This window comes from Capnocytophaga sp. oral taxon 326 str. F0382 (genome assembly GCF_000318295.1).
GTDB classification, from domain to species: domain Bacteria; phylum Bacteroidota; class Bacteroidia; order Flavobacteriales; family Flavobacteriaceae; genus Capnocytophaga; species Capnocytophaga periodontitidis.
In genome coordinates this window covers 15,658-64,432 of record NZ_KB291378.1, presented here as the reverse complement: position 1 = coordinate 64,432, position 48,775 = coordinate 15,658, and the positions used below count along the sequence as shown (strand labels likewise).

The window sequence follows — 48,775 nt, the reverse complement described above, 5'->3', positions numbered from 1 at the left end:
AGCAAATATTGCGAATGGCGGTAAAATCGTGTGCTTTAATGGCGGAAAGTAAGTTTTCTTTCATAAGTGAAAAATTAAAAGTGATTATCGGACGGGACAGGCTATTGGGATGGTTAGTTAATTCGTTAGCTTCTTCTCTAAAGATTTTAGGATCTTTAGATAATCTTCTTCAACAGCTGATAATGTTTTGACTTGATATTTTTTAAATTCAACAGTAGCTTTTGCAATAGCTTCTTGATGGCTTACTCGTCCTGCATTTTGCAATACTTGTTCTCCTGTTGCTGAGAGAATGTTGTCTAATTGTTTGATATAATCTGCCATATACATCAGTTTTCGCTTCATTGCCTGTATTTCAGCAAAGTCAAAATACCCAGAAACTAAATTATTGAGTACTTTGAGTTCCTCTTCTGTTAGGTAATTTTTGGCAATTACTACTTCTTTTAGCGAAGGATGATCGCCTGTAAAAACAGTAAGTCCCATAAAAGGCTTATCACTATCGGCACGTTCATAGATTACCTCAGCGGCTGTATGTCCGTGAGCAGCATAGTGTAGTTTGTTCTGTACAATCTTAAAAAATGTAATAGATTCAGGAGTACGAGGGTCGTAGTCTACACTGGTAGCATATAAATCAAGCACTTGTCTATACAACACTTTTTCGGAGGAACGAATGTCGCGAATACGATTAAGAAGTTCATACCAATAATTGCCCCCTGCATTCTGTTTCAAACGATTATCATCTATAACAAAGCCTTTGATGATATACTCTTTGAGTCGCTGAGTAGCCCATATCCTGAATTTTGTAGCAATATGGCTCTTAATACGATAACCTAAAGAGATAATCAAATCAAGATTATAATGGACTACTTCGCGAGTAACTTCTCGGCTACCTTCTTTTTGAACTATTCGGAATTTCCGAACAGTTGCCTTTTCTTCTAATTCACCTTCTTCAAAGATGTGTTTGATATGCTCACTTACATTGGCTTTACTTGATTGGTAGAGGGTTACTAACTGTGCTTGTGTGAGCCAAACATTTTCATTTTCAAGGCGTACTTCTATTTGGGTACTGCCGTTTTCATCTTGGTAGAGAAGCAATTCTCCTTGTGTTATTTCTTTCATAAGTGAAAAATTAAAAGTGAAAAGAGAATAGTAACTAATCAATAAAAGCTACTAACTTTTTGTGGTTGCGTGGGAGTTTGTTCTGTTTCTTGACTTCCTCTAAATAGAGCTGTATTACTTCTTTGCCAAAGGCTTTTACTGCTGGGGGATTAGGGCGGTCGAGGAATTCTATAAAGCGCAGTATAGGCAGATAATCCCAAGCGAGTACATTGGCAAGGTAAGTTTTCAAGTGAGTTAGGTCTTCCCCACGAGCAATCGCCTGACAAATATATTCATACGCCAAATCACGTGAGGGGCGTTTTTCAAAGAGCAAACACGCGCCTATATACAGCCAACCGCTGTGGCGTACACGCAGGTCGTAGCGCAAAACAGCTTCCAAAGGCAAAGTCATATCGCGCACTTGGTCTGCCTCATTCATCGTCGCCCAGAGCGCTATGTAAGCACATAATATCGCATCGGGATAGTGTGGGTTGAGACTTAATTTATATTCTGCCTCTTGAGCCGAAGTGTGTTCCCCTTCATTGGCATTGTAATAGTTGTAAAGGGCAGGACGGCTTTTCTTATTCTTGTATTTGTAATAATGATTGCAGTGATAGGTGAACTCTTCGCCTACTTCGCCATTGGCATAAGTTCTTTTCTCCCAACCATAACGGATATAGAAAGGCTTCACCACGCTAAGGATATTCTTTGCCTGAGTATTTTCAAATACTTTGAACTCCTCATCGGGGTGTTTTAGGCGGGTGATTTGCGTCCATAGCGGTAGAAGTGCTTCGTTTAATTGTATCTTATCAGTAAGACCTAAGTAATACTGAATAGCAGGAGCATAGTCGCCTTTGAGCTGTTGGGCTTTTTCTTTGGCTGCTGCCGAAACCTCCCAAAAGAGCAGGCGGTTGCAGGCGACAATCAGGTCGTCGAGGTCGGGGGCTTTGCCTTGGGCTTCATATTGCAAGAGCTTATCGACCAACACTTCTGCCTCTATATAGAAAGGTTCGTGTGTAGGGGTAGAAAGGAAAGGCAAGGTGTCTTTCTCTTTGAGCTTTTGGAGTGTACGTGCTATTTTATTAAAGAGATAAGGGAAGGCTTCTTTTGCTTGATTGGCAGCTATGTGCATCACTCTTGGTTTGTCGAGTTTATCGGCTTGTGTATATTTATCTTCTTTGTAGAGTTTTTGAATTTCTTTCCATTCCTTGTCGGTATCATATACAAGGGGGGTAGCGCTTTGGTTACTCCAAGAGTCTAAAAATAAGTATAGTAGAGGCATCGTTCCGACAAACCACTCACGAGCGAGAAGCTGCTTGAGGTAAGGCTTTATCTGCTCAGCATAATCCGCGGGGATTTGGTCTTGCAAGCGTACGAGAACATCAAAGAAAACATCAATAGTAGCGGCTGATTTCTCGCGGATACAGTCGCCGATGAGGAAGAGGGTTTCATTAGGGGTTAGGGGATAGATGATAGGGGTTAGGGTGTGAGCCGCACAGGCAGTTTGGGACTTCTCGGACGAGGCTGAGCTGTCGGACAAGTCGGATGGGGCGGACGATTCTGAAGGACTTAGGGTTGCAAGGAGGTTTTGGGCTTTGCCTTTTAGGTAATCGCGGTAAGGTGCGATGACTTCGGGGAGACCTTTTTGGTTGAAATAGGTGGTGAGTAGTTCAGCGACAGCTTCTTGTAGTTTTACATCGGGCTGAGTGAAGAGTACAGCTAATTGTTCGCGGTAGCTGACATCGGTAGGAGGGTGTTTTTTGAACTCCTTTGCCAAAATCTCTACTCCTTGAAGGAGTGCTTTAGGTTGCTTATCTACAGTAAAGGCAAGCGGAAATTGTTGCATAAAGCCCTCAAAATCAAACTGTGGTGCATTGGCAATAGAGACGATGTATTCCATAACGGTCTTTACTACACTGCCTACCCCAGTGCCTAAAACAGCAAAAAGAGTTTGTTGATGAGCTAAAAGTTCCTCTTGGGTAGGGGCAAGCCATTTGAGCAAACGACAATGCCAATCGAGGTGGGGTTTCTTCCATTGGTTGAGCAATGATTCTAAAAGCTGCCCTACAAAACTACGAGGAATTTGGTAGCCATAATGCACCAATAATTCAAATACCTCGTCCCAATAGGTAGTTACTTTGGCAACACCAGAGGTACTCATTTTGCTTGAGGGGTTATCACTTTTCCACTTGGAAAGGTCGAGTACTTTGGTTTCGATACGGTAAAGCTGTAAGAGCACTTTTTCAATGGCTTCGGGGTATTGGAAGAGGAATTGGGCATCAGCAGTTACTGAGCGGCTACCCATATTAATTTCTAATAAATTCTTTACAAAACGCTCTTCTTCAAAGGGGATCCAGCCTTTTTTGTAAAAATACCATTGGAAACCAAAGGACAATCCATCGATCTCTTTATTATATCGTTCTTTAAGTACTTTTTTGATATAGTTATCTGGCGGAAATTGTGTAAAGTAGTTTATTATAGGTTCAAAATAAAAAGAACCTAAGATGGCATAAGGAGTTACTTGATAAGGTTCGCCTATATAATTCTTTTTGTCTATCATCACTTTAGCAATGTCGTTTTCCTCACGTACCATAGTAATAAGGGTGTAGTTATGAGCTTGAAAAACTTTATAGTTATGGCGGTAAGTATTCTTTTTATCAATATTCTTTCGCGGGAAATCTTTTTCCGAATAGGGATCTAATGCTTTGATAGCAGTGATGGTGCTATAACGCTCACTATCGGTGAGCTGGCTTGTAATGTTTAGGATTGCTGAGAAATCGCCTTCGGCAATGGCGGTGATGAGGGGTTGATTCATTTTTATTTTTGATTTTGATTTTTATTATCGGACGTATAATGATGATTGGCGAGCAAAGATATGTATTTTAGTTATGGAAACGTTTATAGAGAATACTTTCCTTTTCGCTACTACCTTTTTCAAGGATTTCTTTGCGGAAACGTGTAGCTACTGTTTTGTTGAAAAAGCCTGCTTCTTTAAATATTTTCAAAGCTTCTTCCTCTAAGGCTTCCGACCATTTGTAGCTATAATAGCCTGCGGCATAACCTCCACTGAAAATATGAGAGAAAGCAGGAGAAATACACATCTCATCAATAGGTGGATAGAGTTGTGTTGCTTTGGTAACTGTCTGTTCAAAAGTGCGAACATCTTCAAGGCGTTCTAAATGAGGATAGGTATGCCACTCCATATCTAAGAATCCAAAATTTAACTGACGCACATTCAAAATGCCTTTCATAAAATCTTCAACAGCTTTTACTTTCTTCACCCATTCTATAGGTAGAGGTTCCCCCGTTTGGTAATGAGTGGCAAAAAGGCGCAAAGTTTCTTCTTCATAACACCAATTTTCCATCAGCTGACTGGGGAGTTCCACAAAATCGCGGGCTACATTAGTACCACTGAGCGAAGGATAGGTTACCTTGGAAAGCATCCCGTGAAGGGCGTGTCCAAACTCGTGGAAGAGAGTCGTTAGCTCATTAAACGTAAGCAAAGAAGGAGCGGTATCTGTTGGACGGGTGAAGTTGCACACTATAGAGATGTGCGGACGGGAATCTTTGCCTTGCTCATCTCTATACTGCTCCTTGTAGGAGGTCATCCACGCCCCATTGCGCTTGCCTGCCCGAGGGAAAAAATCGGTGTAGAAAAGGGCGAGATAATCACCGTTTTCATCGGTTACTTTGTAAGTTTGTACTTCGGGGTGGTATTTTTCTACCTCATCGGTAAGAGTAAAGTGCAAGCCGTAAAGCTTGTGTGCCACAGCAAACATTCCTTCCACTGCCTTATCTAATGCCAAATAAGGTTTGAGGAGCGAATCGTCTATTTGGTAGCGCTCTTGTTTGAGTTTTTCGGCATAATAAGCAAAATCCCACTGCTGAAAATCGGTGAGACCAGAGAAGGTTTTGAGTTCTTCTAATTCCTTAATAGCCTGAGGTTTATCTTTGGCTAACTGTTCGTTGAGGAAAGCTATCACCTTTTCGGGAGTTTCCGCCATACGCTCTTCCAAAGCAAAGGTAGCATAATTAGGGTAGCCCAACAAAGAAGGACGCGTTTGTCGCAATTGGGCGATACGCAACACATTGTCTTCATTATTATAGGCACTCTCTCCTGCACAACGACTATGATAATCGGTGAATAGTTTTTGGCGTAGGTCGCGGTTATCAGCATATTTCATTACCGCAGTATATACGGGCAAATCGAGAGTTATGACCCAGCCTTGTACATTGCGTTTTTTAGCTTCTTGCGCGAGCATTTCAAGGACAAAATCAGGTAGCCCACTGAGGGTATTTTTATCGGTAATCACCCATTGGTAATGTTGAGTCTCTGCCAATACATTTTTAGAGAATTTCAGTTTTAGGGTAGCCAACTGCTTGTCGATTTCACGCAAACGCCCCTTATCATTGAGTGATAAATTAGCGCCATTGCGGGTAAAACTTTTGTAAGTTTTCTCTAAAAGCGTTTGTTGTTCTGCAGTAAGCGAAAGAGTTTCGCGCTGGTCATACACGGTTTTTATCCGTTTGAAGAGGGCTTCATTCAGGCGTATATCGTTACTGTAGTGGGTAAGCAAAGGTGAGATGCGTTGCGCTTCGGCTTGCAGGGCGTCGTTTGTCTCGGCACTGTTGAGGTTGAAAAACATAGCCGTGAGTCGGTCGAGCGCCAAGCCTGTGTAAGCCAAGGCTTCTATTGTATTTTTAAAAGTAGCGGGGTCAGGATTTTGTGTAATACTATTGATTTGAGCAAGGCTTTCGGCGATAGCTTTCTCAATAGCTGGTAGATAGTCAGTAGGAGTAAAGCGCGAAAATGGCGCTGATTCATAAGGAGTATAAAACATAAAATTGTCTTTTTAGTATGAGAGTGCAAATATAGCTTTTTACATACATAAAACAAAAAAAAACTGCTTGATTTCTCAAACAGCTTTTTTTATTTTCTAATACCTGATACCTAATGCCTGATACCTACTTATCTTGCATCGCAAATACTGATTTCAACAAAGGAGTAGTACGCGCTGCTATATTAGTGCGTATTTCCTTTTCTTTGTCGCCTACTTTCACGAATAAACCATTGATAGCTTGTTCTGTAACGTATTTGGTGAGATTTGCCTCAACCGGTTTCACCAATGGAATTTGGTTATACTTATCAATGATATTTTCCCAAACTTTATCAGCACCTACTTCGCTAAGTGACGATTGGATTTTAGGAGCAAAAGCACTTTCCAAAGCGTTATAAGTAGTATTTTTTAAATAGGTAGTGGCGGCAGTATTATCACCTTTGAGGATGTTCATCGCATCGGTAAAGGTCATATTTTGTATAGCCGAAAGAAAGATAGGTTTCGCCTGGCTCACTGCATTTTCAGCAGCTTCGTTCAGCACTTTAAGCCCTTGATCGGCTAAAGAGCCCAAGCCGATAGAACGCAAGGTTTTATCTACTTTTTGGAGTTCTTCGGGCAAAAGGATGCGCACTGCTTGGTCTTTAAAATAACCACCGTCTTTGCTCAATAGGTCTACCCCACTACTCACGCCCAATTCAAGCGCTTGTTTGAGACCACTGGCTACGTTAAAACCACTGCCCCCTTGCGAAGTGTTATTCAAAACTTGTTGCAGTTCATTACAACTATTCAACGATAGAGAGCCCATAGCTAAGAGCCCTAAAAACATTAGTTTTTTCATAGATTATTATTGTTATTTGGAGTAATTCCTCTTTCTTCGGCATAAAGCGCATAGAGAGTAGCAAACAAAAAGGGCAAAGAAAAAATAAGTCCGATACCAAAAAGAAGAACGCCTAATACAGCAATAATTCCTCCCACTAATCCTGAGAGAAAAACTGTACCAAAATTGCGCATCACACGTTCAATACTCCCTCTTACTGCTTGTTCAACTGATTGATTCTCAAATATAATGATAGGCACCGCAAAGGTTAATAGAAGAGAAGCAAAAATATCAAAAAGGGTACTCAATATAGGAAGTCCTAAAAGATTTACCAAAAGAGAAAACAGTGAGGTAGCTACTGTAAACAATGTAGCATAGGTTAGTAAACGCGCTGTGTACGGCGAGTTGTAGTGCGTAAAGAGATTATTAACCGAGGCAGGTTCTCCTTGTTCTACTTTTTTAAAATTCTCATAGAATCCAGCTGATAATGGTGTTATAGCACAGCTGATAAAGACTCCTAACACCATTAATTTCAATTGTACAATAGGTGTTGCCATCATTTCTTGAAGATAATAAAGAGATCTCAACACCTCAAAATCACCGAAGTCTCCTCCTAAAATTATAGGAAAAAACAACATATAGAACAAAACAAACACAACAATGAGGAGTAAAACTCCTACAATAAGGCTTGCAAAGCTACTCTTATAGAGCTTGCCTGCGCGGTCTAAAACATTGGATACTGACATAATATAAAAATATTTTAATTTGTTACTTATTTGTTACTTATCGTTTGATAAATACTAAAAATACCTGCTAACAAATACGAGTAGGTAATTGTTACTCCTATTCCAAAAGCAAAAAAACCTACCAATAAGCATACCATTCCAAAGGCGGTAATGATAAGTGCTGTAAAAGGAGCCAGCATTATTCGCTGATAGCTGTGCCTCATTGCCTTGAAAAGCGACTTGCCTTCCAATACAATGATGGGAACAGTGAGTACAAACACTAAGGATATGATAGTGGTAAGCGCTAAGCCCAAAGCGGCTGTTCCTATAGCGATAGCACCTACTGACACTAAGGTTTTTAAGCACATTTGCAAAATCACGTGTCCTAAAATATCATTGGTTTCACGCACATGATAGTAAGCAAAAAGGTTGCGGAAGGAAGGGCGGCTACCAGCTATCACCTCGGCGTAATTTTTGTAAACTCCTGCTGTGAAAGGGGTAATAATTCCATCGATTAGCAGGCAGAAAAACCAAAATTTTATCAAGAAATGAGGTTGATTTACGTAAGCAGTTAATCTTTCAGGGTCTTTACTGAGTTCCACAATTCCCTCAATAGGCATTCCAAAAACGGTGGTGAGTAGCAAAGCGTATATAGTGAAAACCACTACAAAGAGGAGAAGAGCTCCCAAGAGGTGTATACCAAAAGTAGCTTGTACTAATCTCAATGCATTGATGAATATATTCGATAATTTCATAGCGTTAGGTTAAAACGATTGTGCGAGCACAAAATTCCGACGGATGAGCTGTTCATCCATTCCTGCTGCAAAGTGTTGTTTGTGATATTTTATAAGGTATATATGTCGTACGTAGTATTTTACTTTGCTGTAGAACAGTGCGGTAGGGTCGACTTCGCCCGTGATATAGATAGGTACTTGCTCGGTATCAATATCTAATTGTTCAATAGAAAAGAGGATGTAATATAGAAAATCTTCAATGGTTTCATAGCTAAAACGATTGAAGTAGTATAATTTTTTATTTCTGAAGACTACAAAGTAGAAAGAGCCTACTTCGGCATAGATATACATCACCTCCAAAGCGTGTGAGGAGTAGTGTTTTAGGAACATTTTGAGCAGTGAGGTAGCGAAATGCTGATAGTCGAACCTGCCATAGTAAGAGAGCAAAGCATTGTTTACAAAAGTGTTAGGTACGTAGGCATTTACCGTTTCGACAGAGAGAATCTTATCGATTTCCACAGTTTCGGGGGTTACATTGTTTATGTCGATGCTGTACTTAAGATAGTCCAACATCTCGTCCTTACCGCCGTATAGGGGTTGTGGTATAAGGGCAAAAAGAGGGGTGTTGTGCAAAACCCTGATGGTGGTAAAATCTTGGCGGAGGTCTTCTTCACTTTGGATTACACGTTCTACTTGTTCATTTATTTCTTCCTGAGTTTTATAGCTAAAATTCACAGGAAAATTGTAGATAGATTCCACGCAGGTAAGCACAGGGTTAAACACACAAAAAGAAAGTCCATCCAAGTTGATTTGAATGGACAATTCCTTGAAATACGTTTCTAAATGTTTATTGTTTTGCGATTTTTGCGTCATAAGAAGTTGGCCAGTTACCATTTACGGTGATTTCTTTTAGTGAACCTACTTGGATATTAGGACCTCTTACATCTTCTACTGAAGTTTTTTGAATTTCTTTAGCTACTAAGCCTTCATCTAAACCTTCTAGTATATCTTTTTTAGGCACATAAACTTGGAAGACTGATGATTTTACACCGTTTTTATCGGTAATTTCACCTGTTTCCATTATAAATTTACCTGGTTTCACACCTTTGAAAGTAGGTAAATCACCCATAGTTTTGTAACGAGTATCGTTTTTAAACAACGAATCTTTTACTGATACGTATCCTAAGGTATCAATACGCACTCCTTGACGCATCACGTCAATGTTAAAACCTTTGTCGAACTCTACCCAGCTGGTATCGCGTTGTGAAGTAATGGTAAAACGTGCATTTTCTACAAACTTAGTAAGTTCGTCGAAATTTTTAGCATAAACGCCATTAATTTTCAAATAAGCATCTTGAACATTGCGAATGTCCTTCAACTTCTTGATCACTTCAGTGTAGCGATTTTCCTTAATTTTGTTAAATTCAATAGGACCTGTGATAGATCTGTAAATTAGGAAGCAGAACACGAATCCTAATAGATAAAATGCAATTTGTAAGATTTTTTTCATCGTTTTAATATTATATTAAATAAATTTTTTTTTGACTGGCATAGCGCAAAACTACAATCTTTTTTTGAAACTAAAAAATTATTTTAACTTTTTTTTATATTTTTGTGCGCTCAATACTTTTTACAATGGACGAAAAAGCCTTTCTCAACGCTCTCTTTCAGGCGTTTAAACATATTCCTACCCCTTCACAAGAAGTTGCCTTACAAATGCTCACTAAGTATCTTTTAGATACTGATGCCTCCGAAAAAGTATTTTTATTGAAAGGATTTGCAGGGACAGGAAAGACCTCTATCACGCGCTGTCTCATTGCTACACTCCCCTTGATACACCACCAAGCGGTACTTTTAGCACCAACGGGCAGGGCAGCTAAAGTGATGTCGCATTTCGCTAAAAAACAGGCATTCACTATCCATAAGTACCTTTACTACACCACAACAATGGGTACTGAAATATCCTTCAAACTGCGTGCCAATAAACACTACAACACCTTATTTATAGTAGATGAGGCATCGATGCTTGCCGATATTGACGACTTGATGCGTTTTGTCTACTCGGGCAAAAATTGCAAGTTGTTACTCATAGGCGATACAGCTCAGTTACCTCCTGTGGGTACTGAGGTGAGTCCGGCGTTGAGTGTGAGTCATTTAGAATATCAATACAACAAAGAGGTGCTCACCACAACTCTTACTGAGGTGCTGCGCCAAAAAAATAAATCGGGGATTTTGCGCAATGCTACCCGCCTGCGTAAAACGCTTTTTGGACAAGCCAAATCACCAGATTTTCTGTTCAACCTCAAAAATCCCGATGTAACCCGACTCACGGGTAGTGAGGAAATTTCGGATGCTATCAACGAGAGTTATGAGCTCTACGGAAGTGAAGAAACTGCTATTATTGTGCGCTCTAACAAGCGTGCTGTAGGGTGGAATGCTTATATACGCCGCTCTATTTTGGATATAGAAGATGAAATAGCTGCTGGCGACCTGCTAATGGTGGTGAAAAACAATTATTTTTGGTGTAAAAACAACCCCGAAGTGAGTTTTATTGCCAATGGAGATATTATAGAAGTACTCCATATCTACAGTTTTTACGAAGAATACGGTTTTAGATTTGCTGAAGTTTCGGTGCAACTCATTGATTACCCTAACCAACCGCCTTTTGATACAGTTATTTTGCTCAATACCCTTTACAGCGAAGCTCCTGCCCTTACCCCCGCTGAAAGTCAACAACTTTACGAAGAAGTGCTCGCCGATTATTACGATGAACCCTCGTCGTACAAAAAGCACCAACAACTGAAAGAAAATCCGTACTTCAACGCTTTACAAGTGAAATTCTCCTACGCTATCACCTGCCATAAAAGTCAAGGGGGACAATGGGATGCTATCTTCATTGAAAAACCCTACTTACCTGAAGATTACGTAATTGACGAAAGTTACTACCGCTGGCTGTATACAGCCCTTACCCGCGCCAAACAACAAGTATATTTGATAGGATTTCCTGAAACAGACTTTAATTAGGTAAGAGGTAAGAAATTTTAAAAAATCTCTAATTTAATCACTACGCTTTAGAACCTTATAAAAAACACATATTCAATTACTTACTTAATTACTTTCCCCTACTCTACTAAAAATTATCAAAAAAATTAGTACTATGTATTGCATATTACTATTTTTTACCATAACTTTGCCCTCGAATTGATAAATCTACAGAATTATGGAAGAAATCAATACTGAAAAAATTAAAACACAAATGCGCAAAGGTATCTTAGAGATGTGTATACTCTCGGCTATCAACAAAAGTAAAGAAGCCTATGTTTCCGACCTCATAGATGCCCTCAAATCTGCCGATATGATTGTGGTAGAAGGTACGCTCTACCCACTTCTCACCCGACTGAAGAACGCTGGACTACTCGCCTACCAATGGAAAGAATCGACCTCGGGGCCTCCACGCAAATACTATGTGCTTACCGAAGGAGGCAAACGCTTTCTTGAAGAAACTGTAAAAGCGTGGCGTGAATTACAAACTATGATAAACAAACTCATTTAGATTATGGATAAAGTAAAAAACATCAGTTTGGGTGGTTTTTCTTTTACAATTGAAGAAACTGCCTACAACGCTCTCAACACCTATCTTGTTGAGGTGCATAAACACCTAAGTACCAATGCCGATAAAGACGAAATTCTATACGACATTGAACAGCGTATGGCTGAACTGCTCAAAGACCAAATGAAAGGACGTGAAGTGGTTATCAGCCAAGATATTCAATACCTAATAAGCGTTTTAGGTCGTCCTGAACAATACGTTGATGATGAGGAAAATAGTGCCTCTACCCCTCAGTTTTCTAACTCTTTTAAAGGTAGAAAACTCTACAGAGATATAGATGACAAAAAATTAGGTGGTGTACTTTCGGGCATCAGTCATTATTTTAAATGGGATGTTACGCTACTGCGTATTGTTTTTGCCTTACTCATTTTTGCTAATATTTCTTTTTTTGCTTTCAGCGTTAATGGCAAAGGCATTTCGTTTACTTCTACCCTTATTGTATTGTATTTCATCTTTTGGGGTGTAGTTCCAGCAGCTGTTACAACTTCTGAAAAACTTGAAATGAAAGGTGAGGAAGTAAATTTAGATACCTTATCTAACTTCAAAACAAGCTTTCCTTCACAGAGAAGAGAGTGGACGAAAAGCCTTACTGACAAGAAAATAGCGGGAGTTTTAGGGGGACTTGCTCTTTATCTATCTATCAATAGCACTTGGTTACGCATTGCTTATGTAGCAGTAGTTTTATTTTCTTTGCCCATTTTTCATCAAATGGGTGTATTGGCAATTATCGGCATTTTATCTTAGCGGCAGTACTTAAAAATCCTACTTTAGCTACTGAAGAGGTTCATTCTTTAAAAACTTCGGATACAGCAATAACATCTCCTCAGCGAAGTAACTTTTTCTTTATGTTACTCAAAGGTGTTTTCTATTTCATAGCTATAGTGATATGTATTCCTCTGTTTATAGCACTTATAGGTACGATTATCAGTATCTTTGGCGCAACTATTGCTGGCGGTATTACCCTGCTTACCCTAAGTGATTACTTACCTTATCTATTGGCACATCAATGGCAAGTTGTTGTATTGTACCTCGCTTCAGGTTTACTGTTGTTAGTGCCTATCTCATTAATAGTGTTATTAGCTCTTAAACTTTTTACCAAAGGATTTCGTACGCCTAAAGCGTGGGTAGTGGCTAATGTGCTCTGTTTAGTGGTAGGGATAATGCTTTTACTCACCGTATTAGGAAGTGTAGGTAAAGAATTTGTAACAGCAGGTAAAGTAGAAACAAAAATACCCATCACCTCTACCGCCGATACTTTGTTTATCAGTGAAAAAACCTCTACACCTTATGATGGATTTGTATCACTACACGAAAGGGGAATTGATTTGAGAAATAACGTATACTTCACTGATATACAACCTACTAACGATTCACTACCCTACCTTTTAATCACTAAAAAATCTAAAGGGAGAACTGTGAGTGAGGCTACCGAGAACGCTTCTCGGTTAGAGTTTCCTATAGAGTTCAACAAGAATGTAATAGAGCTTCCTAACCATTATACACTGAAAAAAGGCAATGTGTTTAGAGATCAAGAAGTGAAAGTAAGTTTGTGTGTGCCTGCGGGCAAATACGTAAAAACTATTGCCAATAGGCAGTTATATATGTTTCAAAAATGGCATCCTATTCTCGAAAAGAATGCTCTATACAAAGTTACTAAAGACTCCATTATTCAGGTAACAAGTAACAATTAAGAATTAACGATTACAGCGGCTTGGGTGGGGCATACGCCGGTGATTTTATCACCTATACCTACATAGCGCACTTCGTACTGAGGATAAGGTGCGAGTACCTCACTAATGAAAGCGCGAAACTCCTCGTCGTTCCACTCAAAATGGTGGTCGGCGTGGCGGATAGCATTCTCAGGGTCATCAAAATAATACTTGTTGAACCTACTATCGGGGGTGGTGATAATCATTTTGTAAAAAGGAATTTGCAAGCACTTATCCACTAATGCCTTTGCATCGTTGGGGGTATTGTGTTCAATCACTTCAGTAAGGAGGATATTCACCGGTTTTTGGTAAGCAAAATCGTCTAAACTGCGCAGGAACACAAGGTTATCGGTATCCATTTTGTAAGAAAGACTCTTGGCATACTCGGCTACAGCAGGATCTATATCGGTAGCAAAATAAGGGTGGTTATAACTGTAGTTCTTGCGCATAAAACGACGATAATACTTCAGTTCACCACAACCGATATCCAAAATAGGGAAATCGAAACCAAACTCCTTCACCACAAACTCCATACGGCTGCCGTGAGTATCGGTAAATTGGAACTCAATATTGAGCCCTTTAGCTTTGAAATAGGCCTCGAAAGCAGGTTTTATTTCATTGAGTTGGCGTTCGCTCTTCACGGCGCGCTTGATAAAGAGGTAGAACACGAAATAAGGCACATCGTCTATATTGGTGAGGATACGCGCGTATTTCTGTGCAAAAAAGTCGTCGATATAAGTATATTCGCCATACTCGTTGGTAATATGCGTAATCACGGCTATAAAGCTGAGTAAGTTGAGCGCCTCGAAGATAGTTTTCCCTTCTACTTTAAGGGCTACATTATTACCGATAAGAGGGGTGATTTGGCAATTTTTGAAATAACGTTCCATCAAAAAGTGTCCGCTACTATACCAAGAAGAATTGATATAGAGGTTCTTCACTTCAATAGTACAGGGCTGGTTGTCCACCTCGCGGCGTGTTTTTCCTAACCATTTGATTTCCTGACTAAAGTAAGTTTCTTTTTCCTGCAATTGGTCTTTAAAAAACTCATTGCAGCAATGCAAAATCACCAAAGGTGAGCAATAACTTTGAAAATCTATCTGATTGCTCTCTTCGGGTAGGTAACTATAGCGCGTATCTTGGAATACTACGTCATACTGATGCGCACTTACTGCATTACCTATGAGTTGCCCATTGCGGAGAGATTTGGCATAGATACCAAAATCGGTATTAGGGTTTTTGTTGAGAACATCCAATAAATGAGGATTGTTGGAACGTATTTGTATGATCATAAATTACTAATTCACTAATGAAATGACAAAAGTAAGAACTATTTGGTTAATTCACAAATTATTCTTATTTTTGCGCCTGAATTTTAAAAAGATACATAAAAATGGCAGACACTCAACTCACTCCCGAACAATACGAACTTTTCAAAAATATAGAAAAGCGTCTTAAACAAAAAAGACTTTTGTATATCCATTTTTTTGTAATGGTTTTAGGCTGCATATTTTTTGCAGTAGCCAATAAAGTATTAGACTATGGGGTAGACTACAATTGGTATATATGGGCAAGCCTCCTTTGGCTTTTCCTCTGGCTATGGCACGCGATGAATGTATTTGTTTTTAATCGTTTTTTGGGTAAAGAATGGCAAGAAAAACAACGTGAACATCTCGTTGCTGTTCAACAAAAGAAACTCATTAAAATAGAAGCTGCTGTAGAAAAAGAATTTGCGGCACAAAAGGAACAAGCGCAACGCGAATTAGCAGCTGAACAAACCGCACAAAGTTCTACTTCCAATTCAAATCCTACAGTGTAAATTCTATGATTACTCTTATAGCTGCCGCCGATAAGCACAATGCTTTAGGTAAAGGAAGCGAGTTGCTTTGGCATCTACCAGAAGATTTCAAACATTTCAAATGCCTCACCACAGGGCATTGTATTATTATGGGGAGGAAAACATTTGAGACCTTTCCTAAACTTTTGCCCAATCGTACCCATATAGTGATTACGCGCCAAAAAGACTATGCAAAAGAGGGGATTATCGCAGTAAATTCTTTAGAGGAAGCTATTGCGAAAGCGCTTGCCTTAGACCCCACTCCTTATGTGATTGGAGGGGGTGAAATCTACGCACAAGCACTGCCTATTGCCAATGTGATAGAACTCACTCGTGTAGACCATATTTTCTCCGAAGCTGATGTGTTTTTTCCTGAATTTAACACTGAAGAATGGGAGTTGGTAAGCTCTGAACCTTTTGAAAAAGACGAAAAACACGCTTATAGATTTACTTTTGAGAAATACTTAAAAAGGTAAGAAGTAAGAAATAGTTATTTTATCTCACTTGGATAGACTGTAATATATGAACTCAAACTATCCCAATAATCAGGAGCTCTTTCTATCACAAAAATTTCTTCTTTCCCATCTCCTGTAATATCTATTGCATTACACCCCCATATTTTAGTACGCTCAGTATCTTTTATATAATGGGGTATATTTTTATAATTACAATCGATTTTCACAAAACTGTTTATAGGAACTTGAGTCATTTTTGCCATTTCTCGCAGATATAAGTAATGTTTTTCTGTAGGGACTACCTTTCCTTTTAGAGCAATGGTTGTAGTGCTATCAATGATTATTTTTTCAGAATGGGCTACTCCATAATGTTTTATAATAAGCAAACTGTCATTGATATAAATCTTTGTATCAAACTTTGGATCTCCATAATCACTACAATGAAATGAAAATAGTGGAGTTATAGAATTATCAATCTTGTTCCCTTGTTGTTTAGAGGGGCTATCTGTAGACTCACATAGTACTATAATAACCAAGAATAAGAGTTTTTTCATTGTAAAGTGTTTTATTTTAGGCAAAGATAACAATTAAATTCTATCTAAAAAGTTTTATTTTTTGTGAGGGCGTTTGCAGCACATACTCAGCTATCGCTGACTTTCCTACATAACATATTTCAAAAGTTATTGATAATCAGAGTAATTAACTTTGGAAAAGTGTAGTGGTGCAAATAAAAAAGCTGTCTATTTAGACAGCCTTTTTATTTTATAAAGGTTTTTGTTTTGAACTTCTGAAGTATTGAATTATTACAACTTTCTGTTCCTCAATAACATCATAGTAAACAACAAATCTTGCTTAGCCTCTAAGTTCCATCTTACTTCCATATCTTTCTCTCAATTCTCTATGAAGTTCTTCACTGCTTACAGTCATTCCAAGCCTTGATTGCTCTCTTGCTTTCTCTATTTTCTGTAATTCTTCAGCTGACAATTCATAGTAAAAATCATCCTCCTCATCAATAGGGGCTACTTCTACGTTATATTTTTTAAAAAATGTCTCAAAAGCAGGCAAGTCTGTTTCAGGGAATTTTATATTGTAATTGAGCATTTTCACTCCCTCTTCATTGTAATTAGTGGTTGTTCTCATACATTTCATATTTTTTGCAAAGGTATGAATAATTTACTAATTTACAACTTTCTTACTAGGGCGTTTGCAAAACGCCCCTACAATATACCTAAAAACTGAGCGTTACGCCTGCTAAATAATTCGCTTCGGCAGCGGGGATATACACCATTCCGTAGCCGTTATCGCCGTAAGGAGTGTATTTGGTGTTGAAAATATTATTCCCCATTACCGAAAACAATACCGATTTGAAAGTGTTTTTAGGCTTCCACTCGTATTGCAAACTGAGATTATTTACGAAATAAGCATCGAGCTTTGCTTCTTCTCGTTCGGTGTTATCTACATATTGCGCACCTACATATTTAGAAATCAACCCTATTTGAAAACCCTCAATAGGTATAAAAGTAATCGTATTACCGAGCACTACATCAGGAGAATACGAAATGCGAGTATCACCCCAACTAATAGTGCGAGTGGCTACCTCAGCATCCTGACTCTTATAATCTTTGTTTATATTTTTGCTAAAAGCTACGTTAGGTGACCACAACCAACGCTCTGAGAGTTGCACCATCGCATCGGCTTCAATTCCTGCACGATAGCTCTTACCCACATTCTCACGGATAGGATAACCGGTGCTATTGAGCTTACCTGAAAGCACTAATTGGTCTTCATAGCCCATATAATACCCATTGAGATTCAAACGTACTTTTGGGGTGGTGAGTCGCCAACCGAGGTCGATATCGTTGAGTTTCTCTGCGATAGGTTTTTTAGCATTGGGGTCGTCCTGTAAGGCTTCGTAATAACTCTTGTAATCGGAGCGGTTAGGCTCTTTGGTAGCACGAGCATAAGAGAGGTAAAGGTCGTTGTGCTCATTCAAAAAGAAGGTAAGACCCGCTTTAGGGTTGAAACTGTTAAGGCTTTCGTCTATTTTGTATTTATTCGCTTTATACCCTACGTAACGGAATTGTACATCGGCAAACAGGCTCCATTTAGGGGCAAATTGCCAAGTGAGTTTGCTATAACCTGCCGCTTCTTCTTTGGTGTTGAGTCCTTCGTAACTATAACGATTGCCATACACAAAAGACGCTTTTTCTGCCCATAGCAAATCTTTGTAATGCGAGCCTTCATAGCGATTGAGCAATCCTCCAAAGAGCAGTTGTACATCGTTTTTCTGATAGTTCGCCGAAAAAGTAGTACCCCAGAAATCGTTGTTCAATCCTTGTTGGTGAATGATGTATGCTTCTTGTTCCTTGCCAGCCCCGTCGAGTACTTTGGGCAAGCCTACCTTAGAATATTTTTTCTTCTCATAGTTCTCCCAATATCCTTTACCTTTGGTGTAGTGGAAGGAAAGTTGCGTATGCCACGCAGTATTCCACTGTTGCGTCCAGTGCAGTTGGGCGTGGTCTTGCTGGTAATTATCGGTTTCGTTGTCGTAGAAACGTTTGTTACCAGTGGCATCTTTATAGGCTCCCGCAGGATTGTAACGACGATTACTATTTAAGGTCTCTTTATCTACTCCTAAATAAGTGAGATACACACTTTGTTTGCCACCAAATACCAATCCTTTGATGAGCGTACCCCCGTGACTATAAGCACCTTGCAAGAAGTACGATTTTAGGTCGGAGGAAGCACGGTCGCGATACCCATCACTTTTGATTACAGAAAAGCGTCCGCTGAGCTCAAAACGGTCGTTGAGCTTTCCCGTAGAAAGTTTGAGGCTGTGTTTGTGAGTATTATAACTGCCGTAGAAGTTAGCAAGCTCTCCTGATGCCTGCTCTTGTACAGCATCGGTGAGGACGTTTAGGCTTGCGCCAAAAGCTCCTGCTCCATTAGAAGAAGTACCTACCCCGCGTTGCAACTGTATACTTTCGGCAGAAGAAGCAAAGTCGGAGAGATTGTACCAAAATACCCCTTGTGATTCGGAGTCGTTGAGCGGTACACCGTTGATAGTAACATTAGTACGGTACAAGTCGCTCCCTCGTACAAACATATTGCTACTACCAAAGCCTGAACCATCTTCGGAATAGCTCACCACATTAGGTAACTGACCTAACAACAAAGGCAATTGCTGACCGAAATTTTTGGTCTTGATTTCCTCCTTAGAGAGGTTAGAAAAGGTTACGGGAAGTTTTTTGGTAGCCCTCACGGATGATACTAATACTTCTTCTAACTGAATGGGCTTAGGTGAAGGGCCGATAGAGTCAGGCTCTATTGCCTGTTGTGCCATTGCCGATGTAGTAAGGCAAATAGCAGTGTACAAAAGTACATTTTTCATTGTAAAATAAATATTTACAAATAAAAGAGGCTATTATTTGGTGTGTTAATAAAATAAAAAAAGCCTGTTTATGCTACCCAAAAGCAAAAACAAGCTCCAATTGCTTAGTTTCATTCCTTCAACGGGATTATCCGTTCAAGTTCAATGGGTATAATCTCAGCCTGTTACAGCACCCCTTATGAGACGGCGCAAAAGTACAAAATAATTACGAAATACGAATGATGAATGACGAAAAAAATTGCCAAAGATGTGAGCCATACGGGCTGTTTACATCTTTGGCAAAGTATTATTAGCTTGTTAGCTATTCGTTAATTAGGCTTGTCCGGTTATGCCAAACAGAGGGATAGCGTGACGGTCGTCGCTGTTAGAGATTGCTCCATTAGCTTGTTCAAACTTTTGGATATTATCATCTAAAGCAAATAGCAATCGTTTGGCGTGCTCAGGGGTAAGGATAATGCGACTGCGCACTTTTCCTTTAGGCATCCCTGGCATTACGCTCACAAAATCTACTACAAACTCGGTAGACGAGTGGTTGATAATCGCCAAATTAGAGTACACTCCTTTAGCAATTTTATCGTCGAGCTCGATGCTCAATTGTCCTTCTTTTTCTTCTACTTCGTCCATTGTTTATCGTGATTTTTTCTTTTCGACTACAGATTGTTCCATATCCGCTTTAGATCCGACGATGATTTTCTCGTATTCTTTAAGTCCGGTACCAGCAGGAATACGGTGACCAACGATTACGTTTTCTTTCAAGCCATCGAGGGTATCTATTTTACCACTTACTGCTGCTTCGTTCAACACTTTAGTAGTTTCTTGGAAAGAAGCTGCTGAGATGAACGATTTGGTTTGCAATGAAGCGCGTGTAATACCTTGTAACACTGGCATAGCGGTAGCAGGGATGATATCGCGAGCGATAACCAAATTCTTATCGGAGCGTTTAAGGAGTGAGTTTTCATCGCGCAATTCGCGGAGGCTCACTATTTGTCCTGCTTGTAAGTTTTCGGAGTCACCAGCATCTTCTACTACTTTTTTACCGAATAGGCGGTCGTTTTCTTCGATAAAGTCGTCTTTGTGAACCAACTGACCTTCGAGGTAGAGGGTATCTCCTGGGTCTTGAATTTCGACTTTACGCATCATTTGGCGAACGATTACTTCAAAGTGTTTATCGTTGATTTTCACCCCTTGGAGACGGTATACCTCTTGTACTTCGTTTACTAAGTACTGTTGTACTGCTGAAGGTCCTTTGATACGCAAGATATCATCAGGAGTTACAGAACCATCGGAGAGCGGTTTACCTGCACGTACAAAGTCGTTTTCTTGTACCAAGATTTGGCTTGAAAGTTTTACTAAGTACTTGCGTTCCTCACCTGAACGAGAAGTAACGATAACCTCTTTATTACCACGTTTGATTTTACCGAATGATACTACCCCGTCGATTTCGGATACGATAGCAGGGTTCGATGGGTTACGTGCTTCGAAGAGCTCGGTAACACGAGGAAGACCTCCTGTGATATCCCCAGCTTTGGCAGAGCTACGCGGTATTTTCACGAGTACTTTACCTTCTTCAATTTTGCTATTGTTATCCACCATAATGTGAGCTCCCACAGGCAAGTTATAAGAACGTAGTGTTTCGCCGTTTTTATCAACGATAAGCAAGGTAGGAATCAGTTTTTTATTACGTGATTCAACAATCACTTTTTCTTGGAAGCCTGTTTGCTCGTCGATTTCTACTTGGTAAGTAACCCCTTGTTCTATATCTTCGTAAGCGATTTTACCAGAATATTCGGAGATGATTACGGCGTTGTACGGATCCCATTGGAAGAGCAAAGTGCCTTTTTTCACTTCTTCTTTGTCTTTTACAAAGATGTGAGCTCCATAAGGGATATCGTGTGTTTGAAGCACCATTTTAGTAGTGGGGTCAAGAACACGGAGTTCAGAAGAACGAACCACCACATCTACAGGGTTTTGTTCATTATCTTTACCGCTTACCACACGCAAATCTTCTACTTCGATGATACCATCGAAACGCGCTTCGGTTTTGTTTTCTTCGGATACGTTACCGGCAACCCCACCCGCGTGGAAAGTACGCAAGGTAAGCTGAGTACCAGGCTCACCGATAGATTGGGCAGCAACTACCCCTACGGCTTCCCCTTTCTGTACCATACGACCGGTAGAAAGGTTTCGACCGTAACATTTTGCACAAATACCGTGTTTAGCTTCACAGGTAAGTGCAGAGCGCACTTCTATCATATCAATAGGAGCGGCTTCTATTTTATCTACTATTTTTTCAGTAATTTCTTCACCAGCACCCACAATGAGTTCTTCGGTGAGAGGGTTGTAGACATCGTGGAGCGACACACGTCCTAAAACGCGCTCGCCAAGAGTTTCTACTACTTCCTCGTTCTTTTTGAGGGCACGTACTTCTACCCCGCGCAAGGTACCACAATCTTCGGTGTTGATGATTACGTCTTGAGATACATCGACCAAACGACGAGTTAAGTAACCTGCGTCGGCAGTTTTCAAAGCAGTATCGGCAAGACCTTTACGAGCCCCGTGGGTAGAGATGAAGTACTCGAGGATTGACAAACCTTCTTTAAAGTTTGACAAGATAGGGTTCTCGATGATTTCGCCCCCTCCAACGCTTGATTTTTTAGGTTTAGCCATCAAACCACGCATACCGGTAAGCTGACGAATCTGTTCTTTAGAACCACGCGCTCCGGAGTCAAGCATCATATACACAGAGTTGAATCCTTGTTGATCGGTACTAATGCGTTTCATCGCCAATTCGGTGAGTTGTGCATTGGTAGATGTCCACACGTCAATCACTTGGTTATAACGTTCGTTATTGGTGATGAGCCCCATATTATAGTTCATCATAATACCATCAACGAGACCGTTAGCTTCAGCAATCATATCGGCTTTTTCTTGTGGGATGATGATATCCCCTAAACTGAATGACAATCCACCTTTGAAGGCAAAACGGTACCCCATATTCTTGATTTTATCCAAGAAGTCACCTGTTACAGGGATGCTGGTTGCTTTGAGGATACGACCGATGATGTCGCGGAGAGATTTTTTAGTAAGTACTTCGTTTACATAGCCCACTTCCAAAGGCACGAGCTCGTTGAAGAGCACACGCCCAGTAGTAGTTTCTACTACGGGGTAATACACATTGCCATTTTCGTCGAGGTCGCGTACTTTCACTTTGATGAAAGCGTTGAGGCTCAATTTGCCTTCGTTGTAAGCGATATTTACCTCTTCGGCAGAATAGAAAGTGAGACCTTCGCCTTTGACAGGATACTCAGGGGTAGATTTACGACCTTTGGTGATGTAGTAAAGCCCCAAGACCATATCTTGTGAAGGTACCGTAATAGGTGAACCATTGGCAGGGTTGAGGATATTGTGAGAAGCCAACATCAAGAGTTGAGCTTCGAGGATAGCCTCAGGACCAAGAGGCAAGTGCACCGCCATCTGGTCACCGTCGAAGTCGGCATTGAACGCTGTACACACCAATGGGTGCAACTGGATAGCTTTCCCCTCGATGAGTTTAGGCTGGAATGCCTGAATACCCAAACGGTGCAATGTAGGGGCACGGTTGAGGAGGACAGGGTGACCTTTGATCACATTCTCCAAGATGTCCCATACTACAGGTTCTTTTTTGTCGATGATTTTTTTAGCTGATTTTACCGTTTTTACGATACCGCGCTCGATGAGCTTACGGATTACAAACGGTTTATAGAGTTCGGCTGCCATATTCTTGGGCAAACCACATTCATACATTTTGAGTTCAGGACCTACCACAATAACGGAACGCGCAGAGTAGTCCACACGTTTACCGAGGAGGTTCTGACGGAAACGCCCTTGTTTACCTTTCAATGAGTCGGAAAGGGATTTGAGCGGACGGTTAGATTCGGTTTTTACCGCTGATGATTTACGAGTGTTATCGAAGAGTGAATCAACAGACTCTTGCAACATACGTTTTTCGTTGCGCAAAATCACATCAGGTGCTTTGATTTCCATCAAGCGTTTGAGGCGGTTGTTGCGGATGATTACACGGCGGTATAAGTCGTTGAGGTCGGAAGTTGCAAAACGACCTCCATCGAGCGGTACCAATGGGCGCAATTCAGGTGGGATTACAGGAATCACCTTCATTATCATCCATTCAGGTTTATTTTCGCGGTTTTTTTGAGATTCGCGGAACGCTTCTACCACTTGTAAGCGTTTGAGCGCTTCGGTTTTGCGTTGTTTAGAACTTTCGTTGTTAGCTTTGTGGCGCAAGTCGTAAGAAAGTGCATCTAAATCCAAACGTTCGAGGAGTTCGAGGAGACACTCAGCTCCCATTTTAGCGATAAACTTATTGGGATCGGTATCTTCTAAGTATTGGTTATCAGCGGGAAGACTCTCGGTAATAGCGAGGTATTCTTCTTCTGAAAGGAAGTCTAAGTATTGTAAATCTTCACCTTCTGGGCCTTTGGCAATCCCAGGTTGGATAACTACATAGCGCTCGTAGTAGATAATCATATCCAACTTTTTGGAAGGGAGCCCTAACAAATAGCCGATTTTGTTAGGTAGTGAGCGGAAATACCAAATGTGAGCGATAGGCACTACGAGGTTGATATGACCCACTCTTTCGCGGCGTACTTTTTTTTCGGTAACTTCGACGCCACAACGGTCGCAAACGATACCTTTATAGCGAATGCGTTTGTATTTACCACAAGCACATTCATAGTCCTTTACGGGACCGAAAATACGCTCACAAAACAACCCGTCGCGTTCAGGTTTGTGAGTACGGTAGTTGATAGTTTCGGGTTTAGTAACCTCGCCGCGTGAAACGGCTAAAATAGATTCGGGGGAGGCTAAACCGATCGAAATTTTATCAAATTTAGGAACAGCTGTTGTTTTTTCTCTTGCCATATTGTTATGGTGAATATAATAAGTTTATGTGGCCTCATTGGGGAGTCCCCACGAAGCCTATTTACAAAATATCGTGCAAAATTACTACTATTTTTTGAAACGGCAATAGTTTTTTAGAAATATTTTTTAAAAAAGTTTTTAAGTAGTTGAGGGTTGGGGAATTAGCAAATTAGAGAATTAGGGAATTAGCAAATTAGGGAATTACTGTAAGGCAAGAGGAATTCTCAGAATTATCGCAGTTATCAAAGTAAAGGTAATTGATCTACTCATTAGCGAATTGTTTCATTGTGTACAATATCAATTCGGTAGTGCTTTTTTCGGTGACTACCCAAATAGACTTATCGTAATCTACATCTATAGCGATGGGAGAAATAGACTCTACGGGAAAATCTTTTAGCAAGTTGCCTTTTTCGTCGTATAGGTAAGCTTTTTGAGTATTCTGTTCGGTTACTGATACGTAGTTCATTCCGCGAATGCGAAACAATTTAGGACGGCTATACTTACCTTCGGGGAGTTCGATACGCTGATTACCGATAGTGAGTATATTTCCTGAAAGTGAGGTAAGTACATAGCGGTTGCCGCCCCAATAAAAAGGTTCGGTAAGCGATAGGTTTTTGCGGGTCATTCCACCTTTTTCGTCTATAGAGATAAGCGTACCATCACTATTAGTGAACATAAAGAGGTCACCTAACACCAAAGGCGGATTGTTAGAAAAACTATAGGTGCCTTTCACTGTAATACGCTGCTCGCCATTGCGGTGCAAAATGTTGAAAGTGCCATTGTTAGATGAGTAAATGAGATAGTCTTTTCCATTGAAACGATAGTGTTTAGGGGTAAACAAAGGTTTTCCATTAGCGCGCTGGTTAAAGCCTTTCACTTCTTGACCTTTCTTATCTAAAAGATGAAGAGTATTACCTTCGGCAAATAGGAATCGATATTCACGATTACTTTCGTAATCAAAGACTTCTAAGGGGGTGATAGGATTTTTATACTGCAAAGGGAAAGGGGCTACCTCCTTGCCATTGCGATCGACGACCCAAATAGATTTTTCGGTAGTGAAAGCCATTTGCAGGAAGCCATTTTTAAATAAATCTACTTGATAAATAGGGCTTTGTATTTTTCCGTCTAAGCGTTTTTTCCACAATAGTGAGCCGTTGTTACCTATGAGATAAAGGTAGTTATTCTCATCTTGCACAGCGATTTCCAATCGTTTGGTGCGGTGATTTAAGAGAATGACGGGCTCGCTTGCCATAACATCGTCTAAGGCAAAGCGGAAACGCTCGCGCATCTCATCAGAAAGGGTGCTTTCAGTTTGTTTTTCACTTACAAAATTCAGCACGTAATAGTCGTTTTGAGGTGTTTGTTGGAAGAGAGCCCAACGGTAATTTTCGGCTATTGCAGGAAAACGACTGCTAAATGAAGGGTTGTCGTAAAGATTGGCAATGCGCGAAAAAGTAACATTTGAAGCACTATTTTCTTCTAATAACCCAAAGGCTTTATTTGCTGATAGCACATTACCTCGCTGCATATCGTTCACTACAGAGATAAGTAGTTCTTTGGTTTTGGTGAGTACCAATTGCTTTTGATAGACACCTGCATAACGCGGAATAAAATCTTTTACAAATGAAGTGAAGAAACCGACGGGCAGGTCGGGGTTGAGCTCGTACATCGGGAAGTTGTATTGGAAATCCTCGGAGAGCACGGGTAGCTGTTGGAGGGTTTCGTCTACATCAAATGAGGAAACAACTGCAAATTGACCTTCGGTTACGCGCCCAAAAGCAACCCCATTGATAGAAGTTCTAAAGGGACTTTCTTGTGCTATACTGTCGTTTTGTGTTAGTTTTTCGGCATCATCAAAAGTGTAAGCACTGATGCTGAGCACACGGGCAGGCATTAGGCTTAGCGCATTGTTTTGATAGGGGACAGTGTGGAGCATCACATCGGTATTTGCCTCTTTATCAATAGTAGTTACCCCGTTGAGACGCACATTATTTTCTTCTAAAAAGAGATCAAAAGCTACCCAATTTTTGCAATTAGCAAGTAGTTTTTCACCAAAGAAAGGTTCGAAATAATCATTGGCGGCGTTTTTTTGCAAAAACAGATTTGCCACGCATTCAGTACCGCTAATTTGTTGTAGTTTTTCTAAATCTTGTTGAGAATTGCTCTTGTTTTGTTTGTTTAAAGAGGTGTATTCTGAAAGTTTTTCGCCATCGCTGATGAGCAAGTAATCACCATAAATTGTATAGAACCACTCTTTGCCAAACAAGGCTTGTTTTTGCACTTGTGCAGAGGCGTTTTTCCAAGTAGCTGATTTCTCGTTATTATCTTTTTTACAAATAAAGAAACAATCCCCTTCGGTAGAAAAAGCTACCCATATATCATCATTTACGGGTAAAATTCCTAAGAGTTTTACTTCGTGCAAGCGCAATGTACGAGGGTTATGTGCTTTCCAAAAGCTATTGTTCGTAAGGGCACTCAGGAAGTTGTCGCGGTTGTTGATATGATAGATGAGCTCGGTATTTTCGGGAAAAGTAAAAGGGGTGAGGGTTGCTTTTTTTTCTTTAGAAGTACAAGCAACCAAAAAGAGCAAGGTTATTATGTAGAAACAATACTTCACTACTTAAAATTATTGATGATGAAAGTGCAAAGATATGTAATAATTGGCAAATTAGCAAATTAGAAAATTAGCGAATTACGGATGATGAAAATACTCATAGACTTTTTTTCCTCTAAAACCTACGACCTTTGTGAGTTCTTCTAATGTAGCCTCACGGATGCGTTTTACGGATTTGAAGTGTTGGAGGAGCGTTTCTTTGGTTTTATCGCCTATCCCCCCTACCCCATCGAGTTCGGATACGATAGCTGATTTGCTGCGTTTTTGACGGTGGAACGTAATACCAAAACGGTGTGCTTCGTCACGCAATTGCTGAATTACACGCAGAGTTTCGGAACGCTTATCTAAATACAAAGGGACACTATCTTCAGGAAAATAAATTTCCTCTAAACGTTTAGCAATGCCTATAATGGCTATCTTACCGCGCAATTCTAACTGTTCTAAGGCTTTTAGAGCTGATGAGAGTTGCCCTTTACCTCCATCAATGATTATAAGTTGAGGCAGCGGTTGCTGTTCGTCTAACAAACGGCGGTAACGGCGGTAGACAGCTTCTTCCATAGAAGCAAAATCGTTAGGCCCTTCAACGGTTTTTACATTGAAATGGCGATAGTCCTTTTTACTTGGTTTGGCATTTTTAAAGACTACACAAGCCGATACAGGGTTCGTACCCTGAATATTAGAGTTATCGAAACACTCTATATGCACAGGAGGGACTGAGAGGTGCAAATCGCGTTGCATCTGGGTAAGGATGCGGTTTGTATGGCGTTCAGGGTCTACTATTTTTTCTTGTTTGAACCTATCTTGACGGAAGTGTTTGGCATTGCGCAAAGAGAGTTCCAAAAGTTGTTTTTTCTCACCTGCTTTAGGGATGGTGGCTTGCAAACCGTCGGGAAGGGGTACTTCAAAGGGTACGATAATTTCCTTAGATACAGAGAAGAAGCGTTCGCGAATATCAATAATAGCATATTCTAAAAGCTCTCTATCAGTCTCGTCCAATTTCTTTTTAATCTCCAAAGTATGAGCGCGCACAATCGCTCCATAAGCCACTTGCAAGAAATTTACATACCCATATTCTTCATCGGAAACGATAGAGAATACATCGACATTGGTAATTTTACTACTTACAATGGTAGATTTAGCTTGGTAGTTTTCTAAACTTTGTATTTTCTGTTTGATGAGATGCGCTTCTTCAAAACGCATTTCGGTAGCTAATGTCATCATTTCTTCTTTGAAGTGCTTAAGCGCGTCTTTGAAATTTCCTTTGAGAATTTCGACTATTTGCTGGATATTATTATTATAATCTTGTTCGCTTTGGTATCCTTCACAAGGTCCTTTGCAATTTTTTAGATGGTATTCCAAACACACTTTAAACTTGTGATTAGCTATGTTTTGGGGTAACAAATCGTAGTTGCAATTGCGCAAGGGAAAGAGTTCTTTTATCAAATCTAAAAGTGTATGCACCGTTTTCATACTGGTATAGGGGCCGAAATACAAGGATCCGTCTTTCACTACTCGCCGTGTGGAGAAGACACGAGGAAAGCGTTCTTTTTTCACGCATATCCACGGATAGCTTTTATCGTCCTTTAAAAGAATGTTGTAGCGAGGTTGGTATTTTTTAATAAGGTTGTTTTCGAGTAGTAAAGCATCGCTTTCGGTAGCTACCACGATGTGCTCAATACGTACGATTTTGCGCACCAAAATGCGTGTTTTAGCATTATCGTGTTCTTTTTGGAAATAAGAGGAGACGCGTTTTTTGAGATTGACAGCTTTGCCTACATAGATAAGGGTATCGGAGGCGTCATAAAACTGGTAGACGCCAGGGTTATTAGGCAAGGTTTGCAATTGGATATCTATGGACATAGGGGTTAAGGGATAGAGGTTAGGGGTTAGAGATAGAAAAGAGGCTACCGAAAGTGGCAGCCTCTTTTTTTTGGTTTTATAAAGATAAAAACGTTCCTAAAACTATTTTACCAAGTTGATTTCAACGCGGCGGTTAAGTTCTCTACCTTTCTTAGTTTTGTTAGAAGCGATAGGTTTTTCAGGACCAAAACCTTTAGCAGAAAGGCGATCAGGGTTGATACCTTTATCAATTAAGTAAGCTTTAACTGAATAAGCTCTATCTTCAGAAAGTTTTTGGTTTTTAGCTTTGTTACCACTTGTATCAGTATAACCTTCTACTGAGAATTTAGCGTTTTTGTATTCGTTCAATACTTCAACGATATTGTTCAATACAGTAGCTGATTCAGGACGGATAGTAGCTTTGTTTACATCGAACAAGATAGTTTTTGCGAAGTCGTTCAATTTCTTTTGAACTTCTTGAGTTACTTCAGGGCAACCGTTGTTAGAAGCAGGACCTGGTTTATCAACGCATTCATCGTCTTTATCAAGTACACCGTCACCATCGGTATCAGGCCAAGGGCAACCGTTGTTTTCTTTAGGACCAGCAACATCTTTACATTGGTCTACGTTATCAGCAACACCGTCACCATCAGTATCAGGGCAACCGTTGAATTCTGGTTTACCAGCTTCGTCTGGGCAAGCATCATCTTTATCAGCGATACCGTCACCATCTCTATCTGGGCAACCTTTTAATTCAGGAAGACCAGCTTCATCTGGACAAGCGTCGTCTTTATCAGCAATACCATCGTTATCGCGGTCAGGACAACCGTTCAATTCTTTTTTACCTGGTTCGTCTGGACAAAGGTCATCTTTATCGGCTACGCCATCTTTATCGCGGTCTTTTTTACCGAATTTAATGGTAATACCAGCAGCGTGTTGGAAGTAGTCTTCTTGAGAATCAGATTTGAAAGTTGGGTTGTAGGCAGTTTGCAAGTTGATACCGATGTTTTCGGTAAACCAGAAGTTTACACCACCGCCGCCTAAAGCGCGGAATTTACCTTCGTTATCGATAGCGGCATATCCACCACCTACTTGTAAGAATGGGTCAAACCATCTTGCGGCTTTCCAAAGAGAGTTCAAGTGGTATTTCACAGCTAAATTGGCAGCCCAAAAAGACAAATCTACTTTATTGTCAAGATCTTTGCTATAACCGAAACCTTTTTCGATTTTGTTCAATGATCCAGATAATTCAGCAGAGAAACCGGCACCAATGTATCTACCTACAGAAAGACGAGAAACAGCGGGAAGGATGTTGATATCACTTGGTCCACCCCAGTCTTTCATCAAGTCCCCAAAAGCATCTGGAGTACGTATATCAACTGTATTTACTCCAAATCCTATCTGCCAAGGACTGTTTTCATCTTGCGCTTGAACTCCTACTGAAAAAGCAGCAGCCAAAGCAAATAAAGTTAATTTGATTTTCTTCATACTTAAAAATGAATTTTGATTACTATTTAAATTTGGGGGCAAATATAAGTATTATTTTAATATCTATAAATTTTTAAGGTTATTTTTTTTTGTTAAAATTGATAAGAACTAAAAAAAAGGCTTAAAAACAGAGTGTTTAAAACAGTATTATATTTTGCCTCGTTTGTTGTTATTTACTTGATTACGAATTAATTAAAAATGTTTTACAACCATTTTACCAAGGCAAAATCTTGGCGGTGTGGCAATAAATTATTTTTAGGGAAAATACGTATTGCTAAGTGTAAAGCACCAGGATATTCGGAAGCTATCTCTAATTGATAGGTAGCTTTATTACCTTCTTGAGCTACTACAGAGAACTCACTAGTAGAGAGGACTTTAAACTTATCGTCTTTTTGTTGAGCGACGACGAGTTCTACACCTACATCTTCAGGGCGCAATTCGCCTAATTCTAAAGTAATTTCGCCTCTATAGTTTTTACCTATAGAGATGAGTTGTTCGTTTCGATTAGGGACTTTGAAATTGACTACCTTTATATTATCCCATTCTTGGGTTACTTTTCGTTTCCAATTAGAGAGCTCGATAGCCGTTACAAACTGATTGTCTTTCAGTTTATTTACGCGTTCGGTCATAGGGTAATAGTATTGGTTTTCGTAATCGGTGAGCATACGCGTAGTGGTAAAGTTTACCGCTACTTTGGCGATTGTATTTTTGATAAAGGCGCACCAGCGAGATGAAACACCATCTTTATTCTTATCGTAGAATATAGGTGCAATTTCGTCTTCGATGATATTATAAATGGTTTCAGCGTCCATTTCGTCCTGATATTGTTGGTTTTCGTAGGAACGTTCCATTGGCAGTGCCCAACCGGCATCTTCGCGGTAGCCTTCTACCCACCAACCATCGAGTACGCTGAAGTGCATAGTACCATTCATTGCTGCCTTTTCACCACTGGTTCCTGAAGCTTCGAGCGGACGTGTAGGGGTGTTCATCCATACGTCGACTCCTTGTACCATGTGGCGTGCAAGTTCCATATCGTAGTTAGGGATGAACAATATTTTACCTAAGAATTGTGGTAATTTAGAGATTTCGACAATATTTTTAATCAAATCTTGTCCTGCTTTATCGGCAGGGTGAGCTTTACCAGCGAATATGAATTGTACAGGGCGTTCAGGATTATTTACGATTTTATCTAAACGTTCTATATTGGTAAAGAGCAAGTGTGCGCGTTTGTAGGTCGCAAAGCGGCGTGCAAAACCAATGGTAAGGATGTCCTCGCGCAAGTTTTCTTTGATTTCGACTAATTGGCGAGGAGAGAAATAGGGAGTATTTTTCTCTAAGCGCAATTTTTGTTCGACGCGGCGCAAGAGTTTAGAGCGGAGGGCTGTTTTGATTTCCCACACGCGTTGATCGGATACTTTGTAGATACCTTCAAAGCTCTTAGGGTCGTAGTGGTGAGTTTTGTAGTCTTTACCAAAGACTTCGTTTTCCACTTCTTTCCAGAGACCGGCTGTCCAGGTAGGTTGGTGTACTCCGTTGGTCACATAGCTAATATGCGATTCTTCAGGCATATAGCCAGGCCACAAATCTTTGAGGATTTCTTTGCTCACCTCACCGTGTAGCCAGCTCACGCCATTGACTTCCTGAGAGAGGTTGGCGGCGAGGTTACTCATTGAGAATTTCTCGTGAGGGTCGCTCAGGTTGATTTTACCGAGAGCGAGGATTTGTTCCCAATTCACGTGCAATTTATCGGTATAATTACCGAGATAAGCGCGCAATAAACCTTCTTCAAAAGCATCGTGACCTGCAGGTACAGGAGTGTGCGTAGTGAAGAGAGAAGAAGCGCGTACCACCTCCATTGCCTCAGAGAAAGTAAGGTTGTTGTGTTCGATAAATTCGCTAAGACGTTCCAAACCGATGAAAGCAGCGTGTCCTTCGTTGCAGTGGTAAATATCACTATCGATACCTAATTTTCGCAACATTTTGATACCGCCTAAGCCTAAGAGCATTTCCTGTTTGAGTCGGTTTTCCCAGTCGCCACCGTACAAGTGGTGTGTGATAGAACGGTCGTCTTCTCGGTTATTTTCGAAATCGGTATCGAGGAGATAGAGTTCTATACGACCTACATCAACGCGCCATACGCGGGCATAGAGGGTACGCCCAGGGAGCTCGATAGAGATCACTATCCACTTACCTGTTTCGGGGTCGAATACAGGAGTTACAGGGATTTTAGAGAAATCTTGAGCCTCGTAGTCGGCTTCTTGGTTACCTGCTGAGGAGAGTTTTTGGGTGAAATAGCCATAGCGGTATAGCAATCCAACCCCAGTGATTTTTGTAGCTTTGTCGCTGGCTTCTTTCAGATAGTCGCCCGCCAAGATACCCAGACCTCCTGAGTAGATTTTCAAAGAAGAGTGCAAGCCATATTCCATACTAAAATATGAAATAGAGGGGCTTACCATTTCGGCTTTTTTAGCCATATATTCCTGAAAATCACCATATACTTTAGAGAGGTTACGCATAAAAACAGTATCGTTTTCCAACTCTTTGTAACGAGAGAGGGAGATGCTATCGAGTAGAGCGATAGGGTTTTTGCGCACTTCTATCCATTTTGCTTTATCAATATATTTGAACACCTCGTAAGCCTCATCATTCCAGCACCACCAAAGGTTTTTAGCGAGTTCTTCAAGGGGTTGCAAGGCTTCAGGGATGGCGCGGTGGATAATCACACTACGCCAATTAGGAGTGTTTACCACTTTGGATTTTTCTAAATAAGCTATGCCATCGGTTTCTACCGGAGGGAGGCTTTCTACTCTATCCTCTATATTTTCGAGGGTAAGTTCGTAACATTTGATATAATACTGTACTAAGTTTTTCCAAAGGGCGATTTCAGAGACTTTAGCGGCAGTTTCGCGCAAAGCTTGGAAATCGTCGTCTTTGCTATCTAATAGATTTTGTATGTTTTTAGCGATGGCACCTACTACTTCGCCATAGTTGCTATCGGTACGATTGACTACTTCTATAGCTTTTTGTTTTTGAGGATAGTAGTCGTTTACCCACTTGCCAAATCCTGCTAAAGTAGTGGTGATGGTAGGTACTTTGAAAGCCAAACTTTCGAGCGGGGTATAGCCCCAAGGCTCATAGTAAGAAGGGAAAGCGGTACCATCGATACCGAGTAGCAAATCGTAATAAGAGAGGTTGAATACGCCGTCGTTACCATTGAGGTAGCTTGGGCAGAAAATCACTTTCACCTTATCTTCTTTACGGTTGAAGAGTTGTTGTTCGTTGATGCGTTTTACAATGGCATCGTTATAGACATCGGGGAGGATGTGAGTGAGATGTTTTTGTTCGTTAGGGGTTGTTTGTTCGGGACATTGGAGGTTATTGAGCAATCCTTGGTTAGGAGCGTCGTAGGCTGTAGGGATAAGTATATAAGCCAAGAGCTCTTTTTTGTTTTTAGGGTTGCGATTGAGAGCACCTAAGGCATCAATAAAGGCATCGATTCCTTTGTTGCGGAACTCATAACGACCGCTGATAGCAACGATTTTGGTATTCTCACTAATGGGTTGAGTTACCAACGCTTGTGCGACGTTGATGAGGCGTTCTTTAGCTATTTTGCGTTTTTTATCGAAATCTTTATCGTCGGGGACAATAGCATCGTTGAAGCCATTAGGAGTGATGATATCGGTTTTTCTACTGAGGAAATGCTGAGCTTCTTGAGCAGTAATTTCGCTTACAGTAGTGAAGCAATCGGCAACTTTAGTAGTTTCTTTTTCGAGGAAGTGTTTGTGTTGTACCCCGAAACGATAAGCCATTTCTTCGGGGTTGTAGTTTTTCATATCGTTGTAGAGGGGGTAGCCATTGCCAGCGATAGCACGACCTACGACGGTGGCGTGAGTAGTGAAAACAGAGCCTATTTTAGGCATAGTTTCTTCGAGATAGAGCAAGGCGCTACCAGTCATCCATTCGTGGAAGTGGCAAATTACGTTTTCGCGTGAGGCCGTATTGAACTTCACAAAACTTTCGATTACCTTTCCAACGGCATATCCAAAGAGCACTGATTCTACATAATCCCAGGGGCTACTGAAAGAGTCGAGTTTATAGTTATCCCAATAGTAGCGCAAGATATCGTTTTTAGCGCTCATATAATGAGAGAAATCAACAAGGAGGACGATGGGGTTACCTTCAATTTTCCAATTACCGACACGCACGCGCAAACCTTCGGAGGCAGCTTTAGTGCGCCAAGATTTGAAGAGTTCGGGGTTTTCTACAAACTCTTTATTTTCGTTGTGTTGCCAAATATCAGGACCAATCAAGATGTATTTACTTCTGAATTTTTTGGCAATAGCAGGGGCTTTAGTAGCGATAACGGTGTGGATACCGCCAACTTTGTTGCACACTTCCCAACTGGTTTCGAACACATAGTCGGGATTGAATTTCTTTGTCATACTCATTATATTTAGTGGCTAGTTTTTAGTGGTAAGGTGTTAGGTGACAGGAGTCAAGTGGCAGTTAATGTTCTGTTTATACAAAATATGTTGCAAAGGTACAAAGTTTTTTTTGATTACAATACTTTTTAGGAGAATTTTTTAGGTAAGAGATAAGAGGTAATAGCATTCGCCTTTAAAGGCTTAACCTCCGTTGAAGGTGTCCAAAAAATTTTTTGTAAGGGCGTTTGCAAAACGCCCTACATAACATACTCTAAAAGTGATTGATTATCAGAACTGTAAGCTTTTTCAAAGTGTAGGGACAAAAAGGTGATTTTGAGATTTTTGGGACGGCTTCTAATCCGCAAAAGTGAATTTTTAAAGAGAAAACATCTAATATTCGCTACTTTCTTTTGTAGTTTATTAATAAAGTATAAGTCTATTATTTTAAATACGAATGCTGTGAGGTAGTACAAATTTGTTTTATTAAGACAATGAGAATTGACAATTTATTGCTATTTTTGTCATAAATAAATTCTTTTCTTATGAAAAAACTACTCTTTTTATTGTTATTACTTCCTTTGTTAGGGAGTGCTCAAGATTTTGAATACTTTGGCGTTAGAGCTGCTTTCACCCATAGCAACAAGTCGCATAATTTAGGTTTTATAGGAGCTTCACTCAATTCTTTTGACGAAGGAAATGGTTATTTTTTAGCCATTCCTACAGCTTCAACTTTTTACGCAGGTGCTCATATAGGGTCAAATTTTGATAGCACTTCTAATAAAGTACTGATAATCCCTGAAATAGGGTTTGAAACTAGTATATTTATATTTGGAGCAGGAATCTCCATTAATACTCAAGCTATACAACCCAGAATAGGACTTTCTATTTTTAATATACACAACGCTCATATAGGCTATTCTATACCTTTAAGAGAAAAAGCCTCCTTTGAAGGATTAACTATTACTTTTACTTTGAATCTTTTTAATCTTGGTCTTTAACAAAACTCTTAATTGTTCTGACTTATCATCTTGGTAGCTAAAATGTGTTTGCATAACCCTCTGTTTGTTTGGTGATTGGTGTACCAATTGCAAGTGCATTGTGCTTTCTCGCCGTCAAGAATAACGGTATGGGTAACCCCTCCTGTTCCTTTTACATTGGCTTTCACATAATCACCGCGTTGTTCTACGATTTGTACTTCATTATTTTCAGTGAGTTTTTTAGCATTTTGCAAGCGCGGGTTCAGACTTATCAAACGCTGGGGTTTGAAAGGCAAACGACGATAGAAATAATTGCCATCGGTGAGGTTGTAGCCCAAGAGTCCGATACTCGAAAGTGATGCTTGTAGGGTGGTCATTGTACCCATATTCACATCGTTTTCAATAGCCACCATTGCAGGTGAGAACACTTCGTTAGTTTTGAAGAAATTGTTAATCCCCACGAGCCATTCCATAGGTACTTCTTCGATCATATTCTCCAAGTATTTTCCTTCGCCTGAAAAACCTCGATATACATTATCCGAAAGTAAGAAAAGCATCTCTACCCCTTTGAAATGCAACACAAAAGCAACAGATTGCTCACTGCTACTGCGATATACATAAAGACTATCGGCAAGCAGAAGTAAACTTTGTAAGAGGTTGAGACGGTGCACTCCTCCTATTTTGATAGCTCCCGCTGTAGGGGTAGGCGCAAAAGTGTAACCAACACCGCGTTTTACCAAATAATAATCATTTTTCACGGCTTGTTTAGGCAAAGAACGGAAGAGCTGTATGGCTTCAGCTTTATTGAGGCGGTATGCCAAATCCATCTCCGAAAGATATACTTGTACATTACCCAAACCTTTGATCCAGCGGTTGGGGAGGGTTACTTTTTTCTCTACAGTTTTGTGTTTCTCGGTAATAAAGTGTGTCTGCTTTTGTCCTACACTAAGCACCATTTTCTCGGAAGCGGTTACCGCATTGAAAGCGCGCACGGTTACATCGTTGAAATCGATATTGGTGCAACCACTTTGGAGAAAATCACCGTCTAACACATCGTTGCGCAACCCTACACGGGCATAGACGCTATTGCAAGAGGAGAAGCCCTCAAAAAGCAATTCACCATTCCCTACCGAGATAATGGGGTCACGCAATTTTGCAAGCACTCCTGGGGCGATAGCAAACTGAGAGGCTACGGTCTTCGCCAGTGTAGCAAGACACTTAGCCACCACAAAAGGTTGAGTGATATTCCCCCAGAAGAAACAAGGCACTGCATTGTCTTCTTTGAGTTCTGAACAGTGCGAAAAGATAAAATTCTTCTCGTGAGCGCTCGCCTCTTCTATCACAGAGGCAAACGGATAAGCATATTCAAAGTCGTTCATTTTATTTATCAATTTATTAGGCAAAAAGCCCATATTTATATTAATCCTTAAGACAATCCTCAAAATCATTACACAAAATGCACCCTTCTTTAAATACCTTCAGCAGATTGGCTTCCATGCATTTTTTCTGTTCTTTCTCTTTGTCAGTGAGTTTTTTCTTTTCTCTATAGCTGTCGTAGCGTTTCAGTTCTTCAAATCTTTTCAAAATTGTTAAATCGTTTCTGTCATCTTTGTCCAAATCAATTCCACTGACAAAGGATTCTAACTCGTTTTTTATAGATTCATTTTTATAGTATGATTTTATAAAAAGCCAATCAAAATTATACGATATATAGACAAACTTCCCGAAATATTCTTCGGATTTTCTTTTTTCCTCTGACGCCCTCTCTTTAGCCAAAGCAATGGCTTTATCATATTCTTTTATGTAGCAATAGGCTTGTATGGCTTTTCCAGAAAAATTCCTATATCCTGCAGATTTCTTTTCATAGTAGGATATAAACTCCTTATAATGAGCTTCTTCGTACAAAAAGCGCATTTTGAATACCACAAAAGGTTCTAAATCCCCATATTTGGATATCATTTCATCTATTCTTTTCAGATAATCAGCGTATTCCTCCTTGCTGTGCGTATTGCTATCTCCGTAATCAACATTAAGTTGCTTGAAACTCTCCATCCAAGGCTTGGGCTTACGATTGTAGGCATACTTAGGAGAGTCATACATTAGGTCGATAACCGAGAGGTGTTTATAGGTTTCAGGTGTAACTCCCCAACTCAGATACTTATCAGCTATTTCGCGTAATATGTAGTATTTATTAAACTCTTCCCTGCCGAGACTTTGGTAGTCATAAGAGCCTTTCCTCAGTATATAAGGTTTGAACAGTACCAAAGAATCTATTTCTTCTACACGGCCAGCGCCATTCATACCTCTAACATTTTCAAAATCAATGCGATAAGTTTTATTCTTATAGGTAATAACAAGCCCTTGAGTCTTTGAAAAATAATCGGAAGGAGGTAAAACTATCATTTTTTTCACATTTCTTCCTACACAAAAATCTTCCTCAGCAATGATATTCGCCACTCTGTTCAGTTTTAAAAGCTTTACTTTTAATTGTTCAACATCAACAGGTCGTTTGTGTTCATCATATACATTCAGCACACGCAATCCGCCGCCTCCCCCAGGCTGTCCCCAGAGTCGCACAGATACTAACAGAAAAATTACAATTATGATTCTCATTTTTTATGAAAGATTATAGGTGACTAATTTCTTATGGTTTGTAGGTTTCTTCTCTAATTTTTCAGCCAAAGGCAAATAGGCTTCTACCACGTTTTTTTGGAAAGCCTTTATTTTAGGGTCTCGGGTAGGGATATCCAAAAACTCTACAAAGCGATTGATAGGGGTGAGCTTCTGGGCGAGGATATCGGCAAGGAAGTGTTGTAAATAACTGAGGTCTTCGTCGCGGCTAATGGCGCGGAGGATATACTCTGCCGTGAGATCGCGGGTTTCCTTTTTATCGTGAAGCAAAGCCATTCCTATAAAAATCCACCCGCCGTGATGTACGGGCAGGTCGTATTCCAAGAGTAGTTGGAGAGGCACCTGCAAGTTGCGATAAGTTTCAGCATCGCTTACCCCTACCCAAGGTGGGGTGTATTTGCCTAAGAGCACATCTACATATTGAGGGTTTAAGGAAATTGTATAACGTAGGGTATCTACATCAAATATCTGAAAAGCCCCAGCGTTGTAATAGTTATAAGGTAAACGATCTTCTTCTTTTTCAAAAGTCCTACGCTGATAGTCGTTATACGGACTATTAATATACTTCTTTTCCAAATAAAACCATTTGCGTTCAGAGTCAATTTCGTAACTTAGGAAGAAAGGTTTTACAGCCGAAAGATAGTCTTTGGCAGCGGTAGCTTCAAATTCAGTAAACACTTTGTCAGGGTGTTTTAGGCGGGTGATTTGCGTCCATAGGGGTAGGAGCTCCTCTGTAGGGGTTACCACATCTGAAAGCCCGAAGAGGTAGCCCAAGGCAGGTGCGTATTGTCCTGAAAGTAAGCGTACTTTCTCCTGTGCTTCAGGGGTAATGGTACTCAATAACAGTCGGTTGCAAGCCACTACCAAGTCGTCCAAATCCACTTCTTTGTCTGCTTTTTGATAAGCGAGCAGTCGGTCGGCAAGGGTCTCAGCATCAATATAGAAAGGCGCGTGCGTAGGGGTGGAAAGAAAAGACAATTTGCTACCCGCTTTGAGTTTGCTAAGGGTTGCCCTCACCTTATAAAGCAGGTAAGGAATCTCATCACGCAGGTACCAAACGTTATGGAGCACGTACGCTTGCTTTAAAGGTTCTTCTTCTTCGGTATTGAGGCGTCTTACTTTGGTATTCATTTTCGTCCAGTCCTCAGGAGACTCCAAAGGTCTGTCCTCCACCCAGCCTGCAAGGAGTAGCTGTAAGGCAGCCAACTGTACATTGGTATAATACATCCCATTGACCTGCGCGATATAAGGGGTAAGTTGTTCCTTGAAGTTTTCTGGCAATTGGTCTTGTTGCTGTACCAATCCTTCAAAGAAAAGGTCGATAGTAGCAGCCGTACGCTCACGGAGGCAGTCGCCGAGGAGAAAAAGGAGGTCTTCAGGTCTCAGGGGATAGGTGATAGGGGTTAGGGAGCGAGTTGTAGAGGCTGTTTGGGATGTGTGGGAGTTATGGGAGGAGTGGGAGTTCTCAGAGTTTTCGGAGTTCTCAGAATTTTCTGAATTTTCTGATAGACTTAGGGTTGCAAGGAGGTCTTGAGCTTTGCCTTTTAGGTAATCGCAGTAAGGGGCAATGATTTTGGGGAGACCTTCGTGGTTGAAATAGGTGGTGAGGAGAGTAGTGACTTTTTCTTGGAGCTTCACGTCAGGTATCGTAAAGAGCACTGCTAATTGCTCACGGTAGTCGAGATTGGAGGGGGCCTGCTTTTTGTAGTACTTTTCTAAGATATCCAAACCTATGAGTTGAGATTTGGCGATTTTTGGGGTAGCAAAACACAAGGCAAAGTTATCGGCAAAAGATTGGAAGTCAAAGGATTTTTCGTCAGCTATTTGTTTGATGAGCTTCATAGCAAAGTTCACCACCGAGGTCTTGTCGCTACTGAGCAGGGCAAAGAGGGGGTACTGAGAAGGGAGGAGTTCTTCCGCAGAGGGTTTGCAGCTCTCTATAAGACGGCAATAGGTATTGGCTGTATAGGTTTTTAGCGGGCTGATCAATGCCTCCAAGAAGTTAGGTAGCACTTGGGTACCTTTGAAAAATCCTTTTGCCCCAAAATCAAGTAATTTTTCATATTCTGTAACAGAAATATCTCTTTTTTCAAGGAAATAGGAAGGCAGTTTTTCACCTATTTCTTTAGCAATACGAGGTCTTTTAAGAATAAAGGACTCTATTTCTTTATGTTTGTTCAATAAGTATAAGGCATCTCCAAATTTTTCTATTAAAAAATCCTCCTCAAATGGGATAAAATCATTTTCATATAGCGACCACAGTATAGGGAAACCTAAATTTTTACAGCTCTTCACATCTAACTGAGTGAGTTGTTCTAAGTGTAGTGGATTTTTCCCCTCTTTGAGTACTGAAATCAGCCCAGAAATGTCACGGCTGTATAATAAGTTTTGTAGTTCTTTGTCTAATGCCTCAAATTTGAGGGTTTTTGCATTTTTCTTTGCCATAAAATGATTTTATCAATTAAGGGACAAAGATATAATTTTTTATTTTATTTTCAAAATGAGAAGATTTAAATTTAGTTACTGATTATCACGACAAAAAAACAACTCTTTTTCCTTCATAAAGAGTACATTCCACTTGCCTGCACTCCAAAAAGCTTTAAAATTGCGAATATTATTTGCACTTGTAACTTCTTCTTCAGGAAAATATTGGTATAGTACTTTTGGTTTATCAATAGGTTTAAGGGTTTGTTTACTGAAGAGTTGCATTTTCACTCCTTGGTAAAAACCTTCGTCAAATTCAAAAAAAACAGCAATATGCTGGTTATTAGTAGTAAACAAACATTCATCGGTGTTGTAATCAGTGTCGGATAACACTATAGTTTGCGAAGGAGAGGCTATGTTATATAACACAAAATTGCCCTCTTCTCTACCGGCGTGATACTGTTGATTGTTCCATTGCAAATAGTTGGTTGCCCACCTAAAAACATTACCTAAATACACATTTTCAGTACATTTTGTTTGTTTAAACTTCAGGTGATACACTCCTTGTTCTGTTTTAAAAAGCACTGCAAAAGCATCTCCTTTTTGCATATCGGTATCCGATATTAGCCTGTATTCTAATTTTTTAGGATTGTTTAAGAGCGCGTTTATAGAAGTTTCACCAATTAGTTTACCAGTTTTGGTTTGGAGACACAACAACTTGAAAACAGAAGTATTTTGCTGTTGTAATAGCAAATAAGTGTAATGTGAATGACTATAGCTTTGTTGAATATTATAATTTTTATCAAAAGGAAGAGCCAATGAAGCAATTTCACGGTAGAAAAGTGAGTTGTTAGCAGTAAGAGTAGGCACATATTTAGCCCAACACAAATGACGATTGAGAGTGTAGAGTGTATCACTCTCGGCATAGACAGTTACAAAGTCGCGAGCATTGGGTTGTGATTCACTCCAAATTTTACCACGTTGCACGAGTCCTGTAGTAGTATCGAAACGCTTTAACGCATCTATATCGTATTCATGTAGGAGGTAAATATGTTGGGTTACAGTATCTAAAGTAGCATATACCTCTTCAAAACCTATATTGTTACTCAAAGGTTCTATATGGGCAGTATTTTTTATAGGGGTAAATTTGTAATTATAGATTTGTTGTAACCACCGTTGCCAATCCTTTTGAGTATCTTTTTTAGGGATAGTTCCTAAATCATAGGTTAAATATACTAAATGTTCTAATTTTTCTTTGGCTAATGTTGAGAGTGGTACATTTTTGATATTTTCTTGGAATCCTACTTCACTAACACCACATTCACCATCTCCTGATGAAAGATAAATTACTTTTGTTTTCTGAGGATTATTAATAGCAGTTATCCAATAGGCTGTATTTTGAAAATCATCTCCATTGTTAAATTCATCATAGTAAAAAGGTTTCTTTCTTTTGATTTGTGAAATGATAGAAGGAGAGCGTTTCCAATAGCTTTTGGTGTAATACACCTCAGGGAGATTAGGAATAGGGAGCAGTTCAAAAGTGAGAGGAGTATCATACTTCTCTCCTATTTCTTGATTAAAAGGAATAAGGAGAATCGTTTCCGTTTTTAGTTTTTTAGCATCCTCAGGTGATAAATCTAAGAAATATCCCCGTTCTGGTAAATAAATATTTGCTTTTTCTAATACAAAAAGTGCTTTTTTGATATTTTCCGATAGATTTATCCTTCTATAATTCTTATTAAAGGTACCTGTAACAGTAATTTTCTGTGCAAAAACAGAGAAAAACGCTAATAAAAATGCTATAGTTAAGTGTTTTTTCATAGTTGTATTTGTTGTTTTTTATTTAGCAGAGTTTACAATAATAGAACTTTTATCTCTTAGCTAATTCAATGATTTCTAAGTTCTTAATTTCTTTACCTTGAATTTCAAAACGAAGCATAGTGCGCACCGTTTGCCAGCCATAGATACCTGCAGCTCCAGGGTTGAGATGCAACAATTGAAATTGTGGGTCGTATTGTACTTTTAGAATATGTGAATGCCCCGAAATGAAGAGTTTGGGAGGGTGAGCTAAAATTTCTTGTTTGGCCAAGGGAGTGTATTTATTAGGATAACCGCCTATATGTATCATCAGTACTTCTACTTCCTCACACAAAAATCTATTTACTTTAGGGAAGTACTGACGCACATCGGTACCATCGATATTACCATAGACCCCTCGCAAGGGCTTTACATCTTGAAGGGCTTCGATCACTGCTACATTACCAAAATCACCACAATGCCAAATCTCATCGGCTTCATTAGCATAGTGCAGGATGCGGTCGTCTATGTACGAATGGGTGTCGGATAGGAGGAGAATTTTCATTGTACGTCCAATTTATGGTGCTGTTTGCCTTGAATTTTGTAGCAAGCGCGCTTAGCGGCTATTTCTTCGGCTTTTTTCTTAGAAGTAGAGCGGGCACGCGTTACCGAAAAACCTTGTACGTGTACTTTGGCGACAAAATATTTTATTTCAGAACGGTCTTCTATATCTTCTTCGGCTTCAAAAGCAAAGTCTAACTTGTGTTTTTGACACCATTCTATCAATAAACTCTTGTGACTAATCACTTTTCCTTCCAAGTTTTTGATATTGATATGCGGCAAGATGAGTTCGCGTTCTATAAAACGGAAACAGGCTTTATACCCTCTATCTAAATAAATAGCCCCTATGAGCGCCTCGAAGAGATTGCCTGTGATATTGTTACCCAATTGCCTTGGGGTGAGCTTGGTGCGCAAAAAATCTAAGAGTCCCATATCTTTACCCAACTGGTTGAGATTGCGGCGTTCTACAATTTTAGAGCGCATTTTGGTGAGGTACCCCTCATCTTGTTCAGGAGCATTGGTGAAAATATAATCGGCTATTACTGCGCCAAGTATAGCATCGCCCAAAAACTCCAATCGCTCATAACTTTTGCGCGTTGCCTTCTGGAATTGGTAAGAAGGATGTGTAAAAGCCTCGCTGTAATAGGACAAGTTTTTAGGGGCAAAGCCTAAGAGATTCTTTATTTTATTATAAAAAATCCCGTCTTTCTTTTTTGAAAAAAGACGGGGAAAAGCTAATATTTTCTTTAAGTAGAACACTTATAGTTTATATCTTTTTGAATAATAAACACGCATTGTGACCTCCAAAACCAAAAGTGTTGCTCATCGCTACTTTTACATCGCGGTGTTGTGCTTTGTTGAAGGTGAAATTCAAGCGTTGATCTATTTTTTCATCGGGGGTTTCAAAGTTGATTGTAGGTGGTACAATGCCGTATTTGATAGCGAGAATAGATGCCACTGCCTCTATTGCCCCTGCAGCACCGAGCAAGTGTCCTGTCATCGACTTGGTAGAGTTGATATTGATATCATAAGCGTGTTCGCCAAAAACTTCGAGTACAGCTTTAGATTCTGCAACATCACCCAGTGGTGTAGAAGTACCGTGCATATTGATAGCATCGACTTCGTTTGTTGATACTCCTGCATCTTTCAAGCAATTGATCATCACATTTTTAGCTCCTAATCCTTCTGGGTGAGGAGCCGTCATGTGGTAAGCATCGGCCGAGAGACCTCCACCTGCTAATTCGCAGTAGATAGTAGCACCACGAGCTACTGCGTGGTTGTACTCTTCGAGTACTACAGCACCTGCTCCTTCGCCTAATACAAAACCATCGCGATTGGCATCGAATGGACGAGAGGCTTTGGCAGGATTTTCGTTGAAAGTAGAAAGTGCGTGCAAAGCGTTGAAACCACCAATACCAGCAATAGTTACAGCTGCTTCGGAGCCTCCTGATACCATCATATCGGCATAGCCTAAGCGGATGTAGTTAAGGGCGTCGATCATAGCGTTGGCAGCTGAAGCACAAGCTGATACAGTAGTAAAGTTAGGACCTCTAAAGCCGTAGCGTATAGAAATCACGCCAGCGGCGATATCGGCTATCATTTTAGGGATAAAGAAAGGGTTGAAGCGAGGAGTTCCATCGCCTTGATTGAAGTTGGTTACCTCGTTTTGGAAGGTTTCCAAACCACCTATGCCAGAGCCCCAAATCACGCCAATGCGGTCTTTATCGAGTGTATCAACATCGAGGTGGGCATCTTTGATTGCTTCATCGGAAGCTACTAAGGCATATTGTGCAAACTTATCGAGTTTACGGGCTTCTTTTTTGTCCATAAAATCCTCGATATTAAAGTTTTTAACTTCACAAGCAAACTGAGTTTTGAACTTAGAAGCATCAAAATGGGTAATAGGCGCAGCGCCGCTTTTACCAGCGACAAGACCTTCCCAAAACTCTGGGGCGGTATTTCCAATAGGGGTAAGAGCCCCTATACCTGTAACTACAACACGTCTTTTCTCCATATAGTTTTTTAAGTTTTTAGCATTTAGGTTTTAAAAAACAATTAGGCAGTAAGCTACCAACTGTGATATGCTGATAGCCTACTGCCTATGAGCCAATTATTGTTTAGCGTCTTCAATATATTTTACTGCTTGACCAACAGTTGCAATGTTTTCAGCTTGGTCATCTGGGATTTGAATATCAAATTCTTTTTCGAATTCCATAATCAATTCAACAGTGTCTAATGAATCAGCTCCTAAGTCGTTAGTGAAGCTTGCTTCTGCAGTAACTTCATTTTCGTCTACGCCTAATTTATCAACGATAATGGCTTTAACTCTTGATGCAATGTCTGACATAATTTTCTTTTTTTATAATTTAATAATAATTACTGCCGGCAAAAGTATAACATTTTTTTTGAAACACAATCTTTTTCTGATAAATATTGCAGTTTTTTTGCGTTCAAAATTTTTAAACTACTCATTTATAATTAATTATATAATAGAGGTTAGAAGATAGAGCGAAGGGGAAAAATTAGCTATTACGCGGTATTTTACTGTTTTTAGTTGTATGGGTGTTTGTTGCAGGAGCGTTTGTTGTGCAGGTGTTTGTTGTGTGGGCGTTTGCAAAACGCCCCTACATAACATACTATAAAAGCTGTTGATAATCAGAGTAATTAACTTTGGCAAAGTGTAGCGACGCAAAAATGATTTTGATACTTTTTGGACAGCGTCATACATATCATAATTCAAAAATGATTGATTACCAGTGCAATCAACTTTGGCAAAGTGTGAAACTTTGCTAAAGTGTAGGGATGCATAGGGAAAGTTCAACAGAAAAATTTTCTAACAACTCACGACTACACTTATCCCATTTCCGCCAAAGCCAACCGCATTGATTAAGATATGTTGTAATTTATCAGGGATAGATTCGGGGGGTGGCAGGTAGGGTACTGGCTCAAAACGATTGTTTTGCAACATTCTGACAGCCATTGCGAGGTTGAGCGCCCCACTGGCACCATAGGTATGTCCGTGTTGCCATTTATTATTGGTGAGCAGTGGTTTCTTGTCGCCAAAAACCGCTGCTATGGCATTGAGTTCAGCTTGATCGCCTTTGATAGTACCCGTACAATGGGTAATTATAGCATCTATTTTAGGATTTCCGGCACTTGCCAAAGCGTGTTGCATAGAGGTTTGCAGGCAATCGCCATTTTTGGAGAGGGATACACTATGGGTGAGCTTTTCGGTAGCAAAACCTATCCCCACAATATAGGCTAAGGCATTGGCGTGTTCCCCTTTTTCTAAACAGAAACAACCTGCCCCCTCCCCCAGCACCATTGAACTTTGTTTTTTGGTCATATCCATTGCGCGACAAGGATAAGGTAAGGGCAGACTGCTATAGATTTTGAGGGCTTTTACTTGAGCAATGGTAAAAGGAGTAAGCGGTGCTTCACTACCGCCTACTAAAAAGCGTTGTTCCATACCACTTTCCAGCCACGCAATGGCATTGGCGATACCGTGCAAGGCAGTAGAGCAAGTAATGGAGTGTGAGAGTTCAAAGCCTTGATTGCCTAAATCTTGAGCTACCCACGTGCTGATATTACCCAAAGTAGTGGTGGGTGAGGCTAAGGTTTGGCAAGTGCCTTCAGCGAGAAAATGAGAATAATTCTTTTCAAACAAGGCCGTAGCTCCGCGAGAAGAGCCTATATTGATGCCAAAACGCAAATCGCGCCAATCAGCTTGCGCTACAGCCTCACGAGCGGTGTAAAGCGCATAGAGAACAGTAGTATCTAAAGGTTCGTAAGCCGGATTGGAGGCTTGAAGTGCTGAGATGAGCGTTTGGTCGCCCTCAGAAAGTTTTCCTTGGGGTATGTTGTTATGAAGAGTAAGAGCCTCGGCAGCGAGGGTACTCATTCCCGTAATAGCTATTTTCATCGGTATAAGATAGTGGTTAAAGTATTGTTAGTGATTTAATTTCTAAAAACACCCAACAACAGAAGTGATTTCTATAGTATATGTTTTATAGTTTGAACAAGATTTGTGCATTGAGGGTAGTTGCTGAAGCCACTGTTTCGAACGGTATCCCTTTGAACTGAGCTATGGTTTGAGCCACATAAGGCAAAAAGGCAGGTTCGTTGCGACGCGATTGATACTGTGACAGCTGACTTTGGGGTACGTTCTTGGGCAACATAAAAGGGGCATCGGTTTCTATGAGCATACGGTCTAAAGGCACGTAACGGACAACTTCTTCTAAATGAGCAAAGCGTTTGCTATCACTCACAGCCCCTGTAAAACCTATATAATAGCCAGCGTCTAAGTAAGTTTTTGCTTCTTTTAAACTACCGGTAAAGCAGTGTACTACCCCTTCGGGCAATCGGTTGTGTTCGGCGAGTATGGCAGTAAAACGCACGAAGGCTGCGCGCTCGTGCAGAAATAAGGGTTTATGCACTTCTTCAGCTAAAGAAAGTTGTGCATGAAAGCACGCTTCTTGCACGGGGCGGGGTGAGAAATCGCGATCGAAGTCTAAGCCACATTCGCCTACGGCTACTACATACTTTTGGTTGAGCAATGCTTGTAAGTTTTTGATGCTCTCGGCGCTCATCGTTTTGGCGTCGTGAGGGTGAATGCCAGCGGTAGCGTAAAGCCTTTTGGGGTATTTTTTGGCTAATGCTAAAGCCTCATTACTGCTACGCACGCTTGTTCCCGTAAGAAGTATTGTATCTACTTCTGCCTTTATGGCGCGGTCTATAATTTTGTCGTACTCACCTGCGAATTGCTTATTAGTGAGATTTATGCCTATGTCTATCATTAGTTGTTAGGGGATAGTTATTTTTATTGTCTGAACTTTTTCATTTCGGCTTCGGTATAGTCAAAGAAGCGAGCGACCTCTTTACTATTTACATCATAATAATTTTCTTGTATTACATAGGTTATCGTTCCTGTGGTGAGGTCTTTTACCGCAAAATCCCCAAGCTGTTATCCCTTCTAATTGGTTATAAGCAAGTATCTTGAATTTTTTCAAGTGAAGTATATCAGGAGCATATTTCTCTACTTGCGCAGGTAATGCTCCTATATATTTAGTTTCCACCTTCATTTTTGTTTTATGTTTATACACTACATCGCGCTTTATACCGGTTACTAACAAATAGTTTTTAGCCTTTTCTTGATCTTCTTTTTCATTTTTTGAAGTGCTTTTCACTAAGAAGATTTTCTTATCAGAGACTTTGTATATGTAATAATCAGCGGTATCGTTATGCAATGTTTCGTTTTTCTTTTCACAAAAACCTCTTTGTTCAAATTTTAGGGCATTCAGGCGCACATAGGAGGGGGCAATAAGTTTAAATGTTCCTATTATAGAGGGGAAACAGTCGTTGCCACAAGGGGCAAAGTAAAATGATTTATATTGATTTTTGTCGTTCTTTTCAAATACCGTTGCAAAACCTGCTATTTCATCTTCGTCTTTCGTAAGTTCAAATAAGTTGCTGTCTTCTTCTTTGAATTTACCTAACAGAGAGTTAGTTATCCATTCGCCTTTTAAGGGATTTTGTGCGTGCAATGAAGGTGCACATAGTAATAAGGTTATTAAAAAATGTTTCATAGTTGTTTATAGGGGATAGAGGTTAGAAGGCACGAGCTACAAGCTCGCACTAGCGGGTTAGTTATTTTTATTGTCTGAACTTTTTTATTTCAGCTTCAGTACAATCAAAAAAGCGAGCAATTTCTTTATCTTTTGCATCATAATAATTTTCTTGTATTACATAGGTTATAGTTCCTGTGGTGAGGTCTTTTACCGCAAACACCCAAGCCGCTCTTCCTCTTAATTGGTTATAAACAAGTATCTTGAATTTTTTCAATTGAAGTATATCAGTAACATATTTCTCTACTTGCGCAGGTAATGCTCCTAT

36 protein-coding genes, 1 pseudogene and 1 riboswitch are annotated in these 48,775 nt (G+C 40.1%); of the genes and pseudogenes, 7 read left to right on the top strand and 30 right to left on the bottom strand.

Annotated features, from left to right (window positions below; genetic code table 11):
- Window positions 1-117: 117 nt before the first annotated feature.
- The 8 genes from HMPREF9073_RS02745 to HMPREF9073_RS02710 form a co-directional block, all read right to left on the bottom strand.
- Entirely contained in the window at window positions 118-1,116 is a 999-nt protein-coding gene (locus HMPREF9073_RS02745) for a virulence RhuM family protein (RefSeq protein WP_009412454.1), read from the bottom strand.
- 34 nt (window positions 1,117-1,150) lie between these two features.
- Window positions 1,151-3,910, bottom strand: coding sequence for a DUF6493 family protein (locus tag HMPREF9073_RS02740; protein WP_009412453.1), 2,760 nt, complete (start codon window positions 3,908-3,910; stop codon window positions 1,151-1,153).
- A gap of 67 nt (window positions 3,911-3,977) precedes the next feature.
- On the bottom strand, window positions 3,978-5,936 hold the full coding sequence (locus HMPREF9073_RS02735; protein WP_009412452.1) for a M3 family metallopeptidase: 1,959 nt from the start codon (window positions 5,934-5,936) through the stop codon (window positions 3,978-3,980).
- 124 nt (window positions 5,937-6,060) lie between these two features.
- Window positions 6,061-6,771 carry a DUF4197 domain-containing protein gene (locus HMPREF9073_RS02730; RefSeq protein WP_009412451.1) on the bottom strand — a complete coding sequence of 237 codons (711 nt, stop codon included), beginning with the start codon at window positions 6,769-6,771 and terminating at the stop codon, window positions 6,061-6,063.
- Entirely contained in the window at window positions 6,768-7,496 is a 729-nt protein-coding gene (locus tag HMPREF9073_RS02725) for a hypothetical protein (protein WP_009412450.1), read from the bottom strand. The genes HMPREF9073_RS02730 and HMPREF9073_RS02725 overlap by 4 nt, the downstream gene beginning before the upstream one ends.
- A 26-nt stretch (window positions 7,497-7,522) precedes the next feature.
- Entirely contained in the window at window positions 7,523-8,230 is a 708-nt protein-coding gene (locus tag HMPREF9073_RS02720; protein ID WP_009412449.1) for a hypothetical protein, read from the bottom strand.
- Window positions 8,231-8,239: 9 nt separating this feature from the next.
- The gene (locus HMPREF9073_RS02715; RefSeq protein WP_009412448.1) at window positions 8,240-9,082 is read right to left on the bottom strand and encodes a DUF3822 family protein; all 843 of its coding nucleotides are present in this window, start codon (window positions 9,080-9,082) and stop codon (window positions 8,240-8,242) included.
- The gene (locus HMPREF9073_RS02710) at window positions 9,057-9,719 is read right to left on the bottom strand and encodes a hypothetical protein (protein WP_009412447.1); all 663 of its coding nucleotides are present in this window, start codon (window positions 9,717-9,719) and stop codon (window positions 9,057-9,059) included. The genes HMPREF9073_RS02715 and HMPREF9073_RS02710 overlap by 26 nt, the downstream gene beginning before the upstream one ends.
- 125 nt (window positions 9,720-9,844) lie before the next feature.
- Between HMPREF9073_RS02710 and HMPREF9073_RS02705 the strand changes: the two genes are divergently transcribed.
- The 4 genes from HMPREF9073_RS02705 (at window position 9,845) to HMPREF9073_RS02690 (ending at window position 13,510) form a co-directional block, all read left to right on the top strand.
- Entirely contained in the window at window positions 9,845-11,233 is a 1,389-nt protein-coding gene (locus HMPREF9073_RS02705) for an ATP-dependent RecD-like DNA helicase (RefSeq protein WP_009412446.1), read from the top strand.
- Between the two features lie 196 nt (window positions 11,234-11,429).
- The gene (locus HMPREF9073_RS02700) at window positions 11,430-11,762 is read left to right on the top strand and encodes a PadR family transcriptional regulator (protein ID WP_009412445.1); all 333 of its coding nucleotides are present in this window, start codon (window positions 11,430-11,432) and stop codon (window positions 11,760-11,762) included.
- Between the two features lie 3 nt (window positions 11,763-11,765).
- Entirely contained in the window at window positions 11,766-12,563 is a 798-nt protein-coding gene (locus tag HMPREF9073_RS02695; RefSeq protein ID WP_009412444.1) for a PspC domain-containing protein, read from the top strand.
- A gap of 101 nt (window positions 12,564-12,664) precedes the next feature.
- Window positions 12,665-13,510, top strand: a complete 846-nt coding sequence (locus HMPREF9073_RS02690; RefSeq protein WP_009412443.1) for a hypothetical protein — start codon at window positions 12,665-12,667, stop codon at window positions 13,508-13,510.
- Here the strand turns inward: HMPREF9073_RS02690 and HMPREF9073_RS02685 are convergent.
- A complete protein-coding gene (locus HMPREF9073_RS02685) occupies window positions 13,507-14,820 on the bottom strand; it encodes a hypothetical protein (protein WP_009412442.1) in 1,314 nt (437 codons plus the stop codon). The genes HMPREF9073_RS02690 and HMPREF9073_RS02685 overlap by 4 nt on opposite strands.
- A 101-nt stretch (window positions 14,821-14,921) precedes the next feature.
- On the opposite strand from HMPREF9073_RS02685, the gene HMPREF9073_RS02680 reads away from it, so the two are divergent.
- Window positions 14,922-15,347 carry a 2TM domain-containing protein gene (locus HMPREF9073_RS02680; protein WP_009412441.1) on the top strand — a complete coding sequence of 142 codons (426 nt, stop codon included), beginning with the start codon at window positions 14,922-14,924 and terminating at the stop codon, window positions 15,345-15,347.
- 5 nt (window positions 15,348-15,352) lie between these two features.
- The gene (locus HMPREF9073_RS02675; RefSeq protein ID WP_009412440.1) at window positions 15,353-15,841 is read left to right on the top strand and encodes a dihydrofolate reductase; all 489 of its coding nucleotides are present in this window, start codon (window positions 15,353-15,355) and stop codon (window positions 15,839-15,841) included.
- Window positions 15,842-15,855: 14 nt separating this feature from the next.
- Here the strand turns inward: HMPREF9073_RS02675 and HMPREF9073_RS02670 are convergent, their stop codons facing one another.
- The 9 genes from HMPREF9073_RS02670 to glgP form a co-directional block, all read right to left on the bottom strand.
- On the bottom strand, window positions 15,856-16,374 hold the full coding sequence (locus tag HMPREF9073_RS02670) for a hypothetical protein (RefSeq protein ID WP_009412439.1): 519 nt from the start codon (window positions 16,372-16,374) through the stop codon (window positions 15,856-15,858).
- Window positions 16,375-16,672: 298 nt separating this feature from the next.
- A complete protein-coding gene (locus HMPREF9073_RS02665; protein ID WP_232212862.1) occupies window positions 16,673-16,960 on the bottom strand; it encodes a hypothetical protein in 288 nt (95 codons plus the stop codon).
- 88 nt (window positions 16,961-17,048) lie between these two features.
- Window positions 17,049-19,211, bottom strand: a complete 2,163-nt coding sequence (locus tag HMPREF9073_RS02660; protein WP_009412437.1) for a TonB-dependent receptor — start codon at window positions 19,209-19,211, stop codon at window positions 17,049-17,051.
- A 96-nt stretch (window positions 19,212-19,307) separates the two neighbouring features.
- A riboswitch (TPP riboswitch) is annotated at window positions 19,308-19,398 on the bottom strand.
- 125 nt (window positions 19,399-19,523) lie between these two features.
- Window positions 19,524-19,835 carry a DUF3467 domain-containing protein gene (locus HMPREF9073_RS02655; protein ID WP_009412436.1) on the bottom strand — a complete coding sequence of 104 codons (312 nt, stop codon included), beginning with the start codon at window positions 19,833-19,835 and terminating at the stop codon, window positions 19,524-19,526.
- A gap of 3 nt (window positions 19,836-19,838) precedes the next feature.
- The gene (gene rpoC / locus HMPREF9073_RS02650) at window positions 19,839-24,128 is read right to left on the bottom strand and encodes a DNA-directed RNA polymerase subunit beta' (RefSeq protein WP_009412435.1); all 4,290 of its coding nucleotides are present in this window, start codon (window positions 24,126-24,128) and stop codon (window positions 19,839-19,841) included.
- A 262-nt stretch (window positions 24,129-24,390) separates the two neighbouring features.
- Window positions 24,391-26,745: a hypothetical protein gene (locus HMPREF9073_RS02645; RefSeq protein ID WP_034555206.1), complete on the bottom strand. Its 2,355-nt coding sequence runs from the start codon at window positions 26,743-26,745 to the stop codon at window positions 24,391-24,393.
- Between the two features lie 75 nt (window positions 26,746-26,820).
- Window positions 26,821-28,602 (bottom strand): excinuclease ABC subunit UvrC, encoded by a 1,782-nt coding sequence (gene uvrC / locus HMPREF9073_RS02640; RefSeq protein WP_009412432.1) that lies wholly within the window; start codon window positions 28,600-28,602, stop codon window positions 26,821-26,823.
- Between the two features lie 102 nt (window positions 28,603-28,704).
- Complete coding sequence (locus tag HMPREF9073_RS02635) at window positions 28,705-30,069, bottom strand: OmpA family protein (protein WP_009412431.1); 1,365 nt, start codon at window positions 30,067-30,069, stop codon at window positions 28,705-28,707.
- 203 nt (window positions 30,070-30,272) lie between these two features.
- Window positions 30,273-34,517, bottom strand: coding sequence for an alpha-glucan family phosphorylase (gene glgP / locus HMPREF9073_RS02630; protein WP_009412430.1), 4,245 nt, complete (start codon window positions 34,515-34,517; stop codon window positions 30,273-30,275).
- Between the two features lie 518 nt (window positions 34,518-35,035).
- Between glgP and HMPREF9073_RS02625 the strand changes: the two genes are divergently transcribed.
- Complete coding sequence (locus HMPREF9073_RS02625; protein ID WP_009412429.1) at window positions 35,036-35,491, top strand: hypothetical protein; 456 nt, start codon at window positions 35,036-35,038, stop codon at window positions 35,489-35,491.
- Between the two features lie 8 nt (window positions 35,492-35,499).
- Here the strand turns inward: HMPREF9073_RS02625 and HMPREF9073_RS02620 are convergent, their stop codons facing one another.
- The 12 genes and pseudogenes from HMPREF9073_RS02620 to HMPREF9073_RS16205 form a co-directional block, all read right to left on the bottom strand.
- A complete protein-coding gene (locus HMPREF9073_RS02620) occupies window positions 35,500-36,849 on the bottom strand; it encodes an SWIM zinc finger family protein (RefSeq protein ID WP_034555257.1) in 1,350 nt (449 codons plus the stop codon).
- 40 nt (window positions 36,850-36,889) lie between these two features.
- Window positions 36,890-38,083 carry a hypothetical protein gene (locus tag HMPREF9073_RS02615; RefSeq protein ID WP_009412427.1) on the bottom strand — a complete coding sequence of 398 codons (1,194 nt, stop codon included), beginning with the start codon at window positions 38,081-38,083 and terminating at the stop codon, window positions 36,890-36,892.
- 3 nt (window positions 38,084-38,086) lie between these two features.
- A complete protein-coding gene (locus HMPREF9073_RS02610) occupies window positions 38,087-40,546 on the bottom strand; it encodes a DUF6493 family protein (RefSeq protein ID WP_009412426.1) in 2,460 nt (819 codons plus the stop codon).
- Between the two features lie 75 nt (window positions 40,547-40,621).
- Window positions 40,622-42,346, bottom strand: coding sequence for a hypothetical protein (locus tag HMPREF9073_RS02605; RefSeq protein ID WP_009412425.1), 1,725 nt, complete (start codon window positions 42,344-42,346; stop codon window positions 40,622-40,624).
- A 49-nt stretch (window positions 42,347-42,395) separates the two neighbouring features.
- Entirely contained in the window at window positions 42,396-42,887 is a 492-nt protein-coding gene (locus HMPREF9073_RS02600; RefSeq protein ID WP_009412424.1) for a metallophosphoesterase family protein, read from the bottom strand.
- Entirely contained in the window at window positions 42,884-43,642 is a 759-nt protein-coding gene (rnc, locus tag HMPREF9073_RS02595; protein ID WP_009412423.1) for a ribonuclease III, read from the bottom strand. Before rnc ends, HMPREF9073_RS02600 begins: the two co-directional genes overlap by 4 nt.
- A gap of 7 nt (window positions 43,643-43,649) precedes the next feature.
- Entirely contained in the window at window positions 43,650-44,897 is a 1,248-nt protein-coding gene (gene fabF / locus HMPREF9073_RS02590; RefSeq protein WP_009412422.1) for a beta-ketoacyl-ACP synthase II, read from the bottom strand.
- A gap of 96 nt (window positions 44,898-44,993) precedes the next feature.
- Window positions 44,994-45,230 (bottom strand): acyl carrier protein, encoded by a 237-nt coding sequence (locus tag HMPREF9073_RS02585; RefSeq protein WP_002680600.1) that lies wholly within the window; start codon window positions 45,228-45,230, stop codon window positions 44,994-44,996.
- Window positions 45,231-45,716: 486 nt separating this feature from the next.
- Complete coding sequence (locus tag HMPREF9073_RS02575) at window positions 45,717-46,805, bottom strand: beta-ketoacyl synthase N-terminal-like domain-containing protein (RefSeq protein ID WP_009412420.1); 1,089 nt, start codon at window positions 46,803-46,805, stop codon at window positions 45,717-45,719.
- A gap of 85 nt (window positions 46,806-46,890) precedes the next feature.
- The gene (locus HMPREF9073_RS02570) at window positions 46,891-47,679 is read right to left on the bottom strand and encodes a TatD family hydrolase (protein ID WP_009412419.1); all 789 of its coding nucleotides are present in this window, start codon (window positions 47,677-47,679) and stop codon (window positions 46,891-46,893) included.
- Between the two features lie 93 nt (window positions 47,680-47,772).
- Window positions 47,773-48,468: a hypothetical protein gene (locus HMPREF9073_RS02565; RefSeq protein ID WP_009412418.1), complete on the bottom strand. Its 696-nt coding sequence runs from the start codon at window positions 48,466-48,468 to the stop codon at window positions 47,773-47,775.
- 67 nt (window positions 48,469-48,535) lie between these two features.
- Window positions 48,536-48,775: pseudogene (locus HMPREF9073_RS16205) on the bottom strand (hypothetical protein); the annotation flags it as partial.

Coding starts and splice junctions, on each gene's coding strand:
- HMPREF9073_RS02745 (WP_009412454.1), bottom strand. CDS start 1,116: ATGAAAGAAATAACACAAGGAGAATTGCTTCTCTACCAAGATGAAAAC.
- HMPREF9073_RS02740 (WP_009412453.1), bottom strand. CDS start 3,910: ATGAATCAACCCCTCATCACCGCCATTGCCGAAGGCGATTTCTCAGCA.
- HMPREF9073_RS02735 (WP_009412452.1), bottom strand. CDS start 5,936: ATGTTTTATACTCCTTATGAATCAGCGCCATTTTCGCGCTTTACTCCT.
- HMPREF9073_RS02730 (WP_009412451.1), bottom strand. CDS start 6,771: ATGAAAAAACTAATGTTTTTAGGGCTCTTAGCTATGGGCTCTCTATCG.
- HMPREF9073_RS02725 (WP_009412450.1), bottom strand. CDS start 7,496: ATGTCAGTATCCAATGTTTTAGACCGCGCAGGCAAGCTCTATAAGAGT.
- HMPREF9073_RS02720 (WP_009412449.1), bottom strand. CDS start 8,230: ATGAAATTATCGAATATATTCATCAATGCATTGAGATTAGTACAAGCT.
- HMPREF9073_RS02715 (WP_009412448.1), bottom strand. CDS start 9,082: ATGACGCAAAAATCGCAAAACAATAAACATTTAGAAACGTATTTCAAG.
- HMPREF9073_RS02710 (WP_009412447.1), bottom strand. CDS start 9,719: ATGAAAAAAATCTTACAAATTGCATTTTATCTATTAGGATTCGTGTTC.
- HMPREF9073_RS02705 (WP_009412446.1), top strand. CDS start 9,845: ATGGACGAAAAAGCCTTTCTCAACGCTCTCTTTCAGGCGTTTAAACAT.
- HMPREF9073_RS02700 (WP_009412445.1), top strand. CDS start 11,430: ATGGAAGAAATCAATACTGAAAAAATTAAAACACAAATGCGCAAAGGT.
- HMPREF9073_RS02695 (WP_009412444.1), top strand. CDS start 11,766: ATGGATAAAGTAAAAAACATCAGTTTGGGTGGTTTTTCTTTTACAATT.
- HMPREF9073_RS02690 (WP_009412443.1), top strand. CDS start 12,665: ATGTTACTCAAAGGTGTTTTCTATTTCATAGCTATAGTGATATGTATT.
- HMPREF9073_RS02685 (WP_009412442.1), bottom strand. CDS start 14,820: ATGATCATACAAATACGTTCCAACAATCCTCATTTATTGGATGTTCTC.
- HMPREF9073_RS02680 (WP_009412441.1), top strand. CDS start 14,922: ATGGCAGACACTCAACTCACTCCCGAACAATACGAACTTTTCAAAAAT.
- HMPREF9073_RS02675 (WP_009412440.1), top strand. CDS start 15,353: ATGATTACTCTTATAGCTGCCGCCGATAAGCACAATGCTTTAGGTAAA.
- HMPREF9073_RS02670 (WP_009412439.1), bottom strand. CDS start 16,374: ATGAAAAAACTCTTATTCTTGGTTATTATAGTACTATGTGAGTCTACA.
- HMPREF9073_RS02665 (WP_232212862.1), bottom strand. CDS start 16,960: ATGAGAACAACCACTAATTACAATGAAGAGGGAGTGAAAATGCTCAAT.
- HMPREF9073_RS02660 (WP_009412437.1), bottom strand. CDS start 19,211: ATGAAAAATGTACTTTTGTACACTGCTATTTGCCTTACTACATCGGCA.
- HMPREF9073_RS02655 (WP_009412436.1), bottom strand. CDS start 19,835: ATGGACGAAGTAGAAGAAAAAGAAGGACAATTGAGCATCGAGCTCGAC.
- rpoC (WP_009412435.1), bottom strand. CDS start 24,128: ATGGCAAGAGAAAAAACAACAGCTGTTCCTAAATTTGATAAAATTTCG.
- uvrC (WP_009412432.1), bottom strand. CDS start 28,602: ATGTCCATAGATATCCAATTGCAAACCTTGCCTAATAACCCTGGCGTC.
- HMPREF9073_RS02635 (WP_009412431.1), bottom strand. CDS start 30,069: ATGAAGAAAATCAAATTAACTTTATTTGCTTTGGCTGCTGCTTTTTCA.
- glgP (WP_009412430.1), bottom strand. CDS start 34,517: ATGAGTATGACAAAGAAATTCAATCCCGACTATGTGTTCGAAACCAGT.
- HMPREF9073_RS02625 (WP_009412429.1), top strand. CDS start 35,036: ATGAAAAAACTACTCTTTTTATTGTTATTACTTCCTTTGTTAGGGAGT.
- HMPREF9073_RS02620 (WP_034555257.1), bottom strand. CDS start 36,849: ATGAACGACTTTGAATATGCTTATCCGTTTGCCTCTGTGATAGAAGAG.
- HMPREF9073_RS02615 (WP_009412427.1), bottom strand. CDS start 38,083: ATGAGAATCATAATTGTAATTTTTCTGTTAGTATCTGTGCGACTCTGG.
- HMPREF9073_RS02610 (WP_009412426.1), bottom strand. CDS start 40,546: ATGGCAAAGAAAAATGCAAAAACCCTCAAATTTGAGGCATTAGACAAA.
- HMPREF9073_RS02605 (WP_009412425.1), bottom strand. CDS start 42,346: ATGAAAAAACACTTAACTATAGCATTTTTATTAGCGTTTTTCTCTGTT.
- HMPREF9073_RS02600 (WP_009412424.1), bottom strand. CDS start 42,887: ATGAAAATTCTCCTCCTATCCGACACCCATTCGTACATAGACGACCGC.
- fabF (WP_009412422.1), bottom strand. CDS start 44,897: ATGGAGAAAAGACGTGTTGTAGTTACAGGTATAGGGGCTCTTACCCCT.
- HMPREF9073_RS02585 (WP_002680600.1), bottom strand. CDS start 45,230: ATGTCAGACATTGCATCAAGAGTTAAAGCCATTATCGTTGATAAATTA.
- HMPREF9073_RS02575 (WP_009412420.1), bottom strand. CDS start 46,805: ATGAAAATAGCTATTACGGGAATGAGTACCCTCGCTGCCGAGGCTCTT.
- HMPREF9073_RS02570 (WP_009412419.1), bottom strand. CDS start 47,679: ATGATAGACATAGGCATAAATCTCACTAATAAGCAATTCGCAGGTGAG.
- HMPREF9073_RS02565 (WP_009412418.1), bottom strand. CDS start 48,468: ATGAAACATTTTTTAATAACCTTATTACTATGTGCACCTTCATTGCAC.